Source organism: Flavobacterium frigoritolerans, from assembly GCF_025847275.1.
In the GTDB taxonomy this organism is placed as follows: Bacteria; Bacteroidota; Bacteroidia; order Flavobacteriales; family Flavobacteriaceae; genus Flavobacterium; species Flavobacterium frigoritolerans.
Genome location: NZ_JAOZEV010000004.1, coordinates 115,344 through 173,014 on the forward strand (window position 1 = coordinate 115,344; position 57,671 = coordinate 173,014).

Annotated in this window: 46 protein-coding genes (2 of these 46 cut by a window edge); 19 read left to right on the forward strand and 27 right to left on the reverse strand. The window is 32.5% G+C overall.

The window, feature by feature from the left end; translation table 11 throughout:
* The 15 genes from OIU80_RS06985 to OIU80_RS07050 form a co-directional block, all read right to left on the reverse strand.
* On the reverse strand, positions 1-2,720 hold the 5' portion of the coding sequence (locus OIU80_RS06985; protein WP_264286321.1) for a TonB-dependent receptor. 124 nt of this gene lie to the left of the window's left edge; the window shows 2,720 of its 2,844 coding nt (coding positions 1-2,720); the start codon lies at positions 2,718-2,720; its stop codon lies off the left edge, out of view.
* Between the two features lie 322 nt (positions 2,721-3,042).
* The gene (pgi, locus tag OIU80_RS06990) at positions 3,043-4,686 is read right to left on the reverse strand and encodes a glucose-6-phosphate isomerase (protein ID WP_264286322.1); all 1,644 of its coding nucleotides are present in this window, start codon (positions 4,684-4,686) and stop codon (positions 3,043-3,045) included.
* A 118-nt stretch (positions 4,687-4,804) separates the two neighbouring features.
* Positions 4,805-5,137 carry a hypothetical protein gene (locus tag OIU80_RS06995; RefSeq protein WP_264286323.1) on the reverse strand — a complete coding sequence of 111 codons (333 nt, stop codon included), beginning with the start codon at positions 5,135-5,137 and terminating at the stop codon, positions 4,805-4,807.
* 47 nt (positions 5,138-5,184) lie between these two features.
* A complete protein-coding gene (locus OIU80_RS07000) occupies positions 5,185-5,805 on the reverse strand; it encodes a hypothetical protein (RefSeq protein ID WP_264286324.1) in 621 nt (206 codons plus the stop codon).
* A gap of 36 nt (positions 5,806-5,841) precedes the next feature.
* The gene (locus OIU80_RS07005) at positions 5,842-7,062 is read right to left on the reverse strand and encodes a M23 family metallopeptidase (RefSeq protein WP_264286325.1); all 1,221 of its coding nucleotides are present in this window, start codon (positions 7,060-7,062) and stop codon (positions 5,842-5,844) included.
* A gap of 19 nt (positions 7,063-7,081) precedes the next feature.
* The gene (locus tag OIU80_RS07010) at positions 7,082-8,023 is read right to left on the reverse strand and encodes a tryptophan 2,3-dioxygenase family protein (RefSeq protein WP_264286326.1); all 942 of its coding nucleotides are present in this window, start codon (positions 8,021-8,023) and stop codon (positions 7,082-7,084) included.
* A complete protein-coding gene (locus OIU80_RS07015; protein ID WP_264286327.1) occupies positions 8,023-8,790 on the reverse strand; it encodes a DUF3108 domain-containing protein in 768 nt (255 codons plus the stop codon). The genes OIU80_RS07010 and OIU80_RS07015 overlap by 1 nt, the downstream gene beginning before the upstream one ends.
* 293 nt (positions 8,791-9,083) lie before the next feature.
* Positions 9,084-10,241 carry a 4-hydroxyphenylpyruvate dioxygenase gene (hppD, locus tag OIU80_RS07020; RefSeq protein ID WP_264286328.1) on the reverse strand — a complete coding sequence of 386 codons (1,158 nt, stop codon included), beginning with the start codon at positions 10,239-10,241 and terminating at the stop codon, positions 9,084-9,086.
* Between the two features lie 82 nt (positions 10,242-10,323).
* Positions 10,324-10,485 carry a four helix bundle protein gene (locus OIU80_RS20875; protein ID WP_319004962.1) on the reverse strand — a complete coding sequence of 54 codons (162 nt, stop codon included), beginning with the start codon at positions 10,483-10,485 and terminating at the stop codon, positions 10,324-10,326.
* Entirely contained in the window at positions 10,466-10,696 is a 231-nt protein-coding gene (locus tag OIU80_RS20880) for a four helix bundle protein (RefSeq protein ID WP_319004961.1), read from the reverse strand. Before OIU80_RS20880 ends, OIU80_RS20875 begins: the two co-directional genes overlap by 20 nt.
* A 91-nt stretch (positions 10,697-10,787) precedes the next feature.
* Complete coding sequence (locus OIU80_RS07030; RefSeq protein WP_264286329.1) at positions 10,788-11,945, reverse strand: homogentisate 1,2-dioxygenase; 1,158 nt, start codon at positions 11,943-11,945, stop codon at positions 10,788-10,790.
* A gap of 253 nt (positions 11,946-12,198) precedes the next feature.
* Positions 12,199-14,574 (reverse strand): patatin-like phospholipase family protein, encoded by a 2,376-nt coding sequence (locus OIU80_RS07035; protein WP_264286330.1) that lies wholly within the window; start codon positions 14,572-14,574, stop codon positions 12,199-12,201.
* A gap of 73 nt (positions 14,575-14,647) precedes the next feature.
* Positions 14,648-15,148 carry an XAC2610-related protein gene (locus tag OIU80_RS07040; protein WP_264286331.1) on the reverse strand — a complete coding sequence of 167 codons (501 nt, stop codon included), beginning with the start codon at positions 15,146-15,148 and terminating at the stop codon, positions 14,648-14,650.
* A 3-nt stretch (positions 15,149-15,151) separates the two neighbouring features.
* Complete coding sequence (gene uvrC, locus OIU80_RS07045; protein ID WP_264286332.1) at positions 15,152-16,951, reverse strand: excinuclease ABC subunit UvrC; 1,800 nt, start codon at positions 16,949-16,951, stop codon at positions 15,152-15,154.
* Between the two features lie 107 nt (positions 16,952-17,058).
* The gene (locus tag OIU80_RS07050; RefSeq protein ID WP_264286333.1) at positions 17,059-17,586 is read right to left on the reverse strand and encodes a hypothetical protein; all 528 of its coding nucleotides are present in this window, start codon (positions 17,584-17,586) and stop codon (positions 17,059-17,061) included.
* A gap of 99 nt (positions 17,587-17,685) precedes the next feature.
* Between OIU80_RS07050 and OIU80_RS07055 the strand changes: the two genes are divergently transcribed.
* Together OIU80_RS07055 and OIU80_RS07060 are read left to right on the forward strand one after the other, a co-directional pair.
* Positions 17,686-18,666 (forward strand): succinylglutamate desuccinylase/aspartoacylase family protein, encoded by a 981-nt coding sequence (locus OIU80_RS07055; RefSeq protein WP_264286334.1) that lies wholly within the window; start codon positions 17,686-17,688, stop codon positions 18,664-18,666.
* Positions 18,656-19,222 (forward strand): 5-formyltetrahydrofolate cyclo-ligase, encoded by a 567-nt coding sequence (locus OIU80_RS07060; protein ID WP_264286335.1) that lies wholly within the window; start codon positions 18,656-18,658, stop codon positions 19,220-19,222. The genes OIU80_RS07055 and OIU80_RS07060 overlap by 11 nt, the downstream gene beginning before the upstream one ends.
* Positions 19,223-19,762: 540 nt before the next feature.
* On the opposite strand, the gene OIU80_RS07065 is transcribed toward OIU80_RS07060, so the two are convergent.
* The 8 genes from OIU80_RS07065 to OIU80_RS07100 form a co-directional block, all read right to left on the reverse strand.
* Positions 19,763-20,512, reverse strand: coding sequence for a tetratricopeptide repeat protein (locus OIU80_RS07065; RefSeq protein ID WP_264286336.1), 750 nt, complete (start codon positions 20,510-20,512; stop codon positions 19,763-19,765).
* A gap of 89 nt (positions 20,513-20,601) precedes the next feature.
* On the reverse strand, positions 20,602-22,356 hold the full coding sequence (locus tag OIU80_RS07070) for a BatD family protein (protein WP_264286337.1): 1,755 nt from the start codon (positions 22,354-22,356) through the stop codon (positions 20,602-20,604).
* Positions 22,357-22,498: 142 nt separating this feature from the next.
* Entirely contained in the window at positions 22,499-23,275 is a 777-nt protein-coding gene (locus OIU80_RS07075; RefSeq protein ID WP_264286338.1) for a tetratricopeptide repeat protein, read from the reverse strand.
* A 51-nt stretch (positions 23,276-23,326) separates the two neighbouring features.
* Positions 23,327-24,361, reverse strand: a complete 1,035-nt coding sequence (locus OIU80_RS07080) for a VWA domain-containing protein (protein ID WP_264286339.1) — start codon at positions 24,359-24,361, stop codon at positions 23,327-23,329.
* A 74-nt stretch (positions 24,362-24,435) separates the two neighbouring features.
* The gene (locus OIU80_RS07085) at positions 24,436-25,437 is read right to left on the reverse strand and encodes a vWA domain-containing protein (protein ID WP_264286340.1); all 1,002 of its coding nucleotides are present in this window, start codon (positions 25,435-25,437) and stop codon (positions 24,436-24,438) included.
* On the reverse strand, positions 25,437-27,068 hold the full coding sequence (locus OIU80_RS07090; protein ID WP_264286341.1) for a hypothetical protein: 1,632 nt from the start codon (positions 27,066-27,068) through the stop codon (positions 25,437-25,439). Before OIU80_RS07090 ends, OIU80_RS07085 begins: the two co-directional genes overlap by 1 nt.
* Before the next feature lie 177 nt (positions 27,069-27,245).
* Positions 27,246-28,109, reverse strand: a complete 864-nt coding sequence (locus OIU80_RS07095) for a DUF58 domain-containing protein (RefSeq protein WP_264286342.1) — start codon at positions 28,107-28,109, stop codon at positions 27,246-27,248.
* Between the two features lie 78 nt (positions 28,110-28,187).
* Entirely contained in the window at positions 28,188-29,192 is a 1,005-nt protein-coding gene (locus OIU80_RS07100; RefSeq protein ID WP_264286343.1) for an AAA family ATPase, read from the reverse strand.
* Positions 29,193-29,404: 212 nt separating this feature from the next.
* Here OIU80_RS07100 and OIU80_RS07105 point away from each other — a divergent pair, with 212 nt between their 5' ends.
* From OIU80_RS07105 to OIU80_RS07115, 3 genes are all read left to right on the forward strand, one after another.
* The gene (locus tag OIU80_RS07105; protein ID WP_264286344.1) at positions 29,405-30,277 is read left to right on the forward strand and encodes an aldo/keto reductase; all 873 of its coding nucleotides are present in this window, start codon (positions 29,405-29,407) and stop codon (positions 30,275-30,277) included.
* A gap of 111 nt (positions 30,278-30,388) precedes the next feature.
* The gene (locus OIU80_RS07110) at positions 30,389-31,141 is read left to right on the forward strand and encodes an SDR family NAD(P)-dependent oxidoreductase (protein WP_264286345.1); all 753 of its coding nucleotides are present in this window, start codon (positions 30,389-30,391) and stop codon (positions 31,139-31,141) included.
* A gap of 193 nt (positions 31,142-31,334) precedes the next feature.
* Positions 31,335-32,477, forward strand: coding sequence for an ATP-binding protein (locus OIU80_RS07115; protein ID WP_264286346.1), 1,143 nt, complete (start codon positions 31,335-31,337; stop codon positions 32,475-32,477).
* Between the two features lie 191 nt (positions 32,478-32,668).
* Here OIU80_RS07115 and OIU80_RS07120 read toward each other — a convergent pair whose 3' ends face one another.
* A complete protein-coding gene (locus OIU80_RS07120; RefSeq protein WP_264286347.1) occupies positions 32,669-33,412 on the reverse strand; it encodes a DUF3298 and DUF4163 domain-containing protein in 744 nt (247 codons plus the stop codon).
* A gap of 104 nt (positions 33,413-33,516) precedes the next feature.
* Here OIU80_RS07120 and OIU80_RS07125 point away from each other — a divergent pair, with 104 nt between their 5' ends.
* Entirely contained in the window at positions 33,517-34,659 is a 1,143-nt protein-coding gene (locus OIU80_RS07125) for a cystathionine gamma-synthase (RefSeq protein WP_264286348.1), read from the forward strand.
* A gap of 73 nt (positions 34,660-34,732) precedes the next feature.
* Here OIU80_RS07125 and OIU80_RS07130 read toward each other — a convergent pair whose 3' ends face one another.
* Complete coding sequence (locus OIU80_RS07130) at positions 34,733-35,527, reverse strand: THC0290_0291 family protein (protein WP_264286349.1); 795 nt, start codon at positions 35,525-35,527, stop codon at positions 34,733-34,735.
* Between the two features lie 322 nt (positions 35,528-35,849).
* Here OIU80_RS07130 and gdhA point away from each other — a divergent pair, with 322 nt between their 5' ends.
* From gdhA to OIU80_RS07165, 7 genes are all read left to right on the forward strand, one after another.
* Entirely contained in the window at positions 35,850-37,193 is a 1,344-nt protein-coding gene (gdhA, locus tag OIU80_RS07135; protein WP_264286350.1) for an NADP-specific glutamate dehydrogenase, read from the forward strand.
* Between the two features lie 131 nt (positions 37,194-37,324).
* Positions 37,325-39,613, forward strand: coding sequence for a type IX secretion system anionic LPS delivery protein PorZ (gene porZ / locus OIU80_RS07140; RefSeq protein WP_264286351.1), 2,289 nt, complete (start codon positions 37,325-37,327; stop codon positions 39,611-39,613).
* An 83-nt stretch (positions 39,614-39,696) separates the two neighbouring features.
* Positions 39,697-40,410, forward strand: coding sequence for a DNA repair protein RecO (gene recO, locus OIU80_RS07145; protein WP_264286352.1), 714 nt, complete (start codon positions 39,697-39,699; stop codon positions 40,408-40,410).
* A 124-nt stretch (positions 40,411-40,534) separates the two neighbouring features.
* Positions 40,535-42,427, forward strand: a complete 1,893-nt coding sequence (locus OIU80_RS07150; RefSeq protein ID WP_264286353.1) for an outer membrane protein assembly factor BamB family protein — start codon at positions 40,535-40,537, stop codon at positions 42,425-42,427.
* Between the two features lie 48 nt (positions 42,428-42,475).
* Positions 42,476-44,395 (forward strand): Atg14 domain-containing protein, encoded by a 1,920-nt coding sequence (locus OIU80_RS07155; protein ID WP_264286354.1) that lies wholly within the window; start codon positions 42,476-42,478, stop codon positions 44,393-44,395.
* Between the two features lie 204 nt (positions 44,396-44,599).
* Entirely contained in the window at positions 44,600-48,001 is a 3,402-nt protein-coding gene (ileS, locus tag OIU80_RS07160) for an isoleucine--tRNA ligase (RefSeq protein ID WP_264286355.1), read from the forward strand.
* Positions 48,002-48,008: 7 nt separating this feature from the next.
* On the forward strand, positions 48,009-48,389 hold the full coding sequence (locus OIU80_RS07165; RefSeq protein WP_082001802.1) for a TraR/DksA family transcriptional regulator: 381 nt from the start codon (positions 48,009-48,011) through the stop codon (positions 48,387-48,389).
* Between the two features lie 248 nt (positions 48,390-48,637).
* Here the strand turns inward: OIU80_RS07165 and OIU80_RS07170 are convergent, their stop codons facing one another.
* Both OIU80_RS07170 and OIU80_RS07175 read right to left on the reverse strand, forming a co-directional pair.
* Positions 48,638-49,018, reverse strand: coding sequence for a hypothetical protein (locus OIU80_RS07170; protein WP_129540561.1), 381 nt, complete (start codon positions 49,016-49,018; stop codon positions 48,638-48,640).
* Positions 49,019-49,045: 27 nt separating this feature from the next.
* Entirely contained in the window at positions 49,046-49,405 is a 360-nt protein-coding gene (locus tag OIU80_RS07175; protein WP_264286356.1) for a roadblock/LC7 domain-containing protein, read from the reverse strand.
* 172 nt (positions 49,406-49,577) lie between these two features.
* Between OIU80_RS07175 and OIU80_RS07180 the strand changes: the two genes are divergently transcribed.
* From OIU80_RS07180 to OIU80_RS07205, 6 genes are all read left to right on the forward strand, one after another.
* Complete coding sequence (locus tag OIU80_RS07180) at positions 49,578-49,802, forward strand: hypothetical protein (RefSeq protein ID WP_264286357.1); 225 nt, start codon at positions 49,578-49,580, stop codon at positions 49,800-49,802.
* Positions 49,803-49,891: 89 nt separating this feature from the next.
* On the forward strand, positions 49,892-50,488 hold the full coding sequence (locus tag OIU80_RS07185; RefSeq protein ID WP_264286358.1) for a lipoprotein signal peptidase: 597 nt from the start codon (positions 49,892-49,894) through the stop codon (positions 50,486-50,488).
* Between the two features lie 83 nt (positions 50,489-50,571).
* Positions 50,572-53,730, forward strand: a complete 3,159-nt coding sequence (locus tag OIU80_RS07190) for a UvrD-helicase domain-containing protein (protein ID WP_264286359.1) — start codon at positions 50,572-50,574, stop codon at positions 53,728-53,730.
* Between the two features lie 72 nt (positions 53,731-53,802).
* Positions 53,803-54,996, forward strand: coding sequence for a glycine C-acetyltransferase (gene kbl, locus OIU80_RS07195; protein ID WP_264286360.1), 1,194 nt, complete (start codon positions 53,803-53,805; stop codon positions 54,994-54,996).
* Between the two features lie 112 nt (positions 54,997-55,108).
* Complete coding sequence (locus OIU80_RS07200; protein WP_264286361.1) at positions 55,109-56,569, forward strand: OmpA family protein; 1,461 nt, start codon at positions 55,109-55,111, stop codon at positions 56,567-56,569.
* A gap of 64 nt (positions 56,570-56,633) precedes the next feature.
* A protein-coding gene (locus tag OIU80_RS07205; RefSeq protein ID WP_264286362.1) for a PD-(D/E)XK nuclease family protein crosses the window boundary here: on the forward strand, positions 56,634-57,671 show its start. Its footprint extends 1,728 nt past the window's final position; the window shows 1,038 of its 2,766 coding nt (coding positions 1-1,038); it begins with the start codon at positions 56,634-56,636; its stop codon lies beyond the right edge, outside the window.

Sequence of the window (57,671 nt, forward strand, 5' to 3'; positions counted from 1 at the left end):
ATGAAATCGTCAGCAAAAGTATTTGTTCTAGATTCAGCAATGTAAATTTTGTCTAAAACGTTGTTTACGTTTAATCTAAAGTTCATTGATTTGTCTTTATCTCTACCTAAAAGCATTTTGTATGAGAAACCTGCATCCATTATTCCGTAAGAAGGTAATTCTAAAGCTCCTTTGTTGTTTGGAGAAGTAAAATCTACTGGGCTTAATCCTGCGTACAATTTGTCATTAAAATTGTAGTTTGCATCTAATGTTACTCTTGTTAGTACTTCGTAAGATGCACCTAAAGAAGCTGTTATTTGTGCGGCATCACCAACTTTTACTTTGTCCATGTAAACTGTAGTCCCTGTGAACTCTGGAATTGGAGTATTGTCTGCTTGTAAATAAGCATTTACAGTTGCATTTCCTTTGTATTCCCAAATTCCGTAAGAGAACATTGCATTAACTTTTAATTTTTCAGTCAAATTTGAACTTCCTTCAAATTCAATTCCTGAGTGAACTTCATTAAGACCTACGTATTCTGTATAAGTAGTATTTGAAGGGTATTGAACACTAGTTGGAAGAGCTTTACCTTTTAAGTATCTATCGTTCCAAGTTGTGTTGTAAACGTTTACAGTAGCATTGAAGAAACGAGAGCGGAATCCGTATCCAGCTTCAAAGCCAATGATTTTTTCGTTAGTAAGGTTAGGGTTTACTGTAGATTTGTTATTTGGGTAAACAGCGTTAAAAAACGGTTGTTTTGAGTAGTAACCTGCATTTACATACACATTGCTTTTTTCGTTGATGTTGTAGTTAGCTCCACCTTTTACGTTACCACCTATTATGTTTTTGTAATCTGTAGAAGCTAATTTAGGATCTACAGCAGGATTGTATAAGAAGTTGTCTTCTCTTTTGTATCCTTGTTGAGAGATTGCTCCCTGAACAAATGCAGTTAAGTTATCTTTAGAATACTCAAGTTGAGTAAAAGCTCCATACCATCTTACATTTCCAGTACTGTTGAATGAGATTTTTTCGTAGTCTACTTTTTTGAAAACATTCCATTGAACGTCTGTAGAGTACTCAGTTGTAAGGTGTCTACCTCCTGGTTGTAAGCTTTTGATTGATGTATCGTAAAATTCACCTCCACCTAGTAGGTCAGTTAATACAGTATAGTGGTATCCTTTGTAAGTTCTAGCATCAACTCCAAAATCTAAAGTTAATGTGTTGCTTAATTTTTTGTTCAAATTAATTACAGCACCAAACCAGTCATGTGAGTTGATAGATGCAGTTTGTGAGATTCCTGAAGTTCCTGAACTTGCAGCAGCAGGAGTGTTTGCACTTGATCCAGAAGAAAACGTGTTTTGGTAAACTTTACTACCATCAGGAAGTGTAACTTGAGCTCTAGTTTGAGGTCCAGTAAAGCCATCGATGAAAACTGGTTTTCCAGAGTTGTAAGCTACAATTTTATCGTAATCTACTAATCCATTAGCAGTTCTGAATGCTGTTGCATCACTGTAAACTTTTCCTCTAATACCACCTGAAGCACTTGCTCCAGCTCCACGACCCATTGAAGCATAAAATACACTAGAAAGTTTTGTAGTTTCGTTTATTTTGTAATCCCAGTTGATAGAAGCAATTGGTTTGTGGTAGTAATTTTTTTTAATATTGTACGTTTCTCCATCTAAATATCCTGCATCTGCATTATATCTTGTATTTGGATTGTCAACAGAACCGTATTTTTGGTAAGTTTCAATTGATATGTTTGAAGATCTCTGGTTGTGCCATTGTGGTGCACCAGTTAGAGTAAATTGGAAATCATGTTTGTTGTCTTTTGTAGAATATCCTAAAGCTACATAATAATTTGTACCTTCAAATTCTGTTCCTTTTACATATCCGTCTCCACGAGTTTGAGCCAATAAAATAGAAGCAGAAAGACCATTGTCTAATTTTCCAGTATTGTAAGAACCTTGTAATTTTAAATAATTTGCATTACCAAATCCTGAAGAAAATGATCCACCTTCTTTCATGTCAGAAGATTTAGTTACAATGTTTATTGTACCTCCTACAGAAGATACAGCAAGTTTAGATGAACCTAAACCTCTTTGTACTTGCATCGCTGAAGTTACATCTGCAAGTCCAGCCCAGTTACTCCAGTAAACAGTTCCACCTTCCATGTCGTTAATTGGCATACCGTTTACCATTACAGCAATGTTCTTTTGGTCAAATCCACGAATGTTAATTCTTGAATCACCATATCCACCACCACCTTTTGTAGTGTAAACTGAAGGTGTATTTCTTAAGATTTCAGGAAATTCCTGAGTTCCTAATTTTGCTTGAATTTCTGAAGCTTTTATAGTAGAAACAGCAACAGGAGTTTTTCTGTCCTTAGCAATATCAACTATAGAACTTTTTACAACAATCTCATCTAATTGGTTAGAGTTTGAAGTTAAAATGATAGTACCTAAATTAACAGTTCCTCCTTTAGAAACAGAAAATTTAACGGTTTTTGAATCGTAACCTAAGTAAGAAATAACTACTTCTCCAGATGCTACTGAAGTTGTAATAGTAAATTTACCATCAAAATCGCTAGAACCAGCATCTGTTGATCCTTTAACAACAGCATTAGCTCCTGGTAAAGAATTTGAACCATCAGTAATAGTACCAGTGATTTTTCCTTGAGAAAATACGGTTGAAACTATCATGAACAATAGTCCTGTGAGTAACCAATTTTTCATTGTCTTCATTTGTTATTTAGTTAATTGTTTTTGGCAAAATTATAACAAATTAATCGGATTATGTTATCAAAACGTTAAGAAAATTATGTTTTGCGTAATCTCTTGAGTATTAAAGCAGTTTTATTGATTTATAATAAGAAAATTAATGTTTTTTTGAATTTTTGACCTGATTATTTGTTAAAATGCTAATGTGATGAGGCCGGAAATTGAGAGCTGGTGTTAAATTTAGATGAACAGAATATACTGAGGGTTAGTATTATAAGAAAAAGCTTATTGATTACATATGAATCAATAAGCTTTTGTGTATTGTGTGCTATAATGTTTCTAGTGTTTACTTATTTTTCAAGAAATGATTTAATAAAAAAGAAGTAGAGCTATCGTGATTCTTCACTGTTTTTGTATTGATTTCATCAAGTATAGAATTAGCTAATTGCTTTCCTAATTCTACTCCCCATTGATCAAAACTGAATATATTCCATATAACTCCTTGAACAAATATTTTGTGTTCATACAAGGCAATTAATGAGCCTAAAGATTTTGGAGTTAGTTTTTGGATCAATATTGTATTTGTGGGTTTGTTACCTGTAAATACTTTAAAAGGTAATAAAAAAGCTGCTTTGTCTGCTGGAATGCCTTGTTTGTCAAATTCGGCTTGAACTTGTGCTTCGGTTTTTCCGTGTAATAAAGCTTCAGTTTGTGCAAAGAAGTTTGACATCAATTTATCATGATGGTCTTCATTGCCGTATAATGGTTTTATGTATCCAATAAAATCTGTTGGAATTATTTTTGTTCCTTGGTGTATCAATTGGAAAAAAGCATGTTGCGAGTTTGTCCCTGGCTCTCCCCAAATGATAGTTCCAGTTTGGTAGTTCACTGGTTTTCCATCACGACCAACACTTTTTCCGTTACTTTCCATTGTTGCTTGCTGCAAATAAGGAGCCAATTTTTGTAAATATTGTGTGTAAGGAATTAAAGCTTCACTTTCGGCTCCGAAAAAATTATTGTACCAAACACTCAATAGGGCTAGTACAACTGGGATATTTTGATCAAATTCAGCCGATTTGAAATGTTCGTCCATTTCATAAGCGCCATTTAATAATTCATCGTAATTATCAAATCCAACAGCTAAGCTAATACTTAAGCCAACTGCGCTCCATAGAGAAAAACGTCCTCCAACCCAATCCCACATTGGAAAAATGTTATCAGGATTAATTCCGAATTCGGTAACTTTTTCAATATTAGTTGATACAGCAACAAAATGTTTAGCAATATCTTCCTGATTAGCCGATTTTAAGAACCACTCTTTTATCGTTTCAGAATTGGTTAGCGTTTCTTGAGTAGTAAATGTTTTAGAAACAATTACAAATAATGTTGTCTCAGGGTTTAGTTTTTTGATAATCTCATTAACGTGATCGCCATCTACATTTGAAACAAAATGTGTTGTTAAATGGTTTTTGTAAAACTGTAAAGCTTCAACAGCCATCACAGGGCCTAAATCAGATCCACCAATACCAATATTTACAATATCAGTAAAAGCTTTTCCTGTGTAACCTTTTCTTTCTCCAGAAATTACTTCGTGGCTAAATTTTTTGATTTTGTTTTTTACTTCGTAAACTTCAGGAATCACATTTTGTCCATCTGCTTTTATTACTGCCGATTCTTTGGCACGTAAAGCAGTATGTAAAACAGCTCTGTTTTCGGTTTTATTAATGATTTCTCCACTAAAATATTGAGAGATAGCATCTTTTAATCCAATTGAATTTGCTAATTCTAATAAAAGAGAGATAGTATTCTGACTGATGTTATTTTTAGAATAATCTAATAAAAAGTCATTCCATTGTAAGTTGAATTTTTCAACACGAGTATCATCTTGTTGAAATAATTCTTGTATCGTAGTTTCGCGAATTGCGTTATAGTGGTTTTGTAGATTTTTCCACGCTTCAGTCCCAGTTGGGTTTGTTGTGTTTAAAGCCATTTTTTTGTTTGAATTGAAAATTTGGTTATTAAACAACAAAAATACTGAAATTAGTTTTTAATAGAGTAGCGCTTCACAATTATATAACAATTAGTTACGAAAACGATTTATATGTTTGTTAGTCTTGAATTCTTGCCGTTATTATGATAGCACCAGCATTTTCTTTTTCATTATATATTATGCGACTACTATTCTTGTTTAAAAATTCTAAATTTAAAATATCAGATTTTTTAAGAGGTAATAATATAGTATCTTGTTTTTTGTTGTATTCGAAAGGGACTCCATTTATTACAATTAAAGGAGATTTATCAATTTTATTTTCTTTAAATGCATGGTTGATTGATCCTGAAATAAAATACTTATTTACCTCTATGTCATTTAAAATAAAAGTATGTGGATTAGAACAGCCTAATATTACTATAGACGAAAGTACTAACAAAATTTGTTTCATTAATTAATTTATGGTTTCGTAAAATGTTGTTTTTTAAGTAAAAGCTTTTACCAAATTTTCCACCAAGGCTTCTTGTTAACTTCAATTGTTTTCTTGTCCATATTGATTTCTATTCTTTTTGGTGATTCCATTTTAATTTTAGAATCATCAAAAAACATTTCACCATTATCATTCATTCCGATTGGAGATTTTGTTCTTTCTTTCCAGTTTTTAGTTTGTAGTTCTGGAATTAACAGGCTGTTTTTTTTGTTAATGAACTTATCTCGTGCTTTTTCGGTGATTTCTTCTTCCAGATTTGAAGATGAATTTTTAAAGAGTGTTAGTGAATTGTCAGGAATATTTAAAAGGAAAATTTGAGTTTTGTCTTCGGTTGTCTGAATGTCTAATACTTTAAAATAAGAAATAGAATCTAATAGAAAGTGCCCGATTTTTGCAGAATCGGGATTGAATATTGATAAGTCTTTTGCGTGAGCGCTTGCTATTAGATATCTGAAATTTCCTGAAATCCCTCCGCCTAAAGAACTCATATCCGTAAACCCTTTTTCCTGAATTATTTGACCAACTTTATAGTTTGAAATTAAGTAGTCGGGCAACTCAGTGTCTCTGTAAAATAGTTTTAAACCTGAAAAAGTTTCATTGTAAATAGATTTAAGACGAGAATTTTTCATTGTTTCCTATTTTTAAATGATGGACTTTAATAAAAACTATAAATTCCCAATGCTATCTAGTTCTCTCTTTAGAGGTTCTATTTGGTTCAGGAAACGTTCTCTATTTCTGCCAGTCAACGATTCTCCTGTCGGTAGGTTTAGTTTTAAAGCATCTACTTGTACGCCGTTTTTCCAGAAGCGATAACAAACATGAGGTCCAGTTGCTAAACCAGTACTTCCTACTAGTCCAATAGTCTGGCCTTGTGTAACACGCTGCCCACGTTTTACCAATATTCGGGACATATGTAGATATTGGGTAGAGTAAGTGCCGTTGTGTTTTACTTTAACAAAATTTCCATTCCCAGCAGTATAACCTGTAGTTTCTACAATTCCGGCAGCCGTTGTAGATATTGGAGTTCCTGTAGGAGCTGCATAATCGGTTCCTTTGTGTGCTTTCCAAGTATGTTGTACAGGATGAAACCTATTGCTAGTAAATCTAGATGTGATTCGGCTGAATTTTATTGGTGTTTTTAGGAAGAGGTTTTTAAGTGTTTTTCCTTGATCATCGTAATATTCTATTTTTCCAGATGTAGTGTCTTGTTCAAAGGGGAAGGCGTAAACGATTTTTCCTTTGTATTCAAAGAAAGCGGCTTCTAGTTCTTCTACACCATCATAAATAGAATCATTAATGAAGCGTTCTTTAAAAATTAAGGCATAGCGGTCTCCTTTTTTTAATTTAAAGAAGTCAATAGACCAAGCAAATATTTTAGTAATTCGGCTTGCAAGTGCAGCTTCGACACTTTCGTTTCCTAAAGTTTCTGATAAAGAGCTTTTTAATACCCCGCCTATTATTTTTCGTTTAAGAGTAACGGGTTTTATTTTTCTGTATGCTTTTGCAATGCTATCTCGTAAATCAATTACATAATAAGTTAGTGCATCGGGTTGGTATATAAAAACTTGTAGATCGTTTGTTTTATTCTTTGATCTAAGTAGTGTGTATGGTTTGTGGTATCGAATGTTTCTAACGTTAAACGAGTCTTTAATTTGTTCTACAATAGTATAGACTTGTTTGTTGCCAATGTTTTGTCCTTGTAGTATAGTTCCAAAGGTTTGACCTTTTTCTATAGTGTCGTTAACTACATTGTAGTCAGCATAATTAAATCCAAATTCAATTTTTGGTGGTTTTGGTTTGGTAATTTTAGTTTCAATTTTATCCGTTGTTTTATTACATGATATTATTAAAAATAATAGTATTATAATTGCTGATACTTGTTTCAAACTCTTCCTTTTTTATTAATTAAACTTCTTTTTCATTTCCCCAGTTAGCTAACTCCTCTGGGTTCCATAATTCAGGGAAAAATATCCTGCGTTGGTATTTAGGATGCATGTATTTTTGCCAATCGCTTCCGCCGGTTGCTTCTCCATTTCCTTTTCCGCTTTCAAGAATGTATTTTCTAGCAGTGTTTAAATGTTGCATTACCCATGTAATATTTACGGTATGGTCATAATGGCGCATTGCTTGAATTAATGCTGGGTTTTTTTGGTCTTCTTCAGGTAGTTGTTTGAATTTTTGCCAAATATTTTTGGTCTTGTATTCTTTCATTTGTGTTAGAAATTGAGATTTGTATTTTTTCTCAAATTCTTGAAGTAAATAAGATTTCTGACCAGTTTGATAATCTTTTCCTGCAGCTTGCCAGTATAGATGCTCAAAGCTAGTTTCTAGATCAGTATTGGCGTCAAAGCGGTCTTTGTATCTGCGGTCTGTTAAATTGATTACATCTGTCGAAGAGAATTCGACTAATCGATATTGTGCACTCTGAAAACCACTTGCAGGAGTTAAAGTATTTCTAAATTTCATATACTGCTCGACTTCCATGCCATTTTCCATAATGCTAAATGAGTTGGTTAGCATGTCAAAATATCGTGTAATTCTAGAAAGGCGTTCGCTGAAAAAATCGGTTTGAATGTTTTCTACTTCCGAAATTTGTTCAATCTCCCAAAGAATCATTTTGAAAATTAATTCATTTACCTGATGATACATGATAAATACCATTTCGTCAGGGAGTGTTGTTCTTTGTATTTGTAGGTTTAAAAGGGCGTCAGTTTGAATGTAGTCCCAATATGTAATAGGTTTTGACCAAAGCAGACCTTCTAATTGTACATCTGTTTTTTGGTTAATAGCATGGTATTTTTTATCGATTTCTTTTAAAATCGATTCTGAATTATCAGTGATATTCATTATTTTTTTACTTTAAGTGGATTTTTTAATCCTTTGAATGCATCCAAATCGGCTTTTAATGAGCCAACAGCAAGTTCTGCTTTTATTCGAACAGGTAATTTGTTGTTGTCATCTGATATCCATAGTGTTACGCTTTCTTTTTCTTTAAAAACTCGCCCCGATTGTACTAATGGTTTAAAAATCATTGTTGGAACGGTTCCAAATTTAGTTGTAATATCCTCACGACCTACGAATTTTAACTTAAATTTTGTTGTTTCGTTGTCAAAAAACATGTCAATAGTTATTGAGTCACCTGATTTTAGTTTGTCTATATTAGGATGATTCCTCAAATAATAAAAAGAGGATATGATGTCTTGTACGTTTTTACTAACGGAGACTGTTTTTTCTGTTTTGTGTTTGTAGTCTTTTACTAAAACTCGCCCATCTTGACCAAAAAAGCCTTCTTGATTTTTGGTATAGCCACCTTCGTTTATTTTTCGTACAAATTGATATGGGTTCCCAGTTTCTTTGTCAAAGTAGCTTTCGTATAAATCATCTACTTTGAAGAAAAATCTAGACATGCCAGTAGTGTATCCCTTGCCTACTGCGTGGAATACTTTTTTGTTGTTCACTGTGGCTTCTTTTACTTCGAGAGTTGCATATCCCGCATTTATAATGCCATAATGTATTCTAAATTTGAACCATTCACCCACATCGAATGCGTCTTCTTTTTGAGTATCGAAGCTAAGTGTGAGGATTACGAATATGGAGAGGATTAGTTTTTTCATAAGTTTCTTTGACAATTTATAAAAATAAATGCAAATTCTATTCCAAATGTATTAAAACAAAAAAACTCAGTCAAGGAATGACTGAGTTTTTATGCTATTAACTAACCAAAAAACTATAAATTATGAAATTTATATCAATTTAGGAAGGAAACCACCCCCTCCTGTTTTGCGAGTGCAAAGATAGATATAAACTCCTTAAAAATAACAGCAAAAAAGTCAGTTTAACATAACATTTGTAAAAAAAGCATCAGTTTAAAGAGAATTTTTTCGTATAATGCATAAAAAAAGCCTTTTTATAGAGTTCCTCGCAATTCTTGCTCTCTTTCAATTGACTCAAAAAGGGCTTTGAAGTTCCCTGCACCGAATCCTTTAGCACCCATTCTCTGAATTATTTCAAAAAATAGGGTAGGACGGTCTTGAACTGGCTTTGTAAATATTTGTAATAAGTATCCATCTTCGTCGGCATCGACCATAATGGCTAGTTTTTCAATTTCATTGATATCTTCTTTCATCATATCCATATGAACACCTAATCTTTCAGGAATTGCTTGGTAATATGTGTGCGGTGGAGCAGATAAAAATTCAACACCACGTGCTTTTAATTGTGATACCGTTTTTATGATATCATCGGTCGCAATGGCAATATGTTGAATTCCTGGTCCTCCATAGAAATCTAAATATTCTTCTATTTGAGATTTTTTCTTTCCTTCGGCTGGTTCATTGATTGGGAATTTAATTCTTCCATTTCCGTTAGACATTACTTTACTCATCAAAGCAGAATATTCTGTAGTAATTTGTTTGTCATCAAATGATAAGAAATTCACGAATCCCATAACGTCTTCGTAGAATTTTACCCAAGTATTCATTTCGTTCCAACCTACATTTCCTACCATATGGTCAATGTATTTTAATCCTGTTGGTTCTGGATTATAGTCGGATTTCCATTCTTTGTAACCTGGTAAGAATATACCATTGTAGTTTTTTCTTTCTACAAAAATATGGACAGTCTCTCCGTAAGTGTAAATTCCTGAACGAACTACTTCTCCAAATTCATCTTTTTCGACAGTTGGTTCCATAAATGAACGAGCACCACGTTTCATGGTTTCTTCATAAGCGCTTCTTGCATCTTCAACCCAAAGAGCAGCAACTTTTACACCATCACCATGTTTTTTAAGATGTTCATGAATAGGAGAGTCTTGTGTTAATGGAGTGGTTAAAACAATTCTGATTTTGTCTTGTTTTAATACATATGATGCTTTGTCTCTTACTCCTGTTTCTAAGCCTGCATAGGCTAATGATTGATAACCAAAAGCTGTTTTGTAATAGTGTGCTGATTGTTTTGCATTTCCTACGTAGAATTCTACATAATCTGTTCCTAATAATGGAAGGAAGTCTTGTGCTCCTTCAAATATTTTTTCTAATCCGTATTCTACTGATTTTACGTTTTTCATATTGAGATAATTTGTAAATGAGATAATGAGATAATTCTTAAAATGGATATAATTAAAAATAATTTTCTAATTGACACATTCTTTAATTCTCTAATTTTCTAATTTTTGATGTTGATATTATTTTGTTTAAAATTTTTAAAATTTCAGACAAGTCATTTAATAAATTAATACAGTTTGGATAATCTTTATGAGCTTCACATAAGAATAGCCAATATTTAGTTTCGTCAGCTTCTTTGATTGCAATTTTTTAATTTATGAATAAAATCTGCTTTACTTTCTGCATTTTGAGATTCTTTCGAATTTGCTCCAATAGATGTTCCGCTTTTTAATAATTGATTCGCAATAACAAACCTCTTTTGTTCTTGTAATTGATTTGTATAGTCAATTATTTTTAGTGCAAAATTGAATGTTTTTATTAAAAGTGCATTGTCTTTGTGTTTTTCGTTGAAAGACATTTTTTTAATTTGATAATTAGAGAATATGCTAATAATATTGTAGGTTTAAAATTACAAATTAAATTGTCAAATTTTCTAATTGCCACATTAATTACTCCGTCCAGGATTTGTAATACTGTCCATCATCAAGTCCCATAGCTTCTTCTGTAACCATAAGAGGCCTGAAAGTATCAACCATTACGGCTAATTCATGCGTTTCTTTATGACCAATACTACGTTCCATTGCTCCTGGTGCAGGACCATGAGGGATTCCTTTAGGGTGTAAAGTGATATGACCTTGTTCAATGTTGTTGCGGCTCATAAAATCACCATCTACATAATATAACACTTCATCAGAATCGATATTACTATGATTATATGGAGCTGGAATTGCTTTTGGATGATAATCGTAAAGCCTTGGACAGAAGGAGCAAACAACAAAAGTTGCTGTCTCAAAAGTTTGATGTACTGGTGGTGGTTGATGTACGCGCCCAGTTATAGGCTCAAAATTATGAATTGAGAAGCCGTATGGGAAATTGTAACCGTCCCAGCCCACAACATCAAAAGGGTGTGTGGCATAAACAACTTCATGTATCATGCCTTCTTTTTTGATTTTAATTAAAAAATCACCTTTTTCGTCGTGTGTTTCCAATTCATTTGGCAATATAAAATCACGCTCGCAAAATGGAGAATGTTCTAAGTGTTGACCTGATTGATTTTTGTAACGTTTAGGTGTGTAAAATGGGGAATAGGATTCTACATAAAAAAGACGATTATCTTCCGTTTCGAATTCTATTTGGTAAATAATACCTCTAGGAATAATTAAGTAATCGCCATATTCAAAAGGGATATTTCCTAACATGGTTCTTAGTTTTCCTTTTCCTTTGTGGATGAAAAGCATTTCATCGGCATCGGCATTTTTATAGAAATACTTTGTTAGTGATTCTTTTGGGGCTGCTAATCCTATAATACAATCTTTATTGACTAACATTGCTTTTCGGCTATCTAGAAAGTCATTTTCTGGTTTTAATTCAAAACCTTTAAAAAGTAATGATTTTATGTTTTTCCCGATTGCAATTTTTGGTTCAACAGAGTAAGAATTTAAAATTTCTTTAACTTGAGTTGGTCTGTGAACATGATAAGATAATGATGAGTGTCCGTGGAAGCCTTCGGTTCCAAATAACTGTTCATAATAAAGTCCGCCTTTTGGTTTTTCGAACTGGGTGTGTCTTTTTTGAGGAAAACTTCCTAATTTATGATATAATGGCATGGCTTTTCAATTAGATAACTTGTAAATTAGATAATTAGAAAATGTGAATTGTATGAACAGATAATTAGTTTATTTTCTAATTGACCAATTACCCCAATTCGAAACCATTACTCAGGATTTCTCTTAATGAGGAATTGAAGATAATCTAATAAACCTGTCCATTTTGTTTTCATTATAACAAATGTCGTATTTTTTTTTAATTAAAATTACATATTATATTATTTATAACATAAAAAATCTTCAAAAATTTAAATTAAAATACAAATCCTATTTTAAACCAAGTGTAGCCTTTTGAGTTTTCGGGCGACCAAGAATATTTTACTTCTATAGGGCCTAACATTGTTTCTAAACCATAACCTATCGCATAACCTGTATATTTTGGTACCGATACCCATTCGACACCCTCGAAAATGTTGTTTCCAAGGTTTGCGAAGTTGGCAGCAAAATTAACGTGATTTTTTTTGAATATTTCGTAATCAAAAGTTGCTTCGGCTTTTATAAAGCTATTTCCTGCAGCACTTAGAAAGTCATATCCGTAGAAATAATTGAAATTATCTATTTTATGGTAGCCATAACCTCCTAAGACATAATTAAAAAATGGTACGCTTGTCTGCCCAAAAGTTAGTCCTGCATTGGCTTTAAAAAGGACAGTAGCTTTATTGAATACGGTTTCTGCGAAACCAATTTCGGCTTTTGCGGTAGAGAAAGGTTCAAATGCTTTTGTATAATTTGAAGAAAATAAATAGGATTGAATATTACCTGAAAAACCCCATCCAGATCTAGGAAAATCTTTATTGTCGAAAGTGTCGTAATTCATATACCCGAATAAACTAAAATAACTGCTTTTATCTATATCTGAGTTGTCTATATTGGATGATAATGTCTTAGGGTTTATTTTTAAATATTTATATTCGATTCCACCACCAATTAGGAACTTTTGAACAAAAATAGTTTGAAAATATGCTTGATTGTTAATGTCAATAAAATCAACGTTAACTAAATTAGGATCAGGATTAACACTAAGAGGATTGCTTAGCGCATTTGTTATGTTTCGGTTAAATTGGGTAAATCTTGATTTAAATCCAAAACTTATATTGAACCCATTTTCAATATAATAGTCAAAATTATATCTAAAATTATCTCCTAAAATGATATCCAATGAAGTAATGTCGTTTTTAAAGAGAGTTTTTTTATGTGTAAGATTTACTAAAATTGCACTTTTATAAAGTCCATCATAATGTAAGCCAAGTTTTAAATAAGTTTGCGTTGGGTTTTCTTTTAGTGTTAAGTTTAAGTTGTCATTGTTATTATTTGCATCCAATGAATATGAAATTGCACTAAAGTTTTGAGTAGCATTAATGTTGTTTATCCCTTTTATAAGATCAGGATAGGTGATTTTTGAGCCAGATTTAAAACGTAGTTTACTCGTAATATATTCGTTTGTATAATTATCTAAGTGGTTACAATTTATATTTTCGATTTGTAATGTATCTGATGCTACTTTTAATTCGGGCTTTTTATAATAGCCTTGTTTTTCGACCAATGCTTTGATCTTTTCATAAACGGCAAAAGTAGCGTCTTCTCCTCTACGAATGATTTTTTCTCCTTTGTCAAATGAGATTACGCCATATTCTTTAATATCGGGTTTGATATAAATATCGGTATTTTTTACTTTTCTCTTCATCTTGTCGATAGATTGAAGATTGGTAATTTGTACCAATATACGAGTGGCATCTTTAAGCTTGTGTCGGTCTAGTAAATCGTCTTGTACATCGACGCCTATGATTATATCTGCACCTAAATTCCGAACTTCTTTTATGGGATAGTTATTTACAACTCCACCATCTACCAGAAGTTTTCCATCTATTTCTATAGGAGAAAACAAGGAAGGGAAAGCTGCACTTGCAATCATGGCTTGAGCCAAATTACCTTTGTTTAGCAATACTTCTTCACCAGTTTCGATGTTGGTAGCAATACACAAAAAAGGAGTCGGTAATTGATTGAAATCTCGAATATGTCTTACGTTTCGAGTAAGGCTACTTAACAAATTATAGTTGTACATCCCTTTAGAAAGGGCCTCGGGAATACCAATTTTAAAATTACTAAATGGTAAAATTACTGCGTATAATTCATCATTATTTTTTTCATAAAAATTTTTGGATGATCTCGGGATATAATCATTTATTAAATCATCGAAGTTTGTTCTTTTAAAAATTGAATCAATCTGAGAGGCATTGTATCCTGATGCGTAAAGACCACCAATTATAGATCCCATACTCGTACCACCTATATAATCAATTTTTACTCCAGCTTCTTCCAGAACTTTTAATACCCCGATGTGTGCAAATCCTTTGGCACCTCCGCCGCTTAATACCAATCCTATTTTTGGTCTATAGGATTCATCGTTATTTATTTTTTTTATGGTGTCTTGTGCAAATGTGTTCTGAGTGAAACTTAATGCTATTAAAATAACGAATGGTTTTATGCCCCAGATGGAAATGAAAAACTGCGAGTGTATAAAAGCTATTTTTTCTTGTAGAAAAAGAGCGACCCAAGAAGCTCCTTTTTTTACAATAGAAAAAAAGCTTTTTAATCGAGTATTTGTAATGGACAGCTGGATGAGGCTCATAGAAATAGCTGGTTTGTTTTGTAAAAGTCGGAAATATTATTGGACTTTATATGTCAAATTTATTTTAATAACATTATTTCTTTAATAATATTAGGTTTTTGTTTTTGTCGAATTTCCAAACATCAGTATGCCATCGTGCACCTCCTCGACAACTAGATTGGATTGTTTTCTTCTTCTTGTTTATTTGTATATCGCAAAACTCGTCGCATTCTGAACCGAAGTTTCGAGGCATTTTCAATTGTTTAAATTGACTGTTTGTAGGGTCGTAGATAAAGAGTTGAAATATTGTATAAACTCCCATTCCGTCGTCTAAATGGTAAGTAGCAAAATCTTGGTAACCATCAAAATTGTAATCTTCAATTGCAAAGTGCATTTCTCTGCCTGAGATAGATGTTTCGATGCTGTCTATAACTTGGATTTTATTATTCTTAGAGGTGGTGATTTCTAATTTCTCGAAATCATTAACGGCCTTTATTTTTATTTGTGTACCGTCTTTTTGATTAATTTCAATATTTTTTTGGCTATAACTTTGGTATGAAAATAATAGGAGGATGTTTAAAAGTACTATTCTCATAGGTTATTCGGGGTTATTGCTATTGTAAAATGTTGTTATTTTTTTTGCTTTGGATGGGCCTACAACATCTGATATCTCTTTTTCGGATGCCAATTTTAATCGTTTGACACTTTTAAAATGTTGTATTAGTGTTAGCATGGTTTTTTCGCCTATTCCGGGAATACTTTCTATAGACGAATTTAATGCTGCTTTGCTACGTTTGTCACGGTGAAATGTGATTCCGAATCGGTGTGCTTCATTTCGCAACTGTTGTATTATTTTTAATGTCTCGGATCTTTTGTCTAGATATAACGGAATTGAATCTCCAGGGTAAAAGAGTTCTTCAAGACGTTTTGCAATACCTATTATTGTAATTTTACCACGCAATCCGAGTTCATCTATACTTTTTAAAGCCGCTGATAACTGTCCTTTTCCTCCGTCAATAATTATTAATTGCGGTAATGGTTCGTTTTCATCTAATAATCTTTTATAACGACGATAAACTATCTCTGTCATAGATGCAAAATCATCTGGACCTTCGACAGTTTTTACATTAAAGTGGCGGTAATCTTTTTTGCTTGGTTTCCCATCTTTAAAAACTACACAGGCAGCGACAGGATTTGTTCCTTGTATGTTGGAGTTATCAAAACATTCTATATGGCGCGGTTCAACAGGCAGACGTAAATCTTTTTGCATTTGTGCCATAATACGTTTGGTATGACGGTCTGGATCTACAATTTGTAATTGCTTGAGTTGCTCGATTCGATAAAATTTAGCATTCCTAATGGATAAATCTAGTATTTGTTTTTTATCGCCAAGTTGTGGAACAGTAACTTTAATGTTTTCGCCCAAATCGACTTCAAAAGGCACTATTATTTCTTTGGAAAGTAATTGAAATCGTTCACGAAGTTCAATTATAGCCAGTTCGAGTAATTCGGCATCGGTTTCGTCTAGTTTTTTCTTAATCTCTAAAGTATGTGAACGAATAATCGAGCCATGTGAAATTTGAAGAAAATTGACATATGCGGCACTTTCATCTGATATTATTGAAAATACATCAATGTTGGTGATTTTCGGATTTATAATAGTTGATCGTGATTGATAATTTTCGAGAACTTCTATTTTTTCTTTTATTTTTTGAGCTTCTTCAAAACGTAAATCTTGTGCCAATTGGACCATGAGACGTTTAAAATCCTTCATGCTTTCTTTGAAGTTTCCTTTTAGGATTTCGCGAATTGCATCGACTTGTTTTTGGTAATCCTCTAATGTTTCTAATCCTTCACATGGACCTTTACAATTTCCAATATGAAACTCTAAACATACTTTGAATTTTCCGCTATTGATATTAGATTGACTCAAGTCGTAATTGCAGGTTCTAAGCGGATAAAGCTCTTTAATAAGATCCAGAATTGTATGAACGGTCTTAAAACTGGTATAAGGACCGAAATATTCTGAACCATCTTTGACCATTCTGCGTGTAGAAAATATACGAGAAAAAGGTTCTTTTTTTATACAAATCCAAGGATAGCTTTTATCATCGCGCAACAATACATTGTAGCGTGGCTGTAAGGTTTTTATAAGATTGTTTTCTAATAAAAGCGCATCGGTTTCGGTAGGAACAACGATGTGTTTTATAGTTACAATTTTCTTTACCAAAACATTGGTCTTAGCAGTGTCATGAATTTTATTAAAGTAAGATGAAACTCTTTTCTTTAAATTTTTGGCTTTGCCTACATATAATATTTTTCCATCTTTATCATAATATTGATATACGCCAGGATTATCTGGTAAAGTCTGAATTTGGAGATCGAGAGGAGTGTACATACAACAAATTTAAACTTTTGAGTTTAAATTTTATAATTCTTTTGAGTTTCTTCCAAAAAAAGAGCCCGTTTTTTATTAAAAAAGGGCTCTTTTTTTTATTGGAATTTTTATTTAATTGTAAAGTATTCGGTTTGTAGTAAATGCGTTCTTTCATCAAATGAGAAGTCTACATATTTTGCATCATCTTTTTTAATAGAAACCTCTAAACTGCTTCTTCCTATTTCTTTTTTATCGGCATCAAAAGCTTTTAAAACTAGTTTTCCTTTAAAATCATTTTTAGCAATTAAATAAATAGTTACTTTTTTCTGCTTATCGGTATCTGCTCCGTATATTTTTTCGGCTTTGCATTCTTCAAAGTTTGCTTTAAAAGTTGATTCAGAAATTACTTTAGAAGTGTTGATGCTTTCGCTCACTCCTGAATTTATTCCTTTTATCACATCTCCAATCCCTTTAGAGGCACTTTTGGCAGCTTCTTTTCCCTGTTCCTGGAGTGCTTTTCCTGCGCCTTCTATTAATTTTGATTTTACAGCTATTGCTTCGTTTCCGTCAGCTTCAGCTTCTTTCATTTTTTCTTCTTTACTCATGCAGGAAACCAGTAGGATTAATGCGCCAAATAAAACTGCTATTTTTTTCATTTTAAATTTTGGTGTGGTTAGTTGGTTAAGAATATAAGTGTTAAAGTCAAAGATATAAAATTAAAATATAATTTCTATATTTAGCTTTTATTATTGAATATGAGAAATAGTAAACCATTGGTGATTTTTGGGGAATCCATTTTACCAGGTGAAAGTAAAACCATTAATGTCGAAATTGCCCGACTGCACACTACAACCAAATTAAATATTCCTGTTATTGTAAGACGTTCGAAAATTGAAGGTCCTGTGGTACTTTTTTCGGCAGGAATTCATGGTGATGAAATTAATGGCGTAGAAATTGTCCGTCAGATAATTAGCAAGAGAATTAATCGTCCGCAAAAAGGAACTATCATTTGTATTCCGGTTATAAACATGTACGGTTTTGTAAATAAAGCACGAGAATTTCCTGATGGGCGCGATTTAAATCGAGTTTTTCCAGGAAGTAAAAAAGGATCTTTGGCAAGCCGCTTTGCATATCACATAGTTACTGATGTTTTGCCAATTGTTGATTATGCTGTCGATTTTCATGCTGGTGGTGCAAGCCGTTTTAATGCGCCACAAATTAGACTTTCTGAAAACAATCCTGATTTAAAAACTCTCGCCGATGTTTTTAGCGCACCTTTTACGTTGTATTCTAAAAATATTTCGGGTTCGTTTAGAAGTATTAGTGAAAAATTAAAGGTAAAAATGTTGCTTTTTGAAGGCGGAAAGTCATTAGATATTAATCATGAGATTGCTAATATTGGTATTGATGGCGTTAAGCGTTTATTGGCTCATTTGAGAATGTTAGATGCAACTCATGTTGTCGAAGCTCCAGAGAAACCTTCTATTTACATTGAAAAATCAGTATGGTTGCGGGCTAAATGCTCGGGATTGCTACATGACTATGATTCAATTGGCAAGTTTGTTAAAAAAGGTGCTATTTTAGCAATTATTACCGATCCATTTGGTAAGTTTGAAAGAAAGGTAAAAGCACCGCATGATGGTTATATTATAAATGCAAACCATTCGCCAATTGTGTACGAAGGTGATGCTATTTATCATATGTCCAAAAACAATTTAGAGGAAGATGACAACTAAGAAAGAATTGCGTTTACAAAAAAAAGGGTTAAGAAAACAGCTTACAGAAACTGATATTGATGAATTGAGTTTGGTTATTGCCAATAAAGTGCTTTTATTACCAATTTGGGAGAAAACGTATTTTCATGTTTTTCTACCGATTGTAGAACATAAAGAAGTAAATACTGAATTTATCTTGCATTTGCTTGCTGGAAAGGATAAAGAAATTGTGATTTCTAAAAGTGATTTTGAAACTAGAGAAATGACTCATTTTTTACTTACAGATAATACCAGAATTAAAAAAAACGAATATAATATTCCTGAACCTGTAGATGGTCTGGAAGTTCCATCAAGTAAGATTGATGTTGTTTTTGTTCCTCTTTTGGCCTTTGACACTTTTGGGAATAGAGTAGGATATGGGAAAGGATTCTACGATAAGTTTTTATCTGAATGTAAACCAGAAACAATTAAAATAGGGTTGTCTTTCTTTGAGGCTGAAACCGAAATCACTGATGTTTTTGAAGGGGATATAAAATTGGATTATTGCATTACGCCTGAAAAGGTTTATAAGTTCTAATCTCTCAGTTTGGAGTTTTACCGCAAAGATTCGCAAAGAAATTAGATTTAGTTTATGCTGAATTAAGGTTCGCAAAGTTTCTCAGTTTGGCTTTTTACCGCAAAGTTCGCAAAGAAATTAGATTTGGTTTGTGGTGAATTAAGGTTCGCTAAGTTTCTTGGTTTGGGCTTTTTACCGCGAAGATTCGCAAAGAAATTAGATTTGGTTTGTGGTGAATTAAGGTTCGCAAAGTTTCTCGGTTTGGAGTTTTACCGCAAAGTTCGCAAAGAAATTAGATTTAGTTTATGCTGAATTAAGGTTCGCAAAGTTTCTTGGTTTGGGCTTTTTACCGCTAAATTCGCAAAGAAATTAGATTTGGTTTGTGGTGAATTAAGGTTCGCAAGTTTCTCAGTTTGGAGTTTTACCGCAAAGATTCACAAAGAAATTAGATTTAGTTTATGCTGAATTAAGGTTCGCAAAGTTTAAAATTATAAGCAAAAAAATAAGACTCATGAAGAGTCTTATTTTTGAAAATCTTATATTTTCTTATTTAGTTAAAAACTATTTTACCTCTTTAACAGCCGAGGATTCTATCCAGCCTTCAGTTCCATCGGTTAATTCTATTTTTTTCCAGTTTTGTAATGACTGTTTCACATATACTTTTGCTCCTTCATGAAGTGTAAAAATAGGGGAGCCAGCTTTTTGAGGTTCGCTACGTACTTCGGCAATTTCTGAAAATACTATAGCAGGTCTTTCATTATCAAAATGACTTTTTTCTAAAAATCCTGATGTTAAGCTTACAAGTAAAGCAAGCAATATTAAAAACATCCCGATAAAGTAAACTCTTTTGGCACGGGTGCGTTGGGAGAAATAATATCCAATAAAGCAAAGTAAGAATGCTGAAGCTATCCCTACAGAAATCCATGCCCAAGTATTGTAATGATATATTCCGGTAAAGTTTCGGATTAGTTTTGCAAAACCAACTTTAGGAACTTCTTTTATTTCGTCGATAGTTAGTTTCTTGGCAAATTTTAAATTGTTTAAAGCCTCTGGGTGATTAGGGTTTAATGCCAAAGCTTTTTCATAATTGTATATCGCTGGAGCTACTTTGTTTAGTTTGTAATAGCAATTACCTAAATTATAATATAATTCAGCGGATTGTTTTTTATCAACTTTTATAACGTTTTCATACTCTTGTGCTGCTTGTTCGTATTTAGATTCTTGGTACAAAGCATTTCCTTTATCAAAGCTATTTTGAGCAAAGAAAATTTGGGATAATAATAAGAATAGGTATAAAAGAATATTTTTCATTTTATTGACATGTAATAAGAGTTTCAATTTTTTGAACTTCAATTCAGTATGAACTAAATTTCTTAGCGGCTTTGCGGTTAGAAACCATATTAAACAATTTGTTTTTCTAATTCTGAAATTATTGTTACTGCTTTATCAAAATCTTGCTGTATAGAAGCACTAGATGCTGGTGCATATCGTGCAAACTCACAGTTCTCTGTTAAGTTAATGAAATTCTGAACTGATTCTGAATTTGCGTTTCTTGATAATAAGATCTCTTTGATATTATCCTTGCTCATTTCTGAAGTTTCAATATGTAATTTAGCTTTCAAGAAATTGTGCATTGCTTTTTCAAGCGCAATATAAAATGCTTCTTTATTATTGATTTGTTTTTTAGCTTGTGATAAATATTTTTTAGCTAGTTTGTTATTCATTCTAATTCTGTTTCCAGTGATATCACCATCAAGAGCTTCTTTTTTCTTCTTAGCCAAAACAATAATTGGTAAAATCAGGAATGGTAAAAACAATAATGCATAATATAAATTAGAACCATAAAAATCATCTTTTATGACTGAGGTGAAATTGCTTTTAAGTTTAATGTACTTGAATTGTTCGTTAGCCGATACTTTGTTTTTTGCAGTAGGACCTGATGCTACATTAGCGTCTGATGGAGTTGGACCATCAAGAACATTCACCATTATTTCTGGAGAAGTAATTGTTTTGTAGCTTCCTGTATTTAAATCAAAATACGAGAATTGCATTGGTTTTATAGCATAATTCCCTTTGTATTGTGGGATAATCGTATAGGTATCAGAAACTTTTCCTGACATACCGCTAAGGGTTGTATTTACTTTTTCATCATGTACGGGGTCATACATTTCCAAGGCATTTGGCACAACAGGTTTAGGTAAGGTAAACAATTTCATGTTTCCACTACCAGCAGCACTAACAACTAACTCTAGACTTTCTCCATTTTTTAAAGTTGTTTTGGACGGAGTTACTTTAAAATCAAATCGACCAACAGCACCTGAAAAGCCTTCTGGTTTGTTTGTTTCAGGAAGTGCTTTTACGTAAATTGTTTTTGAACCAGCAGATACGCGTTTATTGCCTTCTGTGATTACTACCTGACCAAACATATTTCTTCGGTTGGTAGGTAATTGTACATCAATGTCTAAGGATAGAGGTTCAATTACTAATTTTCCTGATTTTTGAGGATATAATACCGTTTTTCTAAGTACAACATAGCGATATCTTTCTCCTTTAAACATGGCTTCCTCTGCTACAAGTTGTTTTATATCGATGTTCTGACTCCAAAAATCATTATATTTTGGTTTGTTTAATTCTCTCCAACTTGTAATACCGATATTATGGCTAAAATATAATTTATAAACCACTGTAATTGGTTCATTTATATAGGGTGTCGTTTTAGAAATATCTGCAACTAAATACAAATTATCATCTGCAGATATCTGTTGTGGGTCATTAGGATCTCTTTCCTGTGCCACAGCTGCTGTGACATTTATTTTTATCGGTGAAGTTTTGTAAATCTGACCGTTATATTCTATTGCAGCTTGTCTTATGACAAGGCTTCCTTTTTGGTTTGGTAATAAAAAATAAGAATAGACTTTTTCAAATGAACTTCTTCCATTGATCCATGACTGACTTACTTGTTGGCTTGGTCCCGCCACAATTCGAAAACCATCAAATGAAGGCTGAACAAAGTTATCGCCATCAACGTTCATAATGAAGTCAATTCGAAGTCTTTCGTTTAGACCAAGCGTAGTTTTGCTTACTCTGGCTTCAAATTGAACTTGAGCCATAAGCCCTTGGAAACTTAATAGTAATAGAATTAAATATCTTTTCATTACCTGTATTTCAGTTTTTGTTTAACTGTTTAATTGTTTATTTGTTGAATCGCTTTTGATCGTTTATATGCTTAATCGGGTTTATTTAAATTATTTATCTATCAAATAAACAGTTAAACTAATAGACGATTAACCTTAAAAATTACCAGTCTTTTTCAGTCTTCTTAGGAGCTCCTTTTACTTTTTGAGCATTTACTTTATCTTGAATTTTCTTTTCCTCATTATTTACAGCATCTAGAAGATTTTGTAAACGTTCTTTTGATATACCGCCTGGAGCTGGTTTTGGTTCCCCTTTATTGTCTTCTTTTTTAGGGTCTCCTTTGTCATCCTTTCCATCTTTTTTATCCTTATTAGGATCGCCCTTATCATCTTTTTTATCTTTGTCCTTATCTCCTTTGTCGTCCTTTTTATCTTTATCGCCGTCTTTCTTGTCGTCTTTTTTATCCTTGTCCTTGTCTTTCTTTTTGTCCTTGTTTTTATCTTCTTTAGGAGGATTTTCTTTTAGCATTTTCTTTGCCAATGCATAGTTGTAACGGGTTTCATCGTCTGAAGGATTGTTACGTAATGCATTTTTGTAGGCTTCGACTGCTTGTCCATAATCTTTCTCTTTCATGAAAACATTTCCAAGGTTATGAAACGCTTTGTGTTTTTGAGATGGTGTTTTGGCATTTTTTATAGCTTTTGCGTAGGCAAATTTAGCTTCGCTCGCTTGGTTTTGCTTATAAATAGCATTACCTAAGTTATAAGGTGCAACGGTGCGGTTTGGAAATTTAGATTGCGAAATTCTATAATTAGCTTCGGCATCTACAAATTTATTCTGTGTATATTCTTCATTAGCTTTTGGCAACGCTTTATCCTTTTCTTGAGCCGAAATGGTCAAAGAAAGCGTCAATAAAATATATAGAAGTAAATTTCTCATTCTAATTTTTTTGTTTTTTTGTTTCAAACGATACTAACTATCTTGAAACAATTATTTTTTCTCGTTAAATAAATTCAGCTCTTTTATCCAATTTGTTTTTCTTTCTAGTAGGAATAGATCAATGAACAATAAAACAAAAGCAATGCCAATAAACCACTGAAATTGTGATTGAAAATCAGCCATTTGTGTAGCTTCGAATTCTGTTTTTTGGATATTGTCTAAAGCATTTTTAACATAATCTAAGACCTCTTTGGTATTACCGCCATAAACATAGCCCCCTTTGGTTGCTTTTGCAATAGCTTTTAAGCCTTCTTGATTTAGTTTTGTTATAACTATTTCGTTATTATTATCTCTTTGAAAGCTATCAACAACACCATTTTTTTTCAACGGGATGGTAGCTCCTTTCTCAGTTCCAACACCAATAGTAATGATTTTCATTCCTAGTTTATTGGCTTCTTCGGCTGCGGCTTCGGCTCCTTCAGAATGATCTTCACCATCAGAAATCAAAATCAATAATTTACTTGTCTTACTTTTTTCGTCAAAATAAGTTGCCGATAGTTTTATAGCTTCGTCAAGGGATGTTCCTTGCGATGAAACCATACCTGGACTCATACTTTGCAAGAACATTTTGGCAACGCTATAATCCGTGGTAATTGGTAAAACTGGGAATGCGCTTCCTGCATAGGCTACTATTCCGATTCTATCATTTCCTAATTGGTTAACAATTTGCGAAACTAGTTGTTTACTTTTTTCTAAACGGCTTGGAGCTACATCTTCTGCAAGCATACTCTTAGAGACATCTACTGCAAACACAATATCGATTCCTTCTCGTTTTACGGTTTCCATTTTTGTTCCAATTTTCGGATTAACCAATCCTAAAATCAATGTAGCTAAAGCTAAAAGAATTACTCCCAACTTTAAAAATGGTTTAAAAACAGAATGTTCAGGAGTTAGTTTTTTTACTAATTCTAAATCTCCAAATTCGCGTTGCTTTTTTCTTTTCCAATACATATTGAAAAAGAAAATGCAAGCCAAAATCGGAAGCAATATAAGAAGGTATAAATATTTTTTTTCGTCTAATTCCATTTTTTAATTCTAGTTTTCAGTTTCTAGTTTCAGCTCCCAGTTATATACTGTGACTGCAACTGAATACTGAAATATTATATAAAGCTTCTGTAAACAGTATTTCGTAATCCAACTTCCAATAATAACAATAAACCTGCTAATATTACAAAAGGGCGGAATTTTTCATCGTAATCATAAAATTTTAGTTCTTCAATTTCGGTTGTTTCCAGCTTATTAATTTCATTGTAGATAGAGGCAAGTTTTTCGTTACTTGTAGCTCTAAAATATTTACCTCCTGTTTTGTTTGCAATAGTTTTCATCATTTGCTCATCAATTTCTACCTTCATCATTCTAAATAAAAATTGACCATTAGGGGCAATTGCGTATGGAAATTCAGCCATTCCGTTGGTTCCAATTCCAATTGTATATACTTTGATTCCGTATTGTTTAGCTATATCTGCTGCGGTATCAGGTTCGATAAATCCAGCATTATTAACACCATCGGTCATTAATATAATTACCTTACTTTTGGCTTTGCTGTCTTTAAGTCTGTTTACGGCAGTTGCTAATCCCATTCCTATTCCAGTTCCATCAACTAAAACATTATCGTATTTTATGCTTTTAATGGCCTCAAGGATAATTGCTTTGTCGCTTGTTACAGGTATTTTTGTATAAGCTTCAGATGCATATAAAACGATCCCAATTCTATCATTTGGTCTCTCAACCACAAATTCGGATGCCAACTTTTTAAGTGCTTGCATACGATCTGGTTTTAAATCTCTCGCAAGCATACTTCCTGAAACGTCTATTGCCATAACAATATCTATTCCCTTTGTGGTTTTCGTTTTGTTGCTCACATCTACAGTTCGGGGTCTTGCAAGTGCAATTATCAAAGAGCTTAATGCTAAAATTCTAAATACGCCTAAGAAAGGTTTTAGTTTTGCTAATAATGATTCAGAAGATTTAAAACCTTGCAATGAACTCATTTTTAATGTTGCCGATTGCTGATTTCTTTTCCAAAATAACCAAGCAATTGCAATGGGAATCAAAAGAAACAACCAGAAAAACTCAGGGTTTAAAAAAGTTATTTTATCCATTAATTAGTTGCTTTTTTTAGTTCTACAGAGTTTAATATGCGGTCTGCAATATCATTTGCATAAGTATCTCCTTCTTCGTGAAAAATCATTATTTGTTGTAATCCGCCTTCTTGGCTAAATAAAAGAATCTCATAATACATTTTGGTACTTGACTTCGTACCTTCGTCTATACTAGAAAAAGTTCCATATCCCTTAATTCCACGAATTCCTTCTTTAGTTTCAAAATCTTCTTCTTTTACAATCATATTTCGAGCTCCTTGTGCTTCGATAGTTTTGATGGTAACTTCTAATGATTTTGATAAATCAATTTGAGTTTCTTGTTTGTATTTTAAAGTAGAAATCATCAATGAGAAATTATCAACCAAGCTTCCATATCCAAAAGACTGCATTTCTTTAATTAGTGCTAAACCTTCTTTAGGTAAGGTTTTGGTTAAATCCATTCGTTTTAAAACCTTAGGAGTTTCTATTAAAATTCCAGGATTTCCGTAATCACTTTTTACCCATTCTCCTTCTAGTAATTCTTTAGATGGATGTCCGATGATGTTATCTTTTACATAAGTAAAACCTTTTGTAGCGATAAAATATCCTGTAACAGCAATAACCAAAAATAAAACTGTTGCTACAGATAACGCGATACGTTTGTTACGTTTCTTTAGTAATTGAAGTTTTATTTGTTTTTGTCTTTGGGCTTCATTTAATAAAGTATCTTCTTCAACGGCTACTTCCACAGGAATTGCACTGTCAAGAGTAAGGATTACCTTTTGTATTTTATTTCGGTCTTCGGTAATTTCAAAATCTAATGGTTTAGATTTTGCAAATTTCACTAAATCGGCTTGTTTTAATACGCGTTCTAAGTTCTCGACAGTTTCTGGCGTTAGTGTCATTTTCTTTTTTAAGGAAGCGGCTCTAATACCTTGAATTAATTCAGAAGTAGTGCTTTCCATTGCAGGAATTTCTATTGCTTCTTCGATATAATTTCTAGCAATATCCGTCAATTCACTGTAATAAGCTTTGACTTCGCCTTTTTGCCAAAGTTCTTTTTTCTCCAATGTATTAAGCAAACTAGTCGCTTTCTCGATAGGAGTTTTATAAATTTCTTCTTCTATTTTTTTCTGTTGTCTTTTTTTGATCAACCAATATACCAAAGCACCAATTCCTAAAATTAAAACAAGAGCCAAAAGGTATTTCCACCAATCTCCAATTCCGTCTTGAACTTTGGTTATATCTTTAATGTCATACATTTTTTGTTGTAATGTATCTACTTTTACATTAGCAACTTCTACTCGAATAGAATCGGATAGATAAGGCTTTTTATCGATAAGAATTTGAATACTAGGAATAGTATATTTTCCAGAATCAAATTGAGTTAAACCATATTTTTTAATCAATTCATAACGGTCATCTTTTTTGACAGTATCAATTGGATACGATTTAATTACCTCAAGAGGACCTATGTTTTTAAGTTTAGGAAAAACAACTTTCGATTTAGAATCGACAGAAGTTTTAATTGTTAACTTAAACTCAGCTCCAATTTTATTTTTAGTAGTATCTATGCTAGTCTCAATTTGTTTTTGTTGCCCAAAAACAGTTGCCGATAGCAAGAATAAAAATATGTAAAGTTTTAATTTCATTTGATTTTTTAAATTTCAGATTTTAGTCTAAAATGAATGCTTAAAAGGGCATATGAATGACTCTGATTTGCTTCGCTAGTTCGCTAGCGCTCGTGTAAACGGATTTTATTTTTTACTTTTTTCTTCAAATTCTGTTTGAAATCTAAATTTTCTAACAATCTAAGAAGTCTAATTCTGTTATCTTGATTTAAAATAGCCTAATAATTTGGTTACATAACTTTCATCGACACGAGTGTTTACAACACCAGCTCCCGATTTACTAAAAGTTTCTTTAAAATAAGCTACTTTGCTATGATAGTGCTTTTCGTAATTTGCTCGTATTGATTTTGAGTTAGTATTGATTAATTGCGTTTTGCCAGTTTCGGCATCAAGCATAGAAACCATTCCGAGATTAGGTATTTTTTCTTCTCGAATATCATATACTCTAATACCAGTAATATCATGTTTTTTGGATGCGATTTTCAATGTATGCTCATAATCATCTGACATGAAATCGGAGATTACAAAAACGATTGCTTTCTTTTTTTGTGTACCCGATAAAAACTTTAATGCCTGAGCGACGTCAGTTTTATGACTTTTAGGTTCAAATTCAATTAATTCACGGATGATGCGTAATACGTGAGATCTTCCTTTTTTAGGGGGAATATACAATTCGATTATGTCCGAAAATAAAATCAACCCTATTTTGTCATTATTTTGGGTTGCAGAGAAAGCCATTGTTGCAGCAATTTCGGTAACAATATCTTTTTTGAACTGACTTTTTGAACCGAAATTCTCAGAGCCCGAAATATCTACCATAAGAACCATGGTAAGTTCGCGTTCTTCTTCAAAAACTTTTACATGAGCTTCATTATAACGTGCTGTTACATTCCAATCAATAGCACGTATATCATCACCATATTGGTATTGACGCACTTCGCTAAAAGTCATTCCTCGTCCTTTAAATGAAGAATGATATTCTCCCGAAAAGATATGATTGCTCAATCTTTTGGTCTTTATTTCTATTTTACGTACTTTTTTTAATAGGTCTTTTGTATCCATTTTATTTGTTTAAAGTTTAAAAGTTTCAGGTTTCAGGTTAGCTATCCCAACGTGAAACTTGAAACGTTAAACAAATTTTTAAGGTACTTCAATTTCGTTTACAATTTTATTGATGATGTCTACAGAAGTTATGTTTTCTGCTTCTGCTTCGTAAGTAATACCTACTCTATGGCGTAATACATCATGTACAACTGCACGAACATCTTCTGGTATTACATACCCACGACGTTTAATAAAAGCGTAACATTTAGCGGCATTGGCTAAGTTGATACTTCCACGTGGAGATGCTCCAAAACTGATGAGTGGCTTTAAGTCAGCTAATTTATATTTTTCAGGGTAACGTGTTGCGAAAATAATATCTAGAATGTATTTTTCTATTTTTTCATCCATATAAACCTCACGAACAGCTTCTTGTGCACGTAAAATTTGATCTACAGAAACAACAGCATTTACTTTTTCGTAACTTCCTTTTAAATTCTGGCGAATTACTAAGCGTTCTTCATCCATTTTAGGATAGTCAATTACAGTTTTAAGCATAAAACGATCGACTTGCGCTTCTGGAAGTTGGTATGTTCCTTCTTGTTCAACTGGGTTTTGAGTTGCTAGTACTAAAAACGGACGATCTAGTTTAAAAGTAGTATCACCAATAGTTACTTGTTTTTCTTGCATCGCCTCCAAAAGTGCTGATTGCACTTTGGCAGGAGCACGGTTAATTTCATCGGCAAGGACGAAATTAGCGAAAATTGGTCCTTTCTTGATAGAAAATTCATTTGCCTTAATGTTGTAAATCATCGTACCAACAACATCGGCAGGTAATAAGTCAGGTGTAAATTGAATACGGCTGAACGAACCTTGCACTGCTTGTGACAGCGTATTTATCGCAAGTGTCTTAGCTAATCCAGGAACTCCTTCTAATAAAATATGACCTTGACCTAGAAGTCCGATTAATAAACGTTCGACCATATGTTTCTGACCCACAATAACTTTGTTCATTTCCATTGTGAGAAGGTCTATAAAAGCACTTTCTCTTTCAATTTTTTCATTGATCGCTCTAATGTCTAAAGTCGTTGTATTTTCTTCCATATAAATATTTTTAAAACCTTGAATTTAATGCCTTACTTTTGAGAGTGCAAATTGAATATTTTTTGAGAAGTAAGATGTTAAAGAATGGTTAAAACTTCAGGCAAAGATCTAATTTTAAGGACGAATTGTGATTCTATTTTTATATTTTTAAGAACTTTGATGATTATGCTTTAGAAAGCAAGATTTATTACTACAAATAATGTTATATTACCATGAGCAAAACACTATTATCGCCTATAATTGTGGGCACTATGAATTGGGGAGTTTGGGATAAAAATCTAACTCCAAAAGAAATGGAAAACCTTATCCAAATTTGTTTAGAGAACAAAATAACCACCTTTGATCATGCTGATATTTACGGTTCATATACCACCGAAGCTGATTTTGGAAAAGCATTCGCAGCAAGTAAGATTTCAAGAGAGAAATTGCAACTGATTTCTAAGTGTGGAATTCAGATGATTGCCGAAAACAGAAAAAATACAATTAAGCATTACGACTATTCGAAAGAATACATCATTTGGTCTGTAGAAAATTCTTTAAAGAAGCTAAAAACAGATTATTTAGATGTGTTTTTATTGCATAGACCTAGTCCCTTAATGCAAGCTGATGAAATTGCCGAAGCTGTCGAAAAACTTAGAACGGAAGGGAAAATTATTGATTTTGGATTGTCAAATTTCACAACTTCACAGACAGAATTAATTCGCCAAAAAATTGATGTTAGTTATAATCAAGTACAATTTTCGGCTACAAATTATGAGCCAATGGTAGATGGTAGTTTTGATTATATGCAAATGCACGGAATTCGACCAATGTCATGGAACCCGCTGGGAACGATTTTTAGAGAAGACGATAAAAAAACACGAAGATTAAAGAAATTATTAGCAACTTTAGTTTCCAAATATAGTTTAGGTTCTGATACTATTTTGCTAAGTTGGATCTTAAGACATCCTGCAAAAGTTATTCCGATAGCTGGAACGGTAAACGTAGCGAGAATTCAATCTTTAATGAAAGCAGTAGAATTAGAATTAGAAAAAGAAGACTGGTTTGCTATTTGGACAGAAAGTATGGGAGATGATGTGCCTTAAATTTTAGTTTGCACTATTTGATTTCCAGATGTTATAAATTAAAAATAAACACATAGAGATATAGTTTCTAGAAATGAAATTAATATTTCTGTGTGTTAAAAATAAAAGAGAATGAAAAAAACAGCTTTGATAACGGGTGCTACAAGCGGTATAGGTAAAGCTACAGCGCAAATATTGGCAAAAAATAATTACAAAGTTATTCTTTGCGGTAGAAGACAAGACCGATTATCAGAATTAGAGAGCGAACTTTCGGAATATACGGAAGTACATACGTTAGCATTTGATGTTCGTGATAAAGAAGCTGTTTTAGAGCGTATTGACTCCTTGCCAGAAACATTTTCTGTTATCGATGTTCTTATCAATAATGCAGGAAATGCACATGGATTGGATCCAATTCAAACAGGTGATTTAGACGATTGGGATGCTATGATTGATATAAATGTAAAAGGGCTTCTGTATGTTTCTAAAGCGATTATACCGCGAATGACCGAAAGGAAGTCGGGGCATATTATTAATATAGGTTCAACAGCTGCCAAAGAAGTTTATCCTAACGGAAATGTATATTGTGGTACAAAACATGCTGTTGATGCGATTAGTCAAGGTATGCGAATTGATCTAAATCCATTCGGAATTAGAGTAGGTGCAATTCATCCGGGAATGGTTGAGACTGAATTTAGTGAAGTGCGTTTTAAAGGCGATACAGATAGAGCTTCAAGTATTTATAAAGGATTTACTCCTTTGCAAGCAGAAGATATTGCTGATATTATTCATTTTGTGGTTTCAAGACCTTATCATGTAAATATTGCTGATTTGGTTGTTATGAGCACTGCTCAAGCTTCATCAACAATAGTTAAAAGAGATTAATTATTTAGACTTCTTAGATTAATAAGAATCTTTAAAAGAGATGATTTAAATGAATGAGGTTTTAATAATTATACTAATAGGAATTAAAGTGTTGTTATTTATTATGTAGTTATTCGATATAGAAATCCAATAATCAATTATCCAACAGTCTAAGAAGTCTAAAAATTTAAGCTAGTCTAACAATCTAAAAATAATGATAAATAAGCGTCTTTTAATAAAAAATCTGCTCGCGCATAATGATGAGAGTAGTTTTTATGATAAAAAAAGGCAATTAAATTTGCATTCCCGTGAAGGGAAAGCAAAGTTTTTAAAACATATTTGTGCGTTATCTAATTCTAATCCAACTAATAATTCTTATATAGTTGTAGGGGTTGAAGATCAGGACAATGAAATTGTAGGAGATGATTTTTTTGACGATAGTCGAATTCAGAATCTGGTCAATGCTTTTCTTGAAAATCCACCAAAAATTCAATATGAAAATGTACCTTTTCCTAATCTCCCAAAAGATAAAGTGATAGGATTGGTTACAATTAAACCCAAAAGCAAAATATCATATTTCAAAAAAGGAATTCATACTATTATTGCGAATAGCGTTTTTGTTAGGCGAGGAAGTAATTCGGTTCCAGTTGAAGAAAGAGAAGTTGAGAAAAATTATCAGAATACCGAAACAGTAATCGGGATCGAAAATAATTCACGTAATAGTATAGAGTATACACTAGATGGTGTAATCGATTTTATGAATTTTCGACATAAGGATATGTCGCCAAAGTATAAAGTTTTTAAGGAATTATTTGTGATTTGTTGGGCAGGAGTTCCAAATAAATCTCGTGATAAAACATTTTTATCTCGGGTGGATATCGAACTAATAAATGAGCAAATTAAGTTGTTCTATTCGGCTCAGGATGTAGTCACGATTACTTATAATGAGGATACTTTTACTATTCTCGAATATGTTCCGTTAGGATTAAATGACAAAACAAGTTATTATCCGTTGGAACAACAAACAATTCATTTTTTTGATAATGGCTATTATAAAATTGATAGAGAAATTCTTTTTCAGCCACCAGAATTTAACAGAAAAATGCTATTTCATATATACAATTCCAATATTGCATTACTTGGCAAATTACAAAAAGGACTTGTTTTATCTAATCGGGAAATGATAGATTTAGAGAATTTACCTTCTACTTTTATGATTTGCTACCTCAATGGTTTTGAAGATGCCAAACAAAAATTAATTGATGCCAAGCTTCTTTTAAAACCTTTTACACAAGTGTATTTATCTTTTAAAGAAGCTTTACGAATCTTACGAAAGATGAAATATGATGTTCAGTGAGAAAGGTACTAAGGTTTTCCTCGTAGGAGGATAGCGCTGTCTTTCGCAAAGATTTTCCGTAGAGACATACACATACTGCTGTGCGTCTTTATTAGAGGTTCTAAGGTTGAATTGCCTCCAGTTCTAGCTGGAGGAGATAATTAAGATTGTTTTGGCTTTAGCCAAATTATTTTCGCTTTTGTGTTCAAGTATTATTTATAAACTAAATAGGTATTGACTTTGTCATAAGGTAATAGTAATTCTTTTGGGCCATCTGCATACGAAGCAACTTCATAGGAGTTGTAATAAAGTAATAATCCTTCTTTTGTATAAAAAATATTTAACGGCAAATTAAATTTTTCATTTTCAAACATTAAACCTGTTGCATTGATACTTCCTGTAGCAGGGACTTTATATTTTGCTCTGAATTGTTTTTCTGCAAAGGCTTTAAAATCTTTTTCGTTTACAAATAATTGGTTGTTTGTAATTGTTTTTCCTGTTTTAGGATTAAACAATAAAGAGCGGTATCCTTGATAACCATGAGCGCCTCCAGTAAAGGTATAATGATTGATTTTTATGTTTAAGATGCTATCTGACTGGTATTCTACATTGCCCTCAATTTTGGCTTCCCAACCGAATTTATCGTCACGGAATTTCTTATGCATTTCTTCATAAGAATCAATAAAAGAAGTTGTTAAGTTGTTGTAATCAGTTGATTCAAATGGTTTTTCTCCAAAATAAATGATTTCTTTTAGAACAGAAAATACTTTTTTATTGATGCTATCTGCTACAATTGGAGCATTTTGAGCAATCGGTATTTTTATGCTAATTTGTGGGCAATTGCTTTTACAAGGTAAAGTTGATTTTTTTTCAAACGTTTGTTCTTTGAACGAAAGTTCTCTAGTACAACTTGTTAAAATAAAAAGGGTTACGAATAAAAAAGTATAATGTCTCATCTTTAAAATGTTAATTAATTACAAAGGTATTAACTTGTATCTTGATTAAAATAAATTAAAGGGTAAATTTGTAAAACATTTTAGAGTTACAAAAATATAAAGATATGAAATTCAATACAAAAGTTATACATGGTGGACAGCATCATGATCCAAGCACAGGAGCTGTAATGCCTCCAGTGTATCAAACATCGACATTTATTCAAACAAGTCCAGGACAGCCTCTTGGAGATTATGAATATAGTAGAGCGTCAAATCCTACTAGATCAGCTCTTGAAAACGCATTGGCTAGTATTGAAAATGGAACACGTGGATTGGCTTTTTCATCAGGATTAGCGGCAACTGATTGTGTTTTGCGTTCGTTTAAAGCTGGTGATGAAATCATTGCTATGGATGATTTATACGGAGGGACTTATCGTATGTTTACTCGTATTTATAAAGATTCAGGAATAAAGTTCCATTTTGTAGATATGAACGATATCGCAAAATTTAAATCTTTAATAAACGAAAACACAAAGTTGGTTTGGGTAGAAACACCAACGAATCCGTTGATGAAGTTGGCAGATATTCAGGAAATTGCCAAAATTACTAAAGAAAAGAAAATACTATTTGCAGTAGATAATACTTTTGCAACACCATATTTACAAAAGCCTCTTGATTTAGGAGCAGATATTGTAATGCACTCTGCAACCAAATATTTAGGAGGACATTCGGATGTTATTGCAGGAGCTTTAATTGTAAAAGATGAAGCATTAGGAGAGCAATTACATTTTCAGCAATTTGCTACAGGAGCAACTCTTGGTCCAATGGATAGTTTCTTAGTTTTGAGAGGGATTAAAACGCTTCATTTACGTGTACAAAGACATTGCGAAAATGGAGAAAAAGTGGTTGAGTTTTTAAATAATCACCCTAAAATAGCAACAGTTTATTATCCAGGTTTGCCTAATCATCCATTTCATGAAATTGCTAAAAAGCAAATGAAAGCTTTTGGAGGAATGGTTTCTTTTACTTTTGTTTCAGGTAAAAAAGAAGATTCAATTACTTTCTTAGAAAAATTGAAAGTGTTTACTCTTGCAGAATCTTTAGGTGGAGTAGAATCTTTAGCAAATCACCCCGCTTTAATGACTCACGCTTCAATCCCAGCGGATAAGAGAAAAGAAGTAGGGATTACTGATGATTTAGTTCGACTAAGTGTTGGTATCGAGGATGCAGAAGATTTAATTGCCGATTTGAAACAAGCTTTAGAATAATAAAAATCGTGTACAAATATAAAAACCCCAGCATTTTAATAAATTGTTGGGGTTTTGTTTTATATAGCAAGTTTTAAAAATCCAGATAATATACATATCCAAAATTAAACCAGATTTGATTGTCGTTGGATTTGTTTTCTTTATAAATATTCTTGTTGGGGTTTAATCCGTCAATCCAATCAGAGTTGTAATACTGGAATCTTGCCTCGAATAATAAATCATGTAAAGGAGCTAATTTATAATGTACCCCAGCCCCATAGGTAACAGACAGAACCGTTCCGCTTTGGCTAGAAAATCCATATTGATGCCCATCTGAAGGAGTTAAGTATTTGGGAAAAGTAGTTGCAGTATTGCCTAAAGGGCCTAATGTTGAACTTACTTTGGTATTGTAATAGCTAAATTGAGCACCTATACTTACATAAGGACTAAATCCACCAACGGTATTTTCATATGCATGTATTCTCATGAATGGAGAATATTCTAATTGAAAACCAATATTGGCCAAGGTTGATTTTCCGCTCATGGCCTTAAGTTGTTTAACGCCAATGCTCTTAGGGTTGCCATCTACAGTTGCTCCGAAATGCTCTAAATTAGTTTTGTTGAATGAAATTTCAGAACGAACTTTAAAGTGTTCATTGAAATAATTTTCGCGTCTAGAATTGTATGAGAAGTTTAAAAAATGAACAAGACCGATACCGAAACCTGTGTTTCCGGCATTAGTTGAAAAATCATCTCGTTGTCCATAATCAGATTTGAATGAAATAGGTCCAGCGATAATGCCGATTTCATGTGCTAGTCTAGATTGCGCGTTTGAATTGTGTGAAAATATAAACGAAATTAATAATGATATTATTGTGTTTTTGAACATTAGGTTTAATTTTCTTATCCAGACAAAGATATGAATATCTCTAACAAATCTTAAAATTTTGTGAAAAAAGATAATTAGTAAGGAGTATGACTTTTTGGCTTTAATACTATAACGTTTTCGTGTAAGACATTGCGTTAAAAATATGTATTTTAAAAAATTGGTATTAATAATATAATTCTACTCATAAATTGTGAAATATTAAGCCCAATTTCTTTATTAGGCGTATATTTGTGCAAAATAACAAAAGAAGACTTTTATGTGACTTTTTTGTTATTTGGTTGAGTAAATAATATGATTAATTTATTTGATAATTTTTTATAAAATGAAACAAAAAATAAATGAATTTATGGCTCTTGTAGAGTCAAAAAATCCAAATGAACCTGAATTCATTCAAGCAGTTAGAGAATTTGCTGAAACAGTAATTCCATTCATTGCTGAACAAAAAAAATACGACGGTAAGAACTTGCTTCTTAGAATTGCAGAACCAGAGCGTTCTATAATCTTTAGAGTGCCATGGGTTGATGATAAAGGAGAAATTATAGTTAATAGAGGATTTAGAATTCAGATGAATTCAGCAATCGGACCATATAAAGGAGGAATTAGATTTCACCATACAGTAAATTTATCAGTTTTAAAATTTTTGGCTTTTGAACAAGTTTTCAAAAATAGTTTAACTACACTTCCTATGGGAGGTGGAAAAGGTGGTTCTGATTTTGATCCTGAAGGAAAATCTGATGGAGAAATCATGCGTTTCTGTCAATCATTCATGACTGAATTATGCCGTCATATCGGACCAGACCTAGACGTTCCTGCTGGAGATATTGGAGTTGGAGCCAGAGAAATAGGATACTTATTTGGTCAATACAAAAGAATCAAGAATGAATTTACAGGAGTTTTAACTGGTAAAGGAATTGCTTACGGTGGTTCGTTAATCAGACCAGAAGCCACTGGATATGGTGTTGTATATTTTACAGACCAAATGTTACGTACTATCGGGCATGAGATTAAAGGAAAAAGAGTTGCGATTTCTGGTTTCGGAAACGTTGCTTGGGGTGTAGCCTTAAAAATAAATGAATTAGGAGGGAAGTTGGTAACAATTTCTGGTCCTGATGGATACATTTATGATGAAGACGGAATCTCTGGAGAGAAAATCGAGCATATGGTAGAAATGAGAGCAAGTGGAAATAACAGAGCAGAAATGTATGTTAAGAAATATCCAAATGCTCAATTCCATAAAGGAAAAAGCCCATGGGAAGTAAAAGTGGATATCGCTATTCCTTGTGCTACTCAAAATGAATTGAACGAAGAAGATGCTAAAAAATTAATTGCAAATGGCGTTTTATGTGTTACAGAAGCAGCAAATATGCCATGTACACTTGATGCAATAAAACAATTTGTAGGTAAGAAAGTTCTTTTTGCTCCAGGAAAAGCTGCAAATGCTGGTGGAGTTGCTGCATCTGGATTAGAGATGACACAAAATTCAATTCGTTTGAACTGGACTAGTGAAGAAGTAGATCTTAGACTAAAAGACATAATGGTAGGAATTCACAACCAATGTAAGAAATACGGAGTTGGTGCTGATGGTTATGTAAATTATGTAAAAGGAGCAAATATTGCTGGATTTGTAAAAGTAGCAGATGCTATGCTTGCTCAAGGAGTAGTATAGTTTTTTAAAATACAATTAAAGTGCCTCCATTCGAATTTTCGAATCGGAGGCATTTTTTATTTATATAAGAACGAAATTCAAATACTTTCGTTTGTATTATATTTGTGGAACCAATTGTATAGGTATAAATAATGGAAAAAAAGTTTCTTTACGTTTTGTTTTTATTGCTCATGCAATTTGGTTTCGCGCAAAACAAATTATTATGGCAAGGTTATTTTTCTTATAACCAAATAAAAGATGTCTCAGATTCACCTGTAGCAATTTATGCAGCAACAGATAACGCATTGTTTTCTAAAAATACTGCGACAAATATTTTAAAGACTGTAAATACTGTTGATGGTCTTTCGGGGCAAACAATCTCGTCTTTATATCATAGTGAGTTATTTCGTAAAACACTTATTGGATATGAAAATGGATTGATGACAGTTATTAATGAAGCTGATGGAAGTATCGTAAAAGTAGTCGATATCATTAATAAGCAACTTCCAGCCAATCTTAAAAAAATTAATCATTTTGTAGAACACGACGGAATAGTTTATGTTTCGTGTGATTTTGGAATTGTTCAGTTTAATTTGAAAACATTACAATTTGGAGACACTTATTTTATTGGAGATAATGGAGCGCAGATTAATGTAAGGCAAGCTACAATTTATAACGGATTTATTTATGCGGCTACCAATAGCGGTATTAGGAGAGCTAGTATCAGAAATGCTAATTTAGTAGATTATAATCAATGGACTGTTGTAACTGGAGGAGATTGGTCAAGTGTTCAAACAAACGATACAAAACTTATAGCAATCAATACGTCAGGTTATATTAATAATTATGATTCAGTTTCAGGTGCTTTTGTTGGTTTTACGTCACTTCCAGAAGTAGCGAAGGATATGAGAGCTAAAAATCATAATTTATTTATAACTACACGAAGTGCAGTTTATATATATGACAATCAGATGATTTTGCTACGCCAAATAAAAAATAGTGATGTGGCAACAACAATGCTAAGCTTTACTTGTGCAACAGTTGTAGGTGATAATATATACATAGGTACAGATGAAAATGGACTTTATGTTTCTAAGCTTTCAGGTGCTTCGGGTTTTGAAAACATGATGCCAATAGGACCATCAAGAAATAATATTTTTGCTATCAATGTTACACCAAGTGTACTTTGGGCTGTTTATGGAAATTATGATGTTTTCTATAATCCATATCCTTTAGATAGTTATGGAGTTAGTAAATTCAATACAACAGGATGGTTGAATATACCATACGAAAAAGTGCTTCAGGCTAAATCAATGACAAGAGTTATTGTTAATCCTAATAATGAGAATCAAGTATATGCAAGTTCGTTTTTTTCAGGATTATTGAAAATAGAAAATGATATTCCTTCAGTTTTATACAATCAATCGAATAGTGGATTGGAAACTCTTACATTTCTAGGGCCTGGTTATATAGATGTTAGAATAAATGGAACTGCTTTTGATAAATTAGGAAACTTATGGGTAACCAATAGTTTGATTAAAAACGGACTAAAGGTTTTAAGAACCAATGGGCAGTGGCAAACTTTTCCTATTAGTACTGCACTTATTAAAGCAGAAGACGCAAGTTTTGGGAGCATGACTATTGATAAAAACAGTACAAAATGGGTTGGTACAAATAGAGATGGTGTAATTGCGTTTAACGAAAGTACAAATACAGTTAAAAAAATCACGCAAGGTTTAGATACAGGTAATTTACCCACACCAGATGCAAGGGTGGTTGCAGTTGATGCTAAAGATCAGCTTTGGATCGGTACAACAAAAGGGCTTCGTGTTTTGAGTAATGTAAATAACTTTCGTACAGAAAATCAATTAAAAGCCAATCCGATAATTATAATGGATGATGGTTTGGCTCAGGAATTACTTTATGAACAATTTATTACTGCAATTGTCGTTGATGGAGCAAATAATAAATGGATTGGAACTGTAGATTCAGGAGTATTTTTAGTCTCACCAAACGGACAGGAAACCAAATATCATTTTACTATAAATAATTCGCCATTGCCAAGTAACCAAATCAATGATATTGGTATAAACAGTACTACAGGAGAAGTTTATATAGCAACAAACAAAGGAATGATTTCGTTTAAAGGAATTGCAACCCAAGCCAATGAAGATTTGAATAATGTATATGTATATCCAAATCCTGTACGTCCCGAATTTTCTGGAACTGTAAAAATTGCAGGATTACTTGATAAAGCCAATATTAAAATTACGGATATAGAAGGTAATTTGGTGTATGAAACAACTTCAGAAGGAGGAACAATCGAATGGGATACAACAGCTTTTGGGAAATATAAAGTAGCTTCTGGCGTATACATGATTATTATTTCGGCACAAGACGGAGGAGAAACCAAAGTTAAGAAAGTGATGATTATACGGTAGTTTTCAGTATCAGTAATCAGTGCAAAACATTTAGTTCTAAAAATTTAAGAAAGTTCAATAGTCTAACAATCTAATAACCCATTTTGCAAGTAAAAACCAAAGTAATTGTCATTTCGGCTATAAAATTCCAAGAAAAAAGCTTGATTGCCAAGTGTTTTACACTTTCGCATGGATTGAAAACTTATTTTGTTAGAGATGCTTTTTCAACTCGTAAATCCAGTCAGAAAATTGCCTATTTTCAGCCGTTAACTATTCTTGAGATTGAAGCCGTACATAAAAATAAAGGCACGTTAGAAAACTTCAAGGAGATAAAAATTGGAACACCTTTCCAAACCATTCACACTGACATTGTAAAAAGTACAATTGTAATGTTCTTATCTGAGATTTTGCATTACTCTATTCAGGAAGAAGAAAAGAATGAATCGCTTTTTATTTTCTTAGAAACAGCTTTGTTTTGGTTAGACCAACATGATGAAATCACCAATTTTCATCTGATCTTGATGTTAGAAATTACTAAGTACTTAGGTTTTTACCCCGACGTTTCGGATACCGATCTGCCGTTTTTTGAAATGAATGAAGGTGTTTTTACTCTTTTTCACGGACTAAGTGCGTTAACAGAACATGAAACTAATTTATTTAAGAAGCTCATTGACTTAAAGTTTGATAACGATCAAAAAGTATTTCATGTTATTGAACGACAACTCCTTTTGAAAATCTTGATAGACTATTATAGTTTTCATTTAGACGGTTTTAAAAGACCTAAATCACTAGAGGTTTTGAAAGAAATATTTTCTTAAAAACCGAATCCTATTTTTATATATTTGCGCTGTTATTTTTATAAAATTTTGAAGTTTTCAATCTTTTATAATTAATTTCAAGAACATTATTTATTCTTAACTATAAAATTTTAAAAAACCAAACATGAAGAAAATTACTTTTTCGATTATTCTACTTTTATTAGTGAGTATTTCGGCTTTTTCCCAAAGGAAATATGACGAAATAATCAAAACAGAAAACACTGTACAGGATATGGTACAGAATGAAATTACAGGAATTGTAGTTTTTAAAGAAGGTGGAACTGTAAAAGGTTTGGACCCGGAAACTAAACAAATCGTTTGGACGTTGACCAAAGATGATTTTGGATCAACTTCAGCGGGTGATATCCTGGCTGATCCTGATTTTGGAAAACTTTTTAAAGAAAAAAGCGACTTATCAAGTGTTGCTGGAAGCCCTTATGTAGAAGCTTATATCAATAGTAAATATATTATTATTAATACAGATAGTGGTAAAGTGGTTTATAATTCTTCAAAAGAATCTTTTTGGGTAATGCAATCAGATTTTATTCCTGAAACAGATGAGTATTTGCTTACTTTGAAAAAAGACGGAGATATGGCAATTGCTTTATTGGATATGAAAACGGGAGAGTTAAAATGGAATACTACTGTAGATAAAGCAAAATCATTATTTAGTTTCTCATTAAAAGAGTCTGCAAATACCAATAAAGCTACAGTACATGGATCAGTAATTTATTATTTATTGTACGGGAAATTGTATTCATTTGACAGAAATTCAGGAAAATTAAACTGGAAAGCCGAAGAGGATTATTCAAGATTCTTTTTGACTCAAAATGATAAAAATATTGTAGTAGTAAACAGTAAAGGTTTGTTTGCAGCCAAAGAATATTTAAATGTTTTGAATACAGAAAATGGAAAAAGCATCTGGAAAGAATCTATTAAAACAAAACGTGTTGTTTATTTAGAAGATTGGGGTACAAAATTATTAATTGCTCATTATAGTGGGTTTAACTTTTTTGACCTAAAGACAGGAGAAAAAGTTTGGAAAAAAGACGCTCGTGGAGATGGTTTGAAAAGAGTAATTCCTATCGATGAGGATTTCTTATATGTTGCAGAGAATGAAATGATGTTGATTAACAAAGACGGAGAAAAACTTTGGAAAAAATTCATTGAAATTTCAGACGACAAAGAAGATCCAATTTATTATTTAGGAAAAGTAGGTGAAAAAGTAATGTACCTTACAGGAACTTACGGAAACATGGTTGATTATAAAACCGGAGTTAAACTTTGGAAACGTAATATCGGTTTTGATAAAAATCGTCCGGTTTTACCAACTTATGACGAAGCTACAAATTCGTACTTAGTATATAATGACGAAAAGTTATACAAATTTGATCCAAGTATTAAGGATAAACCAGAGCCTTTTGCTAAAGTAAACATCAAAAAAGAAAAAGAATTAAACAGTATCGAATTATTCCCTTGGGGTGTAGTGCTTTCAGGACCAGTTGAGGTAATGGGAGTTAATATGGATGGAACTATAAAATACCACCTTACTTATACACAGCCTGGTGAAGGAACAAGACGTTTACTTAAAAGTGCTGCAATTGCGGGAAGTATTGGTTTATCAGTTGGTTCAGCAGTAAGTGCTATACAAGCTTCTGAGTTAACAATGACTTATCGTGATTCTAGCGGGAATATGAGATCTACTGTTATTAAAGAAGAAGATAAATCAAAAATGAATCAGGCTAAGAATATGGCAGGGGCTTCAGCGGCTCTAGGTATTGTAGCGGCTAAATTTAATTCTCGTTTTAATGCAATGAAACAAAATAAAGATTTTTCTTATATTTTTGCAAAAGCAGATAATGGAGAAAAAGTTTTAGTAAAAGTTAGTAAAGTAAATGGGGTAGAAGTTGATAAAATTATTTTCAATAACACAAAACCGGTTTATGAAGTAGATCCTGCGACACAAAACATTTTTTATGTGTCTGATAAATCTATTCAAATTTTTAATAAGAAATAAAAACCTTAAAGCCATCAGGATTTACTTCTGATGGCTTTTTTTTTGCCTATGAAAAAAATATTACTCTTAGTTGCTTTGCTTGTAATTGGTTCAATTCAGGCACAAGAAAAAATAAGTTCAAAAAAAAAGAAATTTTACATACCTGTAATTAAATATTCAGAATTTCCTGTTCTTGATAATGCGTTAACGCAAACTACTTTTTATCAAATGGATAAACAGTTAATACAAGAAGAACCTATATTGAAGAAACATTACTTTAATATAGAAGGGTTTATAAAAGATCCTGCAAACGGAAAACTGAAAATTTATTTAACTGTTGAACTGCCACAATATAAAGCAACAAAAATCGACAGTACATTTGATAAAGAGAAGAATGGCTGGATGTTTCAGGCTTTTTCTAATTATAGTGTAAAGATAAAAATGGAAGCGAAATGTGCTGATAAACTTCTATTAACCCAAGATTTTAATACTGTAGAATCGTATTTACTTGCATTTGGGTCTAAAAAAGACAATTTGCGAGCTGCTATAGAAATAAATAACAAAAAAATAGAAGAAGCAGAGAAAGACGGGAATTTTACTGTTGCAGAATTAGGATTAGACAGAGTGATTTACAGTTCTGTTGAAAGCATACAAAGATATCTTAATTACAAATTAAGGTACAAAACAGGCGAGGATAAAATAAAGTTTGAATTTGTAACTTCTAAAGGACATTCTGAATACAATCAGATACTGGCATTTGAGAACGAAATTACAGCTCAAATGGCAAAAGTAACACTGGAAAAAGGTTTAGATGAGAAATTACTAACGCCACATTTGCAATATCTTGAAAGTTTATTGGTTAAATACCCGCCTTCACCCGCTAATGAAAACATACGATTTATTGTAACAAACAATTTAGCTGAAACTTATTTTTTACTTGAAAATAAAGAAAAAACTTTAATGTATGCTAATTTACTTATTGAGAATGACAAGCAGGATTCAAGAGGAGCTTCGATCGTTAAAAGCGTAAATAATGCCTATTTTGCTGATAAAAAAATAAGAAGTCACACGACTCGTTTTGCAGATCTTAAAAAATTAGGCCTTAAAATTGCCGAAGAAAAAGAAGAGAAAAGATTAGCATTTTTTGAAAAAATAGAGCAACAAGACGCGGCATGGGAAATCGAAAAATTGAACCGCGAAACATATTTAGAAAAAGCTAAAATGCAAAGATTTAATTTGCTTGATTCTATACCGTATCAGTTAAACGCTAATTTATTGGCCAAAGTTGTGGATAATTTAGGAGGAAGTCAGGCTTTGAAAAAAATAGAGAAAGCACATTTCTTTTCTAAACTTTCTATAGAAGGAAATAATATACCTCAAACAGAAGAAAAATGGGCAACGACGTCAAATTATCTTCTGAAGAAAAAAATGCCTGAAACCTATTATGAAATTGTGAATGGAGCCGAAGCATGGAGTCATGATGATCGTGAAAGAGGTGTCAATGCAAAATGGGCAAAATTATCAACTTACGATTATAGTAATTTGGCTAAGAATGTTGATTTGATCAATTTCCTAACAGATTTAAGGCTTGATTTATGGAATAATTTTGAAGTTTTACAAGATGAAATGTACGAAGGAAGATTGTGTTATCATTTGAATTATTTCGAAAAAACATTAAGTACAGGAAACAGAACAATTCCTAAAACAGATTATCATGTTTTTATTGACAAAGAGAACTTTAATATAGTTTCAACAGAAAAAACAGAATTTGATAACGGGAATAAAAGCTTTTTTGAAAGAAGACTTTATGGTGATTATCGTCCAGTAGCAGCATTGAATTCAGGAAAAATCCCTTATAAGATTAACTATGAAATCGAAGATTTTAATGGAGAAACCCTTTATCAGGAAGTTCGCGAAAAAGTAGAAATAAATCCGGTTTTTGGAAATAGAATTTTCATGAAAGAAGTTTATTTCGGAGGATTTAAATAGACTTCAATTATTGTACAGAAAAAGAACTAGAATTGATTGGTTTTCGGGATTATTGACTCAAAATTTTGAGATTAATACCAGAAACTAATCAATTCTTTTGTTTTTGTATCCATTATCTCAACAAATGTTTGTGAAATTTGAATAAAGTGATGGACAATAATTCAAAATTCCTTACTTTCGCACCTCGTTTAAGAAAAGAATAAAATGAGCACAAAATTTACTGAATACAAAGGACTTGACTTGCCAACAGTAGCGTCAGAAGTACTTGATTTTTGGAAGAAAGAAAATATATTTGAAAAGAGCGTAACTACTCGCGAAGGTGCTGAACCTTACGTGTTTTTTGAGGGTCCGCCTTCAGCAAACGGGTTGCCAGGAATTCACCACGTAATGGCACGTGCTATTAAAGATATTTTTTGCAGATATAAAACTCAAAAAGGTTTTCAGGTAAAAAGAAAAGCGGGTTGGGATACACACGGATTACCTGTAGAATTAGGTACCGAAAAAGAACTAGGAATTACAAAAGAAGATATTGGTAAAACAATTTCTATCGAAGAATATAACGAAGCGTGTAAAAAAACCGTGATGCGTTATACTGACGTATGGAATGATTTGACCGAAAAAATGGGATATTGGGTAGATATGGAAGATCCATATGTAACTTATAAGCCAAAGTACATGGAGTCAGTTTGGTGGCTTTTAAAACAAATCTATGATAAAGGTTTGATGTACAAAGGATATACAATACAGCCATATTCTCCAAAAGCAGGAACAGGATTATCTTCGCATGAAGTAAACCAGCCAGGAAGCTATAGAGATGTTACTGATACAACTGTTGTAGCTCAGTTTAAAGCAACTAATGAAACATTGCCAAGTTTTCTTCAAGGATTTGGAGACATTCATATTTTGGCTTGGACGACAACTCCTTGGACATTACCAAGTAATACTGCATTAACCGTTGGTCCAAAAATCGATTATGTTTTAGTTAAAACTTTCAATCAATATACATTTGAACCTATCAATGTAATATTAGCTAAGAATTTAGTTGGAAAACAATTCAGTAAAGGATTTTTTGAAAGTAATGAAGTTGCCGATTTTGAAAATTTTAAGCAAGGAGATAAAAAGATTCCATATCAAATCTTAACCGAATCAAAAGGTTTAGATTTAGTAGGTATTCGTTACGAACAATTGTTGCCTTTTGTTTTACCATACCAAAACCCAGAGAATGCTTTTAGAGTAATCTCAGGAGATTTTGTAACTACAGAGGACGGAACAGGAATTGTGCATACTGCACCTACATTTGGAGCAGATGATGCTAAAGTAGCGAAAGAAGCTAAGCCAGAAGTGCCGCCAATGTTAGTGTTGGACGAAAATGGAAATCCAGTTCCTTTAGTAGATTTACAAGGGAAATTTACTTCACATGTGGGTGAATATGCTGGTAAATATGTAAAAAATGAATATTATGACGAAGGTACAGCACCAGAACGTTCTGTAGATGTTGAAATAGCTATTCGTCTTAAAGAAGAAAATAAAGCATTTAAGGTTGAGAAATACGTTCACAGTTATCCACATAGCTGGAGAACAGATGAGCCTCTATTGTACTATCCTCTTGATTCATGGTTTATAAAAATCACCGATGTTAGAGATAAAATGTTTGACCTTAACGAAACAATCAACTGGAAGCCAAAAGCAACAGGAGAAGGTCGTTTTGGGAATTGGTTAAAAAATGCCAATGATTGGAATTTATCACGTTCTCGTTATTGGGGAATACCATTGCCAATATGGAGAACAGAAGATAAACAAGAAGAAGTTCTTATTGGCTCGGTAGAAGAATTATACAATGAAATCGAAAAATCTATAGCTGCTGGTTTTCAAAAAGAAAACCCATTTAAAGGTTTTGAAATCGGCAATATGAGCGAAAGCAATTACGATTTAATCGATTTACATAAAAACATAGTAGATAAAATCACTTTGGTTTCTCCATCTGGAAAGCCAATGGAGCGTGAAGCTGATTTAATTGATGTTTGGTTTGATTCTGGAGCGATGCCTTATGCGCAATGGCATTATCCTTTCGAAAATAAAGATAAAATAGATGGGAATAAAGATTTTCCAGCCGATTTTATTGCCGAAGGAGTAGATCAAACACGTGGATGGTTTTATACACTACATGCAATCGGAACATTGGTTTTTGATAAAGTAGCCTATAAAAATGTTGTTTCAAACGGATTGGTTTTGGATAAAAATGGACAAAAAATGTCTAAACGTTTGGGTAATGCAACAGATCCATTTAAAACATTAGAAGAGTTTGGTCCAGATGCAACGCGTTGGTATATGATTTCGAATGCAAATCCTTGGGATAATTTGAAATTTGATATAGAAGGAATTGCTGAGGTTCGTCGTAAGTTCTTTGGAACATTATACAATACCTATTCATTCTTTTCATTGTATGCAAACATCGATGGATTTAAATATGCTGAAGCAGAAATTCCGTTAAACGAAAGACCAGAAATTGATCAATGGATTATTTCTGAGTTAAATACGCTTATCAAAGAGGTTGATGGTTTTTATGCTGATTATGAACCAACAAGAGCTGCTCGTGCAATTTCAGACTTTGTACAAGAGAATTTAAGCAATTGGTACGTTCGTTTGTGTCGTCGTCGTTTTTGGAAAGGAGAGTACGCACAGGATAAAATAGCGGCATATCAGACACTTTATACGTGTTTGTTAACAATAAGTAAACTAAGTGCTCCGATTGCTCCATTCTTTATGGATAAGCTTTACAGAGATTTAACAACTTCAACGCAGTCAGAAAATTACGACAGTGTACATTTGGCAGAGTTTCCAAAATACGTTGAAAACTTTGTTAATAAAACGTTAGAGAGTAAAATGCAGAAAGCACAAACTATCTCATCACTGGTTTTGTCACTTCGTAAGAAAGAGATGATTAAGGTACGTCAACCATTGCAAAAGGTAATGATACCGGTACTTGATGATAATCAACGTAGTGAAATTGAGGCAGTTTCAGAGCTGGTAAAAGCAGAGGTTAATGTGAAAGAAATCGTTCTTTTGGATGATGCTTCGGGGATTTTAGTAAAGCAAATCAAGCCTAATTTTAAGGCGTTAGGACCACGATTCGGAAAGGATATGGGGTTGATTTCCAAAGAGATACAGTCTTTTACTGCGCAACAAATCAGTCAGTTAGACAAGGAAGGTTCATTAGATATTGTTATTGCAGGAAATAGTGTAACTTTATCATTAGAAGATGTCGAAATAACGTCACAAGATATCGAAGGTTGGTTGGTTGCAAATTCAAACGGAATAACAGTTGCGCTTGATATTACAATCACGGAAGAATTGAAAAATGAGGGTATCGCAAGGGAATTGGTAAATAGAATTCAAAATATCCGTAAAGATTCTGGATTCGAAGTAACAGACAAAATAAAGGTACAAATAAAAAGAAATGGTATATTAGAAAATGCTATTCTTATAAACGAAGACTATATTAAGTCTGAGACATTAACAGATAGCTTGGTTTTCTTAGACGAATTAGAAAGCGGCATAGAAATTGAGTTTGATGATATAAAAACAATGATATTAATTTCAAAATAAATATAAGATGGTAGATGAAATTACAAGATACTCTGACGCTGATCTAGCGGAATTCAAAGAGATCATTTTGGGTAAAATACAAAAAGCGCAAGCTGATTTAGACTTGATTAAAAGTGCTTACATGAATGATTTAAATAATGGTACAGATGATACATCGCCAACATTTAAAGCGTTTGAAGAAGGAAGCGAAACGATGTCCAAAGAAGCAAACTCACAGTTAGCTATCAGACAAGAAAAATTTATTCGAGATTTAAAGAATGCGCTATTCCGTGTAGAAAATAAAACATACGGTGTGTGCAAAGTAACAGGGAAATTAATCGGGAAAGAAAGATTAAAAATTGTACCTCATGCTACAATGAGTATTGAAGCTAAAAATTTGCAACGATAATTTTTAAATATAATTAAAACGCTCCTAATTAAGGGGCGTTTTTTTTGTTTAATGTTTGTGGATAGGTGTTTAGGCTTGTAGTGAATCTTTTGAAAGAATTTAATTCTAATTACAAAAGTTAAGTCTAAATTGAGTCCTTATTTTTTTGTGAGAAGAAGAAAGAAGTAAGTTGATTTGAAATATAAGATGTATTTTTTAATTAGAACTACCCTGATTATTGATAGTTCTAATTAAAATAATAAGATAAACTAAGCTAAGTTTTTCTCTAGCTCTAATTTGTGTTTTCTTAAAACAGCTCTTGTCATTCCTAAATTTGCTTTGGTTGAATCTGCAGCAAGGTAGATCATGAATTTTTTGTTTGGAGAAATATCGATAATGTGAATTTGATTAGAAAGTGTAATCAAAATATCTTCGATGTCCTGGTTTAGATTTAAAGCTTTTACGGCACTCAATTTTGCTTTTACAACTTCGAGATTATAAGCAGCTGCCAGTTCAGGGTCAAAGCCTGGGTCTATTGTTAAGTTTCCAAAGCTTAATCCTGATTCAATTTCGGTTACAGCTACAGCTATAAAGCCATTTACGTTGGTTTTCATTTCATTTAAAAACACATTTAAGAAGTCATTACTCATAATTTTCGGGGGTTTATTGGTTATTAATTATTTTAAAAGGCTGATGCCGCTAAGTTTAGTAGATAATTCATCAATATTTCGTAAAAACAATCCGAGGTTGCTTCCGTCACTAGAGAAAACAATAACACTGTGAGAATTGTTTATTTTGTTCATTACTGCAACACCGCCATCGGTAGTTTTAAGGTATAATTGTTTTAAAGAACCTTTCGCTAAGTCGGTTAGGAATTTGTCGCTCATAGATAAGATAGCATCGCTCATTGCAGCAACACTATCGCTATAATCTAAGTGTAGGGAGGTTATTAATTTTCCTTTTGCACCCGATATTAGGGCTGATGATGATTTCGTCTGAATTAAAAACTCATTTAGGATAATTGTGATTTCATTCATTGTGTGGGGTTTTGGGAAGTTGTTAAAAAATAATTGATTAAGCTAATTTAATTAAAAATATATAACTTTTTCATGTATTATCTCGTTAATTTATTTAACAAATAAAAAACTTTTGCGTATTATTGTAAGTAAATATGAAAATCAAGTAATTTTTAATTTAATATAAAACGTTATGGCTAAAGTGTTGAAATTTAGAGATGTGAAGTCCGATGTTGATAATAGAATGAAGGATTTTGAAAAGATAAGGATTAAGCTAAATGTTGCTCGTGCAAAAAGTACACAGAGCAATAGTATTAAATCCGGAGAAGGTAAAAAGGAAACGAAAGGATTGTTTGATTCAATCTCTAGCTTTTTTTATGAAGGGTCAAAACCAGTTAGATATAATGGAGGGAAATAAAGAACATTTTGTTACGAAATAATTAACGCTCCCTTGGGAGCGTTTTTTTTGATTTAATTGTTACTTTTGCGCCAATAAAAAATTATAAAATGTCACTACGAAAAGCGTATTTACTTATTTTCATTATTTTACTTATTGATCAGGTTTCTAAAATTTACATTAAAACAAACTTTGTTTTAAGTGAAGAAGTAGAAGTTTTTAAATGGTTTAAGATTCTTTTTATTGAAAATGAAGGAATGGCTTGGGGAACAAAAATACCTGGGGAATACGGGAAATTGATTTTGACAGTGTTTAGGATTTTTGCTGTTTTTGGTATTGCATACTGGTTATATGATTCTATAAAAAAACAAAGTTCGACGTATTTAATAGTTGCTATTTCTTTAATTATGGCTGGAGCAGCAGGGAATATCATAGACTCAGTTTTTTATGGAGTAATTTTCGATGATAGTTATAATAACCTAGCTACATTGTTTGCTCCGGAACATTACGGGACATTGTTTCATGGTAAAGTGGTTGATATGTTGTATTTTCCTATTTGGGAAGGAAATTTACCAACTTGGTTGCCAATATGGGGCGGAGAATCATTTAAATTTTTTAATGCAATCTTTAATTTTGCCGATATGGCAATTTCTACAGGAGTTGGTATCTTAATTGTTTTCAATAAAAAAGCATTTAACAAGCACTAACAATTTTACTTCATAGAATTTTAGTTTTTCACGACCGATAATTCTCGGGATGTTTTACTTTTACAGTATAAAAGAACTAAAAAATGCAAAGACCCTCCTTTTCTATATATGACGCATCTGCGGGTTCTGGAAAAACATATACTTTAGTTAAGGAATATCTTAAAATTATTCTTTCAGCTCCCAAAAATGATGCATATCGTAATATTCTAGCGATCACATTTACCAATAAGGCGGTGCATGAAATGAAAAGCCGTATTGTGGGTAGTTTGTCGGAATTTGCGAAAGAAGAGCCATCTGCAAAAGCGATTGATTTGATGCAGGACTTAGCTCGAGAAACGGGGCTTTCGATTATTGAATTAAAAACTAAATCACAGAATATCATCAAGCATATTATCCATAATTATGCGGCTTTTGATATTTCTACAATCGATAAATTTACACATAAAGTTATTCGTGCTTTTGCACATGATTTAAACTTGCCAATGACTTTTGAGGTAACTCTGGATACCGAAAATTTACTTATAGAGGCAGTTGATGCTATTATTGCTCAAGCAGGTCAAGATGAAACGTTAACCAAGTTGTTGATTGATTTTACGATGGAAAAAACCGACGATGATAAAAGTTGGGATGTTTCTCGTGAAATTCTAGAAACTGGAAGGTTGATCTTAAATGAGAATAATCGAAATGAGATTACGCATTTTCATGATAAATCAATTGGAGAGTTTGTTGAAATAAAAAAGAAACTGACGGTTTTGTGTAAGGATCTGGAAGAAGAGAATGCTGCTTTTGCCACAAATGCACTTTCGTTAATTGAGAAAAATGGAATTGATTTAAAATCTTTTTCAAGAGGAACATTTCCAAATCATCTAGAAAGTATTAGAGATGGGAAATTTAACCCCAAGAATAAAACATTTCATGAGTTTGATGATATTGCGATAAATAAAACGGCCAAAGACAGAGCTTTAATAGAGAATATCATTCCTGAATTACTTCAGATTCTGGATAAGGTTTACAAGAATTTTGAGAAACGAGATTTTTATAAAGCATTTCTTAAAAATATCACACCACTCTCGTTGTTGAATACGGTGAGTAACGAGCTAGAGAAGATTCAAAAAGAGCAAAATGTTTTGTCTATTTCTGAGTTTAACGCAATTATTCATCGCGAAATCCAGAATCAACCAGCGCCTTTTATTTATGAGCGTTTGGGAGAAAAATACCGTCATTTTTTTATTGATGAGTTTCAGGATACTTCCGAAATGCAATGGCAGAATTTGATTCCGCTAATAGACAATGCGCTTTCTGGTCAAGATGATTTTGGGGTTAAGGGTACTCTGATGATTGTTGGAGATCCAAAACAATCAATCTATCGTTGGAGAGGAGGAAAAGCGGAGCAGTTTATTGAGTTAAGTAAAGATTTAAATCCGTTTAATAATCCAGATAAAACAATAACACATTTAGATACTAATTACCGTAGTTATAGTGAGGTTATTGAATTTAATAATGGCTTTTTTAAATTAATTTCTTCAGAATTTGAAAATGTTGATTATAAAGATTTGTATGAAAATCATAGTTATCAAAAAACTAATGACAAGAAAGGTGGTTATGTAAATATTTCATTTCTTCCAGTAGTAGATAAAAGTGATCAGATCGAGGATGATACAGTACTGGAGAAAACAGATCTGTATGTATTGGCGACTTTAAATACAATCCAAAAGGTATTACGTGAGGGATTTGAGTATAAAGACATTGTTGTTCTGACTCGCAAAAGGAGTCAGGGTATCGCTGTTGCAAATTATTTAACAGAGCAGAATATTCCGTTATTGTCTTCGGAGACATTGATGATTCAGAATGCAACAGAAGTTCGATTGATTGTTCATTTATTAAAATATTTGAATAATAATGCTGATTTAGAAGCAAAAGCTAATTTTTTGCACTTTTTGGCTAAGAATACAGATGTTAAAATGCCAATCCATGATTTTATAGCCGAAGGAATGGCAGAAAGAAATGAAATTGCTTTTGAAAAATGGTTAGAGAAATTTGATGTTTTACTTTCATTTGAAAGCATTCGAAAAAAATCACTTTATGAAGCTGTTGAGACTATCATCTCAAAATTTGTGCGCCCAGAGTATAATAACGCTTATGTGCAATATTTTCTTGATATAGTTTTGGAGCGTGATATTCGGAATCAAGCAGGTATTTCAGATTTTTTAAGTTATTGGGATAAGAATGCAGAAAAATTCAGTATTCCGTCTCCAGAAGGGAATAATGCTGTTCGTATCATGACTATTCATAAATCGAAAGGATTAGAGTTTCCTGTTGTTATTATGCCTTTTGCAGAAGAAGATTATAGTCGGAAACCAAAAGATAAGTTGTGGTTGAATGCTGAAGAAGAAGATTTTGGATTGCCAAAAGTATTAATAGATAACAGTAGTGCTGTGGCGGGATTTGGTGAAGATGCTGCTGTTGTTTTTAATTTAAAGAAACAAGAAGAATTACTTGATAATGTAAATGTTTTGTATGTTGCATTGACTCGTGCAGAAGAGCAATTATATGTAATTTCTCAAGAAATAAAACCTAGAAAGGATGGTGATTTTCCTGGTAATATGGCCTCTTTTTTTATAAAATATTTAATTGATTTAGGAGTTTATGATGAAAATAAGTTGGAATACGAGTTCGGAAATCCGACTAAGTTGTCTTCAGGAGATAAACATTCTTCGTCTACCAAAACAATTCCGCTAGTTTCTGAGGTTTTAAATCCGAAAAGTATTAAAATTGCCCAACGCGAAGCTTTAATGTGGGGAACACATCAACAAGAGGCTATATCTTATGGTAATGTAATTCATGAAATATTGGCTTTTGTAAAATATAAACCAGATATTGATTTGGCAGTTGTAAAAGCATTAGAGGATGGCTTGATTACTTTTGATCAAAAAGATATTGTTTTAAAGACGATTCAGGAAATTGTAAATCATCCAGAAATCAGTGTTTGTTTTGAAAGTGGCAATAGGGTTTTAAATGAAGAAACTATAATTCAAAAAGAAGGAAAAGTATTAAAACCAGATAGAGTGGTTATTACACCTGATAGAGAGGCTTATCTTTTGGATTATAAAACAGGTTTAAGTAATCCAAAATACAAACAACAAGTAGAAGAATATCAGTTTGCTATTGAGAATATGGGCTTTAAAGTGTTAAAAAAGGCCTTGGTGTATATAGGAACCGATATCGATGTAGTAAATTTGTGAAAAAATTAGTCAGGTGTTAAAAATTAAACTTGTCTAACTTGTTAAAAATTAACATATTAAAAAAAAATAAAAATGTACGGAAAAATTAAAGAGCATTTGCAGAATGAATTGCAAACTATTGAAGAAAACGGAATTTTTAAAACGGAAAGAATAATAACTTCTGCTCAGGATGCTGAAATAACAATTTCTACAGGTGAGAAAGTTTTGAATTTTTGTGCTAATAATTATTTAGGATTGTCTTCGCATCCAGAAGTTGTTCAGGCAGCAAAAGATGCAATGGATACACATGGTTTTGGAATGTCGTCCGTGCGTTTTATATGTGGAACACAAGATATTCATAAAACATTAGAGAAAAAGATTGCTGATTTTTATGGAACAGAAGATACAATTTTATATGCTGCAGCCTTTGATGCTAATGGAGGTGTTTTTGAGCCTTTATTAGGGGAGAGTGATGCAATTATTTCAGATAGTTTAAATCATGCTTCGATTATTGATGGAGTTCGCTTGTGTAAAGCAGCTCGTTATCGTTATGAGAATAGTAATATGGAGGATTTAGAACAACAGCTAATAAAAGCTAATGAAGCTGGAGCTCGTTTTAAATTAATTGTTACCGATGGAGTATTCTCTATGGATGGGCTTGTAGCTCCATTGGATAAAATTTGTGACTTGGCAGATAAATATGATGCTATGGTTATGGTTGATGAATGTCATGCAGCTGGATTTATTGGAGCAACAGGAAAAGGAACTCTTGAGGCAAAAGGAGTGATGGGTAGAGTTGATATTATTACAGGAACTCTTGGTAAAGCTTTAGGCGGTGCTATGGGAGGATATACTACAGCTAAAAAAGAAATTGTAGAATTATTGCGTCAGAGATCAAGACCGTATTTATTTTCAAATTCATTGGCACCAGCAATTGTAGGTGCTTCTATTAAAGTATTTGAACTTCTTGAAAAAGATACAGTATTAAGAGATAGATTAGAGTGGAATACTAATTATTTTAAAGAAGGCTTAAAGAAAGCGGGATTTGATATAATAGATGGAGATTCGGCTATCGTTCCTGTTATGTTATATGATGCGAAATTATCGCAAAATATGGCAAATGAACTTTTAAAGGAGGGTATTTATGTAATAGGATTCTTCTTTCCAGTAGTTCCCAAAGAAAAAGCAAGGATAAGAGTACAATTGTCTGCGGCGCATACAAAGGAGCATCTAGACAGAGCTTTAGAGGCATTTGTTAAGGTAGGTAAAATGTTAAAAGTTGTATAATTCCCACTTTTTGCATTTCTTATTGCTTTTTTTTAACATTTCATTTTGTAGTTAAAAATTTACGCATTACTTTTGTCTATAATTAACTAAATTGTAATTAAATAAATTAAGTATGAAACATCTTAACAAACTTTTAGTTGCTGTGATGATGGTGATGGGGTTAGGTTCTCACGCACAAGACAGTAACAATCCATGGGCTATCTCTTTTGGAGTTAATGCCGTTGACACTAAAACAAGTGCTGGTGGAGGACATAACTGGGCAGATCAACACTTTTCTCAGGCTTTCGCAGCAAAAGACAACTGGAATGTTCTTCCTTCTGTATCTTACATTAGTGTATCTAGATACGTTGGTAGTAATTTTTCTGTAGGATTACAAGGTTCTGTGAATAAAATTGATAAATACGTGAAATTTGACCCAACTGCTCCTGGTCATGATTCTCGTGGTTATGTAGTTTCTAATCCTGGAGATTTAATGTATTATGGTATTGATGCTACTCTTAGATATAGCTTCATGTCTTTAATCAATTCTAAAGTAATCGATCCTTCGTTAAGCGTTGGTGGAGGTTATACTTTCTTCGGAGATAGCAGTTTTGGTACTGTTAATCCAGGTGCAGGTTTAACTTTTTGGTTCACTGAATCAATTGGTTTATCTTTAGCTACTACTTACAAAAAATCTTTTGGAGATAGAGAAGATAAATTTGGTACGCCAGATGCTCCATCTCATTTCCAACATTCAGCTGGTCTTACTTTCAAATTTGGAGGTAAAGATACTGACGGAGATGGTATCTACGATAAAGATGATGCTTGTCCAGAAGTTGCTGGTTTAAAACAATTCAACGGATGTCCTGATACTGACGGTGATGGTATCGTTGATGCAAGTGATGCTTGTCCTACTGAATTTGGTTTAGCTGCTTTAAACGGTTGTCCAGATAGAGACGGTGATGGTGTTGCTGATAAAGATGATGCTTGTCCAGATACATTTGGTTTAGCTGCTTTAAAAGGTTGTCCTGATACTGATGGAGACGGAATTGCTGATAAAGATGACAAATGTCCTACTGTAGCAGGTCCTAAAGAAAACGGTGGATGTCCTTGGCCAGACGCTGATAAAGATGGTGTTCTTGACAAAGATGATGATTGTCCTACTGTAGCTGGTCCAGCTAGTAACAGAGGTTGTCCAGAAGTAACTACAGCTGTATTAGATGATCTTAAAGTTCAAGCTAGAGCGGTATTCTTTGACACTGGAAAAGCTACTTTCAAAAAAGGTGATGCTGCTACTCCAGCTAGATTAGATGCTATTAGAGAAATTCTTAAAGCTTATCCAAATGCTAAATTTAGCATAGAAGGACATACTGATAGTACAGGTTCTGCTAAAATTAACAACAAACTATCTGAAGATAGAGCTAATGCTGTAATGAACGCATTAATCGAAAGAGGTGTTAATCCAGAAAACTTAGTTGCTAAAGGATTCGGTTCATCTCAACCAGTAGCAAGTAACAAAACTGCTAAAGGTAGAGCTGAAAACAGAAGAACTGAAATCAAACACATAGGTTCTAAATACGAAGGTAAATTGTAATTTACTTTTCTAAATAATTTTAAAAAGCCATTCTTAATTGAATGGCTTTTTTTATTTTTATACAATGACAGAGATTTATTTTTTAGACAATATTGCAAAGGTTATAATTGAAGGCTATTCAGGCAAATTGGCTGAGACGACAATTGTCTTGCCAAATAAGAGAGCTAAAATTTTTCTTGTCGAGGCTTTAAAAAAACAAATTCAGAATACAGTTATTAGTCCTAAGATAATTAGTATAGAAGACTTTATTCAAGATATAGCTTCTGTGCGTTCAATTGATTCGATAGAATTGTTGTTTGAGTTTTATGAAGTGTACTTATCAATTACAGAAAAGAAACATCAACAGTCTTTTGAATTGTTTGCTAACTGGGCTAAAACACTATTGCAGGATTTTAATGAGATTGACAGGTACTTGCTAGATCCATCACATGTTCTTTCTTATCTTAAAGATATTGAGGATATCAAAAAATGGGGGATTGAGGTTGAAAATAAAACACAATTATTAGAAAATTATATTGATTTTTGGAAGTTGCTTCCTAATTATTACGAATCTTTATATAATCATTTGTTGAATAAGCAAATTGGTTATCAAGGATTAATTTATAGAGAAGCTGTAAACAATATAAATCACTTTACTAATTCAGTTCCAGATCAACATTTTGTTTTTGCTGGATTTAATGCTTTAAATGCCGCTGAAGAAAAAATTATTCAACATTTAATTGCCTCTGATCAGGCTAAAATATATTGGGATATTGATAGGGTATTCTTAAATGATCCTTATCATGATGCAGGATTGTTTGTTAGACGTTTTAAACAAGATTGGAAACATTATAAAGCAAATTCTTTTGAGTGGATATTTGATGATTTTTCCCAGTCTAAAAACATACAAGTTATTGGAACTCCAAAAACAATTGGTCAAGCCAAAATAACGGGCAGTATTATTGAAGAAATTATCACTAATAACCCAGGTTCATCACTGGATAAAGTAGCTGTAGTGTTAGGTGATGAAAATATGCTAGTTCCGCTTTTATATGCTTTACCATCTACAGTTGGTGCTTTAAATATTACGATGGGATATTCAAGTAAAAATAATCCAACTCAA

Coding starts and splice junctions, on each gene's coding strand:
- pgi (WP_264286322.1), bottom strand. CDS start 4,686: ATGGCTTTAAACACAACAAACCCAACTGGGACTGAAGCGTGGAAAAAT.
- OIU80_RS06995 (WP_264286323.1), bottom strand. CDS start 5,137: ATGAAACAAATTTTGTTAGTACTTTCGTCTATAGTAATATTAGGCTGT.
- OIU80_RS07000 (WP_264286324.1), bottom strand. CDS start 5,805: ATGAAAAATTCTCGTCTTAAATCTATTTACAATGAAACTTTTTCAGGT.
- OIU80_RS07010 (WP_264286326.1), bottom strand. CDS start 8,023: ATGAATATCACTGATAATTCAGAATCGATTTTAAAAGAAATCGATAAA.
- OIU80_RS07015 (WP_264286327.1), bottom strand. CDS start 8,790: ATGAAAAAACTAATCCTCTCCATATTCGTAATCCTCACACTTAGCTTC.
- hppD (WP_264286328.1), bottom strand. CDS start 10,241: ATGAAAAACGTAAAATCAGTAGAATACGGATTAGAAAAAATATTTGAA.
- OIU80_RS20880 (WP_319004961.1), bottom strand. CDS start 10,696: ATGTCTTTCAACGAAAAACACAAAGACAATGCACTTTTAATAAAAACA.
- OIU80_RS07030 (WP_264286329.1), bottom strand. CDS start 11,945: ATGCCATTATATCATAAATTAGGAAGTTTTCCTCAAAAAAGACACACC.
- OIU80_RS07035 (WP_264286330.1), bottom strand. CDS start 14,574: ATGAGCCTCATCCAGCTGTCCATTACAAATACTCGATTAAAAAGCTTT.
- OIU80_RS07040 (WP_264286331.1), bottom strand. CDS start 15,148: ATGAGAATAGTACTTTTAAACATCCTCCTATTATTTTCATACCAAAGT.
- uvrC (WP_264286332.1), bottom strand. CDS start 16,951: ATGTACACTCCTCTCGATCTCCAAATTCAGACTTTACCAGATAATCCT.
- OIU80_RS07050 (WP_264286333.1), bottom strand. CDS start 17,586: ATGAAAAAAATAGCAGTTTTATTTGGCGCATTAATCCTACTGGTTTCC.
- OIU80_RS07055 (WP_264286334.1), top strand. CDS start 17,686: ATGAGAAATAGTAAACCATTGGTGATTTTTGGGGAATCCATTTTACCA.
- OIU80_RS07060 (WP_264286335.1), top strand. CDS start 18,656: ATGACAACTAAGAAAGAATTGCGTTTACAAAAAAAAGGGTTAAGAAAA.
- OIU80_RS07065 (WP_264286336.1), bottom strand. CDS start 20,512: ATGAAAAATATTCTTTTATACCTATTCTTATTATTATCCCAAATTTTC.
- OIU80_RS07070 (WP_264286337.1), bottom strand. CDS start 22,356: ATGAAAAGATATTTAATTCTATTACTATTAAGTTTCCAAGGGCTTATG.
- OIU80_RS07075 (WP_264286338.1), bottom strand. CDS start 23,275: ATGAGAAATTTACTTCTATATATTTTATTGACGCTTTCTTTGACCATT.
- OIU80_RS07080 (WP_264286339.1), bottom strand. CDS start 24,361: ATGGAATTAGACGAAAAAAAATATTTATACCTTCTTATATTGCTTCCG.
- OIU80_RS07085 (WP_264286340.1), bottom strand. CDS start 25,437: ATGGATAAAATAACTTTTTTAAACCCTGAGTTTTTCTGGTTGTTTCTT.
- OIU80_RS07090 (WP_264286341.1), bottom strand. CDS start 27,068: ATGAAATTAAAACTTTACATATTTTTATTCTTGCTATCGGCAACTGTT.
- OIU80_RS07095 (WP_264286342.1), bottom strand. CDS start 28,109: ATGGATACAAAAGACCTATTAAAAAAAGTACGTAAAATAGAAATAAAG.
- OIU80_RS07100 (WP_264286343.1), bottom strand. CDS start 29,192: ATGGAAGAAAATACAACGACTTTAGACATTAGAGCGATCAATGAAAAA.
- OIU80_RS07105 (WP_264286344.1), top strand. CDS start 29,405: ATGAGCAAAACACTATTATCGCCTATAATTGTGGGCACTATGAATTGG.
- OIU80_RS07110 (WP_264286345.1), top strand. CDS start 30,389: ATGAAAAAAACAGCTTTGATAACGGGTGCTACAAGCGGTATAGGTAAA.
- OIU80_RS07115 (WP_264286346.1), top strand. CDS start 31,335: ATGATAAATAAGCGTCTTTTAATAAAAAATCTGCTCGCGCATAATGAT.
- OIU80_RS07120 (WP_264286347.1), bottom strand. CDS start 33,412: ATGAGACATTATACTTTTTTATTCGTAACCCTTTTTATTTTAACAAGT.
- OIU80_RS07125 (WP_264286348.1), top strand. CDS start 33,517: ATGAAATTCAATACAAAAGTTATACATGGTGGACAGCATCATGATCCA.
- OIU80_RS07130 (WP_264286349.1), bottom strand. CDS start 35,527: ATGTTCAAAAACACAATAATATCATTATTAATTTCGTTTATATTTTCA.
- gdhA (WP_264286350.1), top strand. CDS start 35,850: ATGAAACAAAAAATAAATGAATTTATGGCTCTTGTAGAGTCAAAAAAT.
- porZ (WP_264286351.1), top strand. CDS start 37,325: ATGGAAAAAAAGTTTCTTTACGTTTTGTTTTTATTGCTCATGCAATTT.
- OIU80_RS07150 (WP_264286353.1), top strand. CDS start 40,535: ATGAAGAAAATTACTTTTTCGATTATTCTACTTTTATTAGTGAGTATT.
- OIU80_RS07155 (WP_264286354.1), top strand. CDS start 42,476: ATGAAAAAAATATTACTCTTAGTTGCTTTGCTTGTAATTGGTTCAATT.
- ileS (WP_264286355.1), top strand. CDS start 44,600: ATGAGCACAAAATTTACTGAATACAAAGGACTTGACTTGCCAACAGTA.
- OIU80_RS07165 (WP_082001802.1), top strand. CDS start 48,009: ATGGTAGATGAAATTACAAGATACTCTGACGCTGATCTAGCGGAATTC.
- OIU80_RS07170 (WP_129540561.1), bottom strand. CDS start 49,018: ATGAGTAATGACTTCTTAAATGTGTTTTTAAATGAAATGAAAACCAAC.
- OIU80_RS07175 (WP_264286356.1), bottom strand. CDS start 49,405: ATGAATGAAATCACAATTATCCTAAATGAGTTTTTAATTCAGACGAAA.
- OIU80_RS07180 (WP_264286357.1), top strand. CDS start 49,578: ATGGCTAAAGTGTTGAAATTTAGAGATGTGAAGTCCGATGTTGATAAT.
- OIU80_RS07185 (WP_264286358.1), top strand. CDS start 49,892: ATGTCACTACGAAAAGCGTATTTACTTATTTTCATTATTTTACTTATT.
- OIU80_RS07190 (WP_264286359.1), top strand. CDS start 50,572: ATGCAAAGACCCTCCTTTTCTATATATGACGCATCTGCGGGTTCTGGA.
- kbl (WP_264286360.1), top strand. CDS start 53,803: ATGTACGGAAAAATTAAAGAGCATTTGCAGAATGAATTGCAAACTATT.
- OIU80_RS07200 (WP_264286361.1), top strand. CDS start 55,109: ATGAAACATCTTAACAAACTTTTAGTTGCTGTGATGATGGTGATGGGG.